Annotated in this window: 38 protein-coding genes and 1 tRNA gene (2 of these 39 cut by a window edge); 22 read left to right on the top strand and 17 right to left on the bottom strand. The window is 41.6% G+C overall.

What is annotated here, in order from left to right; all coding sequences use genetic code 11:
* From RYH73_RS07180 to RYH73_RS07160, 5 genes are all read right to left on the bottom strand, one after another.
* Window positions 1-39: the 5' end (the start) of an ArsR/SmtB family transcription factor gene (locus tag RYH73_RS07180; protein ID WP_335312737.1), read on the bottom strand. It extends 279 nt beyond the left edge of the window; 39 of the gene's 318 nt are visible here — the first part of the coding sequence; it begins with the start codon at window positions 37-39; its stop codon lies beyond the left edge, outside the window.
* A 354-nt stretch (window positions 40-393) separates the two neighbouring features.
* Window positions 394-467 (bottom strand) — tRNA-Pro (locus tag RYH73_RS07175).
* A gap of 221 nt (window positions 468-688) precedes the next feature.
* Entirely contained in the window at window positions 689-1,861 is a 1,173-nt protein-coding gene (locus tag RYH73_RS07170) for a S41 family peptidase (RefSeq protein WP_335312736.1), read from the bottom strand.
* Window positions 1,862-1,888: 27 nt separating this feature from the next.
* Entirely contained in the window at window positions 1,889-2,644 is a 756-nt protein-coding gene (locus RYH73_RS07165) for a porin family protein (protein ID WP_335312735.1), read from the bottom strand.
* A 303-nt stretch (window positions 2,645-2,947) separates the two neighbouring features.
* Window positions 2,948-3,670 carry an SDR family NAD(P)-dependent oxidoreductase gene (locus RYH73_RS07160; RefSeq protein ID WP_335312734.1) on the bottom strand — a complete coding sequence of 241 codons (723 nt, stop codon included), beginning with the start codon at window positions 3,668-3,670 and terminating at the stop codon, window positions 2,948-2,950.
* 344 nt (window positions 3,671-4,014) lie between these two features.
* On the opposite strand from RYH73_RS07160, the gene RYH73_RS07155 reads away from it, so the two are divergent.
* The 7 genes from RYH73_RS07155 to RYH73_RS07125 all read left to right on the top strand — a co-directional run bounded on the left by RYH73_RS07155 (window position 4,015) and on the right by RYH73_RS07125 (window position 15,518).
* A complete protein-coding gene (locus RYH73_RS07155; RefSeq protein WP_335312733.1) occupies window positions 4,015-4,623 on the top strand; it encodes an RNA polymerase sigma factor in 609 nt (202 codons plus the stop codon).
* 90 nt (window positions 4,624-4,713) lie between these two features.
* Entirely contained in the window at window positions 4,714-5,829 is a 1,116-nt protein-coding gene (locus tag RYH73_RS07150) for a FecR family protein (RefSeq protein WP_335312732.1), read from the top strand.
* Between the two features lie 111 nt (window positions 5,830-5,940).
* On the top strand, window positions 5,941-9,453 hold the full coding sequence (locus RYH73_RS07145) for a TonB-dependent receptor (RefSeq protein ID WP_335312731.1): 3,513 nt from the start codon (window positions 5,941-5,943) through the stop codon (window positions 9,451-9,453).
* Between the two features lie 18 nt (window positions 9,454-9,471).
* Entirely contained in the window at window positions 9,472-11,247 is a 1,776-nt protein-coding gene (locus RYH73_RS07140) for a RagB/SusD family nutrient uptake outer membrane protein (protein WP_335312730.1), read from the top strand.
* 120 nt (window positions 11,248-11,367) lie between these two features.
* Window positions 11,368-13,038, top strand: coding sequence for a DUF4091 domain-containing protein (locus tag RYH73_RS07135; RefSeq protein ID WP_335312729.1), 1,671 nt, complete (start codon window positions 11,368-11,370; stop codon window positions 13,036-13,038).
* Between the two features lie 168 nt (window positions 13,039-13,206).
* Entirely contained in the window at window positions 13,207-14,286 is a 1,080-nt protein-coding gene (locus tag RYH73_RS07130; protein ID WP_335312728.1) for a zinc-binding dehydrogenase, read from the top strand.
* Between the two features lie 5 nt (window positions 14,287-14,291).
* Window positions 14,292-15,518, top strand: a complete 1,227-nt coding sequence (locus RYH73_RS07125; protein ID WP_335312727.1) for an MFS transporter — start codon at window positions 14,292-14,294, stop codon at window positions 15,516-15,518.
* Between the two features lie 44 nt (window positions 15,519-15,562).
* On the opposite strand, the gene RYH73_RS07120 is transcribed toward RYH73_RS07125, so the two are convergent.
* Window positions 15,563-16,471: an alkaline phosphatase family protein gene (locus RYH73_RS07120; RefSeq protein ID WP_335312726.1), complete on the bottom strand. Its 909-nt coding sequence runs from the start codon at window positions 16,469-16,471 to the stop codon at window positions 15,563-15,565.
* 417 nt (window positions 16,472-16,888) lie between these two features.
* On the opposite strand from RYH73_RS07120, the gene RYH73_RS07115 reads away from it, so the two are divergent.
* Together RYH73_RS07115 and RYH73_RS07110 are read left to right on the top strand one after the other, a co-directional pair.
* Window positions 16,889-19,798 (top strand): SusC/RagA family TonB-linked outer membrane protein, encoded by a 2,910-nt coding sequence (locus RYH73_RS07115; protein ID WP_335312725.1) that lies wholly within the window; start codon window positions 16,889-16,891, stop codon window positions 19,796-19,798.
* A gap of 24 nt (window positions 19,799-19,822) precedes the next feature.
* Window positions 19,823-21,481 (top strand): RagB/SusD family nutrient uptake outer membrane protein, encoded by a 1,659-nt coding sequence (locus RYH73_RS07110; protein ID WP_335312724.1) that lies wholly within the window; start codon window positions 19,823-19,825, stop codon window positions 21,479-21,481.
* Window positions 21,482-21,598: 117 nt separating this feature from the next.
* Here RYH73_RS07110 and RYH73_RS07105 read toward each other — a convergent pair whose 3' ends face one another.
* A complete protein-coding gene (locus tag RYH73_RS07105) occupies window positions 21,599-23,947 on the bottom strand; it encodes a GH92 family glycosyl hydrolase (protein ID WP_335312723.1) in 2,349 nt (782 codons plus the stop codon).
* A 253-nt stretch (window positions 23,948-24,200) separates the two neighbouring features.
* Window positions 24,201-24,932 (bottom strand): GntR family transcriptional regulator, encoded by a 732-nt coding sequence (locus tag RYH73_RS07100; RefSeq protein ID WP_335312722.1) that lies wholly within the window; start codon window positions 24,930-24,932, stop codon window positions 24,201-24,203.
* Window positions 24,933-25,041: 109 nt separating this feature from the next.
* Between RYH73_RS07100 and RYH73_RS07095 the strand changes: the two genes are divergently transcribed.
* The 8 genes from RYH73_RS07095 to RYH73_RS07060 all read left to right on the top strand — a co-directional run bounded on the left by RYH73_RS07095 (window position 25,042) and on the right by RYH73_RS07060 (window position 39,094).
* The gene (locus RYH73_RS07095) at window positions 25,042-26,394 is read left to right on the top strand and encodes a sugar porter family MFS transporter (protein ID WP_335312721.1); all 1,353 of its coding nucleotides are present in this window, start codon (window positions 25,042-25,044) and stop codon (window positions 26,392-26,394) included.
* A gap of 46 nt (window positions 26,395-26,440) precedes the next feature.
* A complete protein-coding gene (locus tag RYH73_RS07090; RefSeq protein ID WP_335312720.1) occupies window positions 26,441-29,512 on the top strand; it encodes a SusC/RagA family TonB-linked outer membrane protein in 3,072 nt (1,023 codons plus the stop codon).
* A gap of 43 nt (window positions 29,513-29,555) precedes the next feature.
* Window positions 29,556-31,148, top strand: a complete 1,593-nt coding sequence (locus RYH73_RS07085; RefSeq protein WP_335312719.1) for a RagB/SusD family nutrient uptake outer membrane protein — start codon at window positions 29,556-29,558, stop codon at window positions 31,146-31,148.
* 79 nt (window positions 31,149-31,227) lie between these two features.
* A complete protein-coding gene (locus tag RYH73_RS07080) occupies window positions 31,228-32,988 on the top strand; it encodes a class I mannose-6-phosphate isomerase (RefSeq protein ID WP_335312718.1) in 1,761 nt (586 codons plus the stop codon).
* Window positions 32,989-33,001: 13 nt separating this feature from the next.
* Window positions 33,002-36,157 carry a GH92 family glycosyl hydrolase gene (locus tag RYH73_RS07075; RefSeq protein WP_335312717.1) on the top strand — a complete coding sequence of 1,052 codons (3,156 nt, stop codon included), beginning with the start codon at window positions 33,002-33,004 and terminating at the stop codon, window positions 36,155-36,157.
* A 155-nt stretch (window positions 36,158-36,312) separates the two neighbouring features.
* Complete coding sequence (locus RYH73_RS07070) at window positions 36,313-37,620, top strand: hypothetical protein (protein ID WP_335312716.1); 1,308 nt, start codon at window positions 36,313-36,315, stop codon at window positions 37,618-37,620.
* A 229-nt stretch (window positions 37,621-37,849) separates the two neighbouring features.
* Window positions 37,850-38,440: a sulfatase-like hydrolase/transferase gene (locus RYH73_RS07065; protein WP_335312715.1), complete on the top strand. Its 591-nt coding sequence runs from the start codon at window positions 37,850-37,852 to the stop codon at window positions 38,438-38,440.
* Window positions 38,441-38,617: 177 nt separating this feature from the next.
* Entirely contained in the window at window positions 38,618-39,094 is a 477-nt protein-coding gene (locus tag RYH73_RS07060) for a sulfatase/phosphatase domain-containing protein (protein WP_335312714.1), read from the top strand.
* 51 nt (window positions 39,095-39,145) lie between these two features.
* On the opposite strand, the gene RYH73_RS07055 is transcribed toward RYH73_RS07060, so the two are convergent.
* The 6 genes from RYH73_RS07055 to RYH73_RS07030 form a co-directional block, all read right to left on the bottom strand.
* Window positions 39,146-39,838 carry a phosphonatase-like hydrolase gene (locus RYH73_RS07055; protein ID WP_335312713.1) on the bottom strand — a complete coding sequence of 231 codons (693 nt, stop codon included), beginning with the start codon at window positions 39,836-39,838 and terminating at the stop codon, window positions 39,146-39,148.
* A gap of 945 nt (window positions 39,839-40,783) precedes the next feature.
* The gene (locus RYH73_RS07050; RefSeq protein WP_335312712.1) at window positions 40,784-41,632 is read right to left on the bottom strand and encodes an ABC transporter ATP-binding protein; all 849 of its coding nucleotides are present in this window, start codon (window positions 41,630-41,632) and stop codon (window positions 40,784-40,786) included.
* Window positions 41,633-41,652: 20 nt separating this feature from the next.
* A complete protein-coding gene (gene modB, locus RYH73_RS07045) occupies window positions 41,653-42,327 on the bottom strand; it encodes a molybdate ABC transporter permease subunit (protein WP_335312711.1) in 675 nt (224 codons plus the stop codon).
* A complete protein-coding gene (gene modA, locus RYH73_RS07040) occupies window positions 42,324-43,079 on the bottom strand; it encodes a molybdate ABC transporter substrate-binding protein (protein ID WP_335312710.1) in 756 nt (251 codons plus the stop codon). Before modA ends, modB begins: the two co-directional genes overlap by 4 nt.
* Before the next feature lie 168 nt (window positions 43,080-43,247).
* Window positions 43,248-44,654, bottom strand: coding sequence for a DUF3943 domain-containing protein (locus RYH73_RS07035; RefSeq protein ID WP_335312709.1), 1,407 nt, complete (start codon window positions 44,652-44,654; stop codon window positions 43,248-43,250).
* A gap of 49 nt (window positions 44,655-44,703) precedes the next feature.
* Entirely contained in the window at window positions 44,704-47,109 is a 2,406-nt protein-coding gene (locus RYH73_RS07030; RefSeq protein ID WP_335312708.1) for a glycoside hydrolase family 95 protein, read from the bottom strand.
* Between the two features lie 245 nt (window positions 47,110-47,354).
* On the opposite strand from RYH73_RS07030, the gene RYH73_RS07025 reads away from it, so the two are divergent.
* The 5 genes from RYH73_RS07025 (at window position 47,355) to RYH73_RS07005 (ending at window position 56,073) form a co-directional block, all read left to right on the top strand.
* The gene (locus tag RYH73_RS07025) at window positions 47,355-49,181 is read left to right on the top strand and encodes an alpha-1,3-galactosidase-related protein (RefSeq protein WP_335312707.1); all 1,827 of its coding nucleotides are present in this window, start codon (window positions 47,355-47,357) and stop codon (window positions 49,179-49,181) included.
* Window positions 49,182-49,476: 295 nt separating this feature from the next.
* Entirely contained in the window at window positions 49,477-52,212 is a 2,736-nt protein-coding gene (locus tag RYH73_RS07020; protein ID WP_335312706.1) for a DUF1553 domain-containing protein, read from the top strand.
* Between the two features lie 5 nt (window positions 52,213-52,217).
* Window positions 52,218-53,726, top strand: coding sequence for a DUF1501 domain-containing protein (locus tag RYH73_RS07015; RefSeq protein WP_335312705.1), 1,509 nt, complete (start codon window positions 52,218-52,220; stop codon window positions 53,724-53,726).
* Between the two features lie 18 nt (window positions 53,727-53,744).
* The gene (locus RYH73_RS07010) at window positions 53,745-54,665 is read left to right on the top strand and encodes a sugar phosphate isomerase/epimerase family protein (protein WP_335312704.1); all 921 of its coding nucleotides are present in this window, start codon (window positions 53,745-53,747) and stop codon (window positions 54,663-54,665) included.
* A gap of 4 nt (window positions 54,666-54,669) precedes the next feature.
* Window positions 54,670-56,073: a c-type cytochrome domain-containing protein gene (locus RYH73_RS07005; RefSeq protein ID WP_335312703.1), complete on the top strand. Its 1,404-nt coding sequence runs from the start codon at window positions 54,670-54,672 to the stop codon at window positions 56,071-56,073.
* Window positions 56,074-56,342: 269 nt separating this feature from the next.
* Here the strand turns inward: RYH73_RS07005 and RYH73_RS07000 are convergent, their stop codons facing one another.
* The 3 genes from RYH73_RS07000 to RYH73_RS06990 form a co-directional block, all read right to left on the bottom strand.
* Entirely contained in the window at window positions 56,343-56,789 is a 447-nt protein-coding gene (locus RYH73_RS07000; protein ID WP_335312702.1) for a soluble adenylyl cyclase-like protein, read from the bottom strand.
* 198 nt (window positions 56,790-56,987) lie between these two features.
* Complete coding sequence (locus RYH73_RS06995) at window positions 56,988-57,158, bottom strand: hypothetical protein (protein WP_335312701.1); 171 nt, start codon at window positions 57,156-57,158, stop codon at window positions 56,988-56,990.
* A 132-nt stretch (window positions 57,159-57,290) separates the two neighbouring features.
* Window positions 57,291-57,671, bottom strand: the 3' portion of a protein-coding gene (locus RYH73_RS06990) for a porin family protein (RefSeq protein ID WP_335312700.1). 330 nt of this gene lie beyond the right edge of the window; only the last 381 of its 711 coding nucleotides appear in the window; its start codon lies off the right edge, out of view; it ends in the stop codon at window positions 57,291-57,293.

Raw genomic sequence — 57,671 nt, 5'->3', positions numbered from 1 at the left:
GTCTGCTATCGCTTGAAAAACATCCCTGCGTGTCTCCATAATTTGCAAGTATTTACTTGCAAATATAAAGGCAAGTATTTGCTTGCGCAATTTTTTACAGTTTTTTTAATTGATATTTTTTAGGTATGACTTGTTAGCGGTTTCTTGTTAAAGTGGATACAAAAAAACAAATTATACAGACAACAGCCTGGCAATCGTGCACCGGCTTTTATAGTTTTAGAGTGTCGATGTGTGGCAGGATTACCTCGCTGTACTCGGTGATCCTGTTGGGGAAGATGACAGAAAAAAACCGCACTACGTGCGCTGCCCTTTGTTGTTTTACGTGCTCGGTCGAGTAAACTCGGCTCGCGCTAAAACAACAAAAGCCCTTGCTTTCGCAAGAGCTTTTGTCTGTCGGGGTGGCAGGATTCGAACCTACGACCTCCACATCCCAAATGTGGCGCGATACCGGGCTACGCTACACCCCGATGCTGAATACAGCTTAAATCGCTGCAAATATAGCCCTAAGTTTCAAATTGTCAAATGATATTTATCGTGGGCTTACTAACTGGTTGAAACCAAATGCAATAATTTTATTTGTTTGCTTATTTTTAATTTATTGGACGATGACATGAGCGGTATTTAATCATATCTTTCATTTTCACGAATGATCCAGCCTGTACTGCATTGTCGAAACGATCGGATAAGTTTAATGTATCATGGCTAGGGCCGCTTCCAATTGTGGATCGCGTCCTTGGAGCAAAGCTTCTTCATTGTACTTTACTTCTAAATCCGGCGGAAAACCAACACCTTCGTATATCTTTCCATCTCGATATTTAAGGGCAAGCGAGGATGTATAGGTAAGATTTATAAGGGGGCTTGAAAATTGCCCGCCGTTGAAATACGTATTACCAGTTAGTGGTCCATTACCTCCCCAAGTGCGTTCGCCAACGAAGTGGCCATTGGGTAAAGATTTGATAGCCATGACAGTCATTTCAGCCATGCTTATAGACCAGGCGTCGGCCAAGATAACGATGGGGGCGGTTACTGCCTTCCACCCAGCTTCCGGTGTAACAAAAGCTGGAACCCAGGGGGAATAGTCGAGTCTACCATTGCCTTGTTTTGAACGAGTGAAGCCCAGATCTAAACGCTTATCAATCATTTTTCCGACCAAAAAATTGAGATCGACTAGCGCACCCCCCCCATTCCCACGTACGTCCAAAACAATCCCTTTAATATTTGTTGTATTTTTAAGGAGTTCAAAGAAATGTTCTTCGACGATCTTCACCGCATTTTCATCGTCACTTTCATATAGACTCTTTAAGTTAAACGCATTAAAGTAAAGATACAAGATGTTCTGATTTATCGTTCCTGCAACAGCGACGTATTGCTGATCTAAATTCACAAAACCCCGTTTCCAGCCTTGATCTAAGTAATTTGCAGAAACAGTATAGTAAAAATGTCCGGGATTAATGGGATCATGATAGGCAGGACTGTTTAACTTGCGCTGATAGGCTGGATTGATACTCATAGAATCAGCCAACCATGGGTCGTTAAATGACAAATCATAATGTGAATCAATTAATCCGGCAGTCATTTCTTTAAAATAAGTGTAACCTTTCCTTACGTCATTTGAATCTGTGAGGTTAAGCTGTGCAAAAAGTGGTTTATATTGTCTATAAGCGCGATCCCAATTCGTTGTGTCAATATCCCAGAACACATAGTTGTTATTCATACCATTCCAGTATGCCTCAAAGACTTCACTGAAGCTGCCTGCGATGTAGTCATCAGGTCGATTAATTTGCGGAATTTCTTTGCGGCAGGACGCGAAGCCGAATAAGGTAGTGAAACTTAAAATAATATAGTGGTTAAAACGTTTCATGTTACGGTAATTTCGTTGATTTAATGCCTATTTGCTACGTTCGTTTTGGAAAATATTTTTGAGGTTGAACAAACAACCTATACGTATCCCATAATTATCATGATAGCGTGGTGTTTGGTTGGTCATATATTTTTTTTGTAGATCGGTTAAGCCGTAATAATAGCGTCCTTCAACGAAAAAACGATATTTTTCCTGCAGAAGATATTGAATTCCTACACCTGCAAGTAAACCTAATTCAATGCGACGATCGCGTCGGCTATCGAAATTATATTGCTCGTTATAGGTGTAACGTTGGTAAACCTGTAAAAAATGATCAATCTCTTCATTATCGGCAATTTCAGGCCTGTTATCAAAAACATTGGGCGCAGAACCTTTAACCCTACCTGAAGTCCAATACCCGGCATAACCACCCATATTCAAGAAACCACGTAATTGCTTTCCACCAAAGGAGAATTGGGCTATAATTGGAAGTTGGATATAATTGTTTATATTTTTTTGATAAATACCTTCAAAGAATCCTGTCCGTTTTATTTGATAGTTCTTTTGAATGTAAGCAGGCTCTATTTGCATTGCAAACCAGTCGTTTATGTGATATAAGATCGGTAAGCCGATTTCGAAGCCACTTTCAGCCTCATAGGTTGTAAATGCGCGATAACCCGTACTACTATGTAGATAATTCTTGTTGTATCCACCTGCTATTCCGATTTCTAACCGGTTTTGCGCTTTCAGGTTACGGCCAATCAAATCGAATAAGATAACAAGCGTAAATAGTCTATAATTCATTGATATAATTATTTATAATTGCTTTTACGGTGTCCTATCAGACTCATAAAGGAAAGTGCGCTTAATTGCTTATCCAGTGAATTTGCCAAGCAGCTGGTTTATTAACGGTATGTTATTCCTAAAATAATCTGTTGCGAAGACCGGTAAATGGCATCGATTTATTGTGTTGTTTAGGATTTAATTGTAAATCTATTACGCTAAGATAAACAATTTTTCGTTATTGAAGACTTTATTTTAATTAGACACAACTTTTTTAACATATATATTAGCGAGAATATTAAGTTTTCTAGCTTTTCTGCAAAATTATAAGCGCTTATATATAAAACTTGGTAAACAACGGTACAACCACGCAATCATTTTCCATCGATGAGTTATGTATACCGTGCTTTTCTTCCTGTCTAATGCTTGAATAATTTGCTTTGCAGCTTTATCGACAGGTGCCACCCAGAATTTAACAGGGGATTTGGCCATCGGTGTATCGACAAAGCCCGGACAAATATTGGTGACAATCATCCGTTTTTGTTGATGAAACGCTTTTTGCTGAAGACTTTCCAAGTAACGGATTTGGTAAGCTTTGGTAGCACTATAAGCGGGAGCTTGTCGACTGCCTCGCAAGCCTGCAATAGAACTAATGCCTGCTAAATGGCCATAGCCTTGTTGTTGAAAAAAGTTAAAAGCCCAATCCGCCACACAAGTAAAGCCAGTTACATTGAGTGCTATCATTTCGTTTTCCACTGAAAAATCAAGACTTTCGTTTATTTCTCCGTTCCCCGCAGTTATAATTAGCAAATCCAGGCCTCCTAGCTGTTGTACCAATTCTTCTAGATACTGTTGACAGGTACTGGTTTCTTTGATATCAAACGAAGAGGTATAGATGTTTTTCGAATATTTATTTTTGAAATCATCTAGCAATGCCCTACGTCTTCCAGTAATGCCGAGGATATTGCCTTTAGTGACTAAAAGCGCTGCTAAGGATCTGCCGATGCCCGAACTGGCACCTATAATGATTATTTTCTTTCCAGTCATTGAATATGTTGAACGCTTAATTAGACTAGGCAGTTATAAGGAATGTTACATATTAAACAGGAAAACTGAAATAGAAGGTGCTGTCAAAACCGAGCATCGTGTTTCGAATATCACTTTATTAGATTATAACATGATCTTGTTAAAATCAGGAAGTATTAAAAAAAATCTTTCCATTTTACGCAACCGTTTGCGTTTGTAACCGGTTTGTTATACTCTGTTTTTTTCTCTAGCATTGTGAAAAGCTAACTGATCATACCTGTCTTTACTAAGGCGTTTTTGGGAAGGTAATGCGTACGCATACGCTGGGAGGTTTATTTATATGGTTGGGTACAAATTTTTGAAAGATGAAGGCCTATTTTAATCCCGATGAATCTATCTTAATCCATAAATTGGCAAGTGGTAGCGAAAAAGCATTTTATATGTTGTATGCTACGTATTTTAAACAAATCTATTCCTTTGTCTTAGATTACGTTAAATCGCCGGATTTGGCGGAAGATATTTGCCAGGAGATATTTTTAAAAATCTGGCACGACCGTACGGGTTTACGGGAAATTAAATGTTTTAAAGCATACCTATTTACCATTGCACGTAACCATACACTGAATATGCTAAGGAAAGCTAGTAATTCACGCACAGTTTTAGGTGAGGTCCTTAACTATTATCCCAGCAACGAGAAGACGACCGAAAACGAGGTGCAATTGAAAGAATATCAACGCTATTTACAGGAAACCCTGGCAGGCTTAACGCCTACTGCACGTCGCATATTCAAATTGTGCCGCGAAGAACAGAAAACCTACGACCAAGTAGCTCGTGAGCTGGGAGTAAGTCGGAATGCAATTAAAAAACACATGGTACAGACCATGAAAACGCTCAAGGCTTTGATCGAGGGGCCTTTGGAAGTACGGTGGTGTGTTTTCTTTTGGATTATTTTTTCTATTTCCTCATACATTTGATTTTTTTTGAAAAAGTTCCGCTTTTCAGGTACCCTAAAAAAGGATTCAGGTGTCTTAGTTTATGTAGCTCGATGAACTACATAGCACCAAATGAACAAAGACTTTTTTTATAAAGAATTGATTCGTAAGTATCGTGATGGCTCGGCTACGGATAAGGAGCTGGAGGTGTTTTTTCAGCTTGTGCAATCTGGTAAAATAGATGTTTATCTAGCTGAATTCATGGATGAACATCTTAATCAAATCCAATCGAAACGTAGTTTTCATCTCCGTTACCTTCATATTGCAGCCATCCTTATCTGTTGTGTTTGTACTGGTCTTTTCTTTTATTATCATAATACACGTAATTCCAAAGTATCTTATTTAACGGAAGCGATAACAGCAGCGGAAGATCAGGCGATCTTAACCTTGGCAAATGGCAGAAAAATTAGATTAGATTCGAATTCGGCAAAGGGCGACTTAGCGCAAGGGTTTCGCGTTCTTCATGGTAAGGAAAATATAATTGATTATCGTACAGAGGAAGACTTAGGCAATGAAATGCTGACTTATCACGAGATTGCTATACCGAAAGGGGGGAAATATCAAATGATATTGAGTGATGGAACCAAAGTATGGCTCAACGCTGGCACAAAACTTAAATTTCCTATCCAATTCGGTAAAGCACCAAGAGAAGTTGAACTTTACGGTGAAGCTTATTTCGAGGTCCGGCCAAGAGCTCAGCCCCATGAAAGTCATCAACCCTTTATTGTGCACACACGTCATCAAGCTATTCAGGTGCTTGGTACAAGTTTTAATATCAAAGCGTATCAAGAGGATTTTGAGGAAATATCTACGCTCGTTACAGGGCGAGTTAAGGTGATAAACAATCAAACGCAACAGACACTAACATTAAACCCGGGGAAAGAGGCGATATGGAGCGGTGCAAAATCTGCTAGTTCGGTACGCGATGCTGACGTGGAGGAAGCGCTAGCTTGGAAGAATGGTGATTTTATTTTTAATGAAACACCAATACGGGAGATTATGAAACAATTGGCTAGATGGTATGATGTGGAGGTTGAATTTAATGGGATTGGAAACGATCAATATAGCGGATATATACCCAGGGATGTGAACTTAAAGCAGGTTTTAGATATGATGGAACGAACCGGGGAACTGAAATTTGAGATTAATAACAAAAAGATTTACGTAAAAACCAAGATGCCTATGTAAGAATCATATTAAAAAAACCGGTAGCGATGCCGCGCTTCCGGTTTAAATTGGAGCAAGTCAATTTGCCTAAGAAGTTAAATAAACTAATCGACTAACTTAATTTACAAATGTATGAATTTAACTATTCAATACAAAGCACCTTATTGGCCTAAAAATTACCAGTCCCGTCGGACCTTTTTTTATTCTAAGTTTTTAAAAATCAGTAAACTGACCTTTTTTTTATTATTGATTTCCTTGTTGCAAGTATCGGGTAAAGTATTCTCTCAGGAGATTGATCTTTCGTTCAAAAATGCATCCTTGGCATCCATTTTAAAATCAATCAGTAAGCAGAGCGGTTATCGGCTTTTTTACAATAGTAATTTACTTCAAAATGCGAAGTCGGTGACCATTAATTTGCAACATGCTTCCTTGGAAGAAAGCCTTGAAAAAGTTTTGCAAAACCAGGCACTTGCCTATAGTGTAGAAGATAAATCAATTGTCATTCGAAAGCAGGCGGATTCCCCGGCAATCTCTTTAAAGAAGGTTCAGCAGCAGTTAACAGTTGGTGGTACCGTAAAAGACGAAGCAGGTAAGCCTTTAGCAGGTGTAAGTGTTCAGGAAAAAGGTTCAAAAAACGGTACGTTAACGGATTCAGAAGGCATGTTCCGCCTCAATCTAAGTAAAAATAATGCTCTGTTGGTTTTCAGCTATTTGGGCTATGCACAAAGAGAGCTCATGGTTACAGGAAACACGGTTGATGTTGTCTTAAAACAAGACTTAGCCGATTTAGACGAAGTTATTGTTGTAGGTTATGGCACACAGAATAAAGCGCTTGTAACAGGAGCGGTTTCACAAATTAGTGGGGAAGTATTGCAAAATCGCTCCATATCACGTGTAAGCCAGGCGTTACAAGGACAGATGCCGGGTCTCAATATTATTACCGGTAGTAGTGGAGGTGCTCCTAACGCAACACAAAATATTAATGTACGTGGATTCACGGGATTGGGAACCACCGGCGGGCCATTGGTCGTTATTGACGGTGTGCAAGGAGGTGATATTAATAGCTTGAATCCAGATGATATCGAAAATATATCGGTACTGAAGGATGCCGCGTCTTCAGCTATTTACGGATCCAGTGCACCTTATGGTGTTATCTTAATTACCACGAAGCAGGGGAAAAATGGAAGTAAACCTGCCATTACCTATAACAACACTCTGGGATGGGCTGCACCGATAAATTTACCAAAAATGTTGAATTCCCTGGATTTTGCCAATTTGTATAATGAGGCCGCCGTAAATGGTGGTAGAAGTGAGATATTTAATCAGGAAACGATCGACCGCATTATAGCCTATCAAAACGGATCCTTTAAGGACGAAACGATCGCCAATCCACAACCTGGTGCGAATGATTATTACACCTGGGGCAATGGAAACGGTAATAATGATTGGTTTAAAATCTATTTTAAAGATTTGGCATTCAGCCAGCAACATAACGTCGGGGTTTCGGGTGGTTCTGAAAATACGACTTACTATGTCGGTCTGGGATATAATGATCGCGCGGGTATGTACAATTATGGAAACGACTCGTATAAACGTTTTAATGTCCGTACTAATATCACAACGTCTGTTGCGAAGTGGTTGGACTTTAGTTATCGTGGAAGTTTTTCAAAAGAACTTAGCAACTCACCGAACACCTATTCTGGAAAAACAGGCGGTAATTACATGCACCAAATTGGTCGAAAGTGGCCAAGTGTTCCACTGTTTAATCCGGATGGTAATTACTCGGATGCAAGTGATGTGCTACTTCATCAGCAAGGTGGACGCGCCAAATCAATGCTTGACAAGGCCTTATTGACCGGCGAGTTCACTTTTAAGTTGGCGCCCGGTTGGACAGCAACGGCTAATTATACCTTTGACGGAACCTTTCAAGATCAGAACGCACACACTAAAACACTCTATTCGGTTCGCCCGGATGGCTCGCAGTATCAAATAGGTGGCACTTATCCCAATGGCTTTAGTCGATCAAACTATCGTACTCAACACCATATTATCAATGCGTTTACCAAATATGAAAAACAGTTAGACAATCATTTTTTTAGTATAATGGGTGGTTTTGTGCGCGATTATACCGACTATCAGCGGTATGCAGCCAGCAATAATCAGCTCTACTCAGACAACATTCCTGCTTTATCAGGTACTTATGGACCGGCTCCATCTATTAGTGATTTTACCCGAAAACTTGCTTCGGATGGTTTTTTTGGACGATTTAATTATAACTATAAACAAAAGTACCTTTTTGAATTTAATGGGCGTTATGACGGAACATCGCGCTTTCTTGGGCCGGTTCGTTGGAAATTTTATCCTGGTGTCTCATTGGGATGGAATATCGATAAGGAAGTGTTTTTCGAGCGGATAAAGACGACGCTTAGTAGTTTTAAGTTGAGAGGATCCTATGGATCTTTAGGTGATCAGGCTTTTATAGATACCGATCCAAGCAATCCAAATTGGTATCCATTTTATCCAAGCTTAGGTACTTCAAGTCCTTCTGGCACGAACTGGTTGTTTGGCGGTAATCAGCAGGCAGCTGTATCGCCTCCTGGACTCATCAATCCGGATTTAACCTGGGTGACCACCACCTCCCTGAATATCGGAGCGGATATCGGTTTTTTGCAGGATCGTTTGAACGCCTCTTTTGACTGGTATATCCGTAAAGCAGATGACTTCGCGGGGCCTGCCCAGGCATTACCTGGTGTATTGGGCAATAACCCACCCAGCGCGAATAATGCAGCTATGGAAACGAGCGGATTTGAGTTGAGCATACAATGGCGTGATCGGATAGGTGAGGTTAATTATGGCTTACGTGCTGTTTTGAGCGACTATCAAGGGAAAGTAACACGTTATCCAAACCCTACTGGACTAATAGGCGATAATACGTGGTATGTAAATCAAAAGATGGGCGATATTTGGGGATATACTACCTACGGACTTTTCCAGGACCAAGCGGAAATTGACGGTGCGCCTTCACAACAGCGTATCTCCGGGCAAACATGGAAACCCGGCGACGTACGTTATGTAGATCTTAATAACGATGGTATCATTGATTTTGGTGATAATACGCTTTCAAACCCAGGTGACAGACGTGTTATTGGAAATAATACACCCCGTTTTGCTTACGGATTCACAGGCGATCTCAGTTGGAAGCGTTTTGACTTTATGTTTTTTATTCAAGGAATTGCAAAGCGTGATGCATGGGTTGGTTCCAACTATTTCTGGGGGATTACGGGGGATGAATGGCAAAGCTCACCTTTCGACGTGCATAAAGATCGTTGGAGTCCTGAAAATCCCAATGGCTATTTCCCGAAGTTTTACCTTACTGGTGAAAACGGAAAAAATACGCAAACACAAACACGTTATTTGCAGAATGCCGCTTATCTAAGATTGAAAAATATTCAACTGGGCTATTCGCTGCCTAAATCTTGGTTGGATAAAATAGGTTTTAATAAAGTACGATTTTATGTAAGCGTGGAAAATGTCTTTACAATCACCGATTTAATTAAAACGATGGATCCCGAATTATCTATCAGTGATGCTAAGATCTATCCCTTACAACGGACCTACGCAGCGGGTGTGAATTTGTCTTTTTAAAAGTTTATTTCGAACGATATGAAAATACTAAAAATAACTGTTCTACTTAGCTATTGCTGCCTTTTATTCAGCAGCTGTCAGAAAGATTTATTAGAGCAAACGCCTGAAACCAATATCAGCGACGCAGATTATTGGAAAACGGCCAACGATTTGAAACTTTATGTTAATAATTTTTATAATACGATGTTGCCCAATTATAACGGTTGGGGATCAATTGGGATATACGGTTTGGATGCGGACGGGAGCGATAATATGATCGCTACCAGTTACAATTCGGCCTTGAATGGGGAAAGGGTTGTGCCGGGAAGCGGGGGAGCTTATGGTGCCTATTCCGATTGGTCTGCACTACGAAACGTGAATTACTTATTGGCAAATTATAGTAAGGTATCAGAATCTTTTGATGTAATCAAGCCGTATGTTGGCGAAGCCCTCTTTTTCAGAGCATATTTTTACTTTGACAAGTTGAAAAGTTTTGGCGATTTACCCTGGATAAATATTCCGCTTAACACTTCTTCAGAGGAGGTTTACAATGAACGTTTACCTAGAAATGTTATTGTGGATTCCCTGATGAACGATTTAGACAAAGCCATTGCCTATCTACCTACAAAAGGTTCCGCAGAAGCTTCGCGTATTAATAAGGAAATCGCCATGCTGTTTCAAGCTAGAATCGCGCTTTTTGAGGGTACATGGGAAAAATATCACGCAAGCACAGCTTTTGGGGTTTCCGGTTCGGATGGTCGTAAATTTTTGGAAAAGGCTGCTTCTGTAAGTACTGCTCTGGTGGACAATGGCGGTGGGTATGGTCTTGCCGCCTTTTCAAATGAGGATGAGTACTGGCGTCTCTTCAATCAGGTTGATTATACAGCTAATAATGAAATTATGTTGTGGAGAGCCTTTAACTTGAGCTTAAATTTAGGGCATCGATGGCACCGTTATACGCCAAGTGGTGGAGGAAGGGGGCTTACCAAAAATCTAGTAGATGCTTATTTGTGTATCGATGGAAAACCGATTGGATCAAGTAGTTTATATAGGGGGGATGCTAGCCTGCAAGATGTTGTTGCCAATAGGGATCCCCGTTTAAAGCAAACACTATATTTACCAGACGGAAACCATATCATTACCGATAATCGTCCAGGTGGGCAAGCGCCTGTTCTGTTCGAATATCCTACTTTCGATGTGGCGAACGAAAACAAGTCATTAACAGGCTATCAACTCTACAAGGGGCACAATCCAGACTACAATCAGCAGCAAGACCTAGGTACTACCGGACAAATCATTTTCCGTTTTGCCGAAGCAGTTCTCATTTATGCAGAGTCTAAGGCTGAACTTGGACAGTTTACGCAAGTAGATGCTGATAGAAGTATTAATTTGCTAAGACGACGGGTTAACATGCCTGATCTATCAGTTACCATGATTGAAAACGACCCTAATCGTGAATTTTCTGCTATCAGTCCATTACTCAATGAGATCCGTCGCGAACGACGAGTAGAGCTTGCTTGCGAGGGGTATCGCTCAGATGATTTATTCAGATGGGCGGCTATGGATGAAAAAATCAGGGGATGGAAACCCAAAGGTGCAAAAAGGGCACAATGGGAGGTGCCTGGTGTGCCTGAGAATATTGCAACGGCTGTTAAAAGTTTTCCGGTTGATGCCGATGGTTACATCGAATACTACCAGCCTGTAGGTGCCTTAAATGCCGGGTATCAATTTAAGCTTGATAGAGATTATTTATCACCTATTCCATTAGATCAGATCAGTTTGAATCCGAAGATTAAGCAAAACCCCGGGTGGTAATTTTGATTGGTTGGTGGCAAGCTGTTCAAAGGAACAGCTTGCTTTATTCTTTGTATCTCCTATTCATTTGGTAGTTTAGGGAAAGCTGCCATCATTGTCAAATACTAAAATGAAAGAAACATGAATCTAAAACAATTGCTTAGCCTTGGCTTAACGATCTTGATGTTAAGCTTCGGGCATCTTGATGCAGCGACAACAGATCTGCCAATTTCGGCGACCTTAGTGGATCCACTGGAAAAAATTTTACCGGAAACGTTATGGCCGAATGAAAGTTTTCGCAGGATAGAGGTGGCGAGGGGCGAAGTGGCCAGTGCGCAATTGGTGCTTCGCAGTACACAAACGATTGATAATGTAATTGTATCGATTGAAGCTGCGGATTTACCTCATGCTCGTATCGCCTATGGGGCGGTTGGCTACGTAAGAGCAGAGAGGCAATATACCGATCCTGCAGTAGATCGACTTATTTCGAACAGCGGATTTTATCCTGATCCGATTCTGGACAATAAAGAAATTAAGCTTCAAGCGGGATCATCTCAAGCATTTTACATGAACATACCCATTTCTGCTGATACAAAAGAAGGAATGTATTCGGTAAAAGTGGTAGTACAAGCGAAAGGTACTCGAATTCAAAAAGAGTTTTTTATTCAAGTATATGATGTTCAATTGGAGAAGCAAGCACTTTGGATTACGAATTGGTATAGTTTAGCACCTGAACGCCTGGCGCTGTTGAATAAGGGAGAAAACGTGGAACCTTTTGGGCCCTTATACTGGCGTTTAATAGAAGTATTGGCAAATAAAATGGCTGCTTATGGACAAAATGTGGCACTCATTTCACCGCTGGACTTAGCTATTTATAAAAAGAAGGGCTCGCAGTTAAGTATTGATTTTTCACGTTTCGATCGAACGGTAGAGATCTTTCGGAAAGCTGGTGTTTTGGGAAGAATTGAAGGTGGCCATATAGGCCAACGAGCAAGTAACTGGAGTAGTTCATTCATTGTAAGAGTTCCTGAACCGACGACCAATTCCACTGAATTTCAACATTTGTCAATTGAAGATCCAAAAGCGAGGGACTTTTATGCACAGTTTTTTAAGGCATTGCTTACACATTTAGAAGAAAAATCCTGGCTCAATATGTACTATCAACACATTGCCGATGAACCCATCAGTGATAACAAGGAGTCGTATATCGCCATCGCAAGTTATGTTAAATCAATAGCACCACAACTCAAGATTATGGAGGCTTGCCATAGCAAGGATTTAGCAGAAACGATTGATTTATGGGTGCCTCAATTGGATTTTCTGAACAAAGATTTTACTTTCTATGAAGATCGTAAAAAAAAGAATGACGAAGTGTGGTTTTATACCTGCTTATCACCTAGGGGTAATTATGCAAATCGATTTATCGATCTTCCGCTTATAAAAACGCGATTGATTCATTGGATCAATTACAAATATCAAATTGATGGTTATCTTCATTGGGGATTTAACTACTGGAACGAGGAACCTTTTGAAGAAACAACCGGTATTAATAGTGAGGGAGGGAATATACTACCTACGGGAGATTCCTGGATCGTTTATCCAGGTTATCAAAAATTATATAGTTCCATACGTTTGGAAGCGATGAGAGATGGGATTAATGATTATACGCTATTGCATATGTTAGCGAAGAAGAATCCCGCTTTAGCACAAAAAATCATCGATAATATGATTTTTAGATTTGACTGGTATGATACAAGTATTAAGCATTTTCGAGCGAGCAGAAAAGCCATTTTAGAAGCTTTATCAACGTAGTTGCGATACCTGAAATTAACGATAAAACCATAATAGGGAACAAGGAAGAATGCATTGATCTATCCTATCAGATTTTTTGGCAGAAACTTAACAATTATTATAAACTTTGTTTATTTTTGCTAAACATAAACAAAGTACCTTGGTAAAAATAAGCGAAAAGAAGCGGTAATGGATAAAGCAAAAGTAGTTGTCTTTCATGGCCATCAACAAGCCATGGAGGTGTTAGAGGTAACAATACCGTCTTTAAAAGAGGGTGAAGTTTTGGTGCGAAATCGGTATACGACCTTATGTGGTAGTGATTTACATACTTATTCCGGGCTACGATCAGAAAAAATACCAACCGTATTGGGACATGAGATTGTGGGTGAGATCGTGTCAATCGCTTCTTCTCATCCCGGTGCCGATTATTTTGGGAATGAATTAAAAGTAGGTGATCGGATTACCTGGAGTATATTTTCGTCTGATCCGAATTCACCCATGGCTCAAAAAGGAATACCCCAAAAAGGAGATAATTTATTTAAATATGGGCATGCGCAGATTACGGGCACCGATGTATTGCATGGGGGCTTGGCTACCCATTGTATTTTAAAACCAGGTACAGCCATTCTCAAAATTAATGAGGACATCCCATTGCCCGTTGCTGCCACGATAAACTGCGCCATTGCAACGGTTGCCGGCGCTTTTCGCCTAGCTGGAAGTGTTAAAGATCGTAAAGTTCTTATTATGGGTGCCGGTCTTTTAGGTATTATTGGTGTTGCGATGAGTAAAGCAGCAGGTGCAGCTAAGATTCATGTTGCCGACATAAATGAGCAGCGATTGAAGCAGTCAAATGAATTTGGAGCCGATAAAATGCACCTACTGAAAAATAATGAATCGCTGAACCTTAACGACGTGGATATCACTTTTGATATGAGCGGTTCTCCACATGCTATGGAGCTCGGACTCGATTCGCTTGCTATTGGAGGAGTCGCTATCTGGGTAGGTGCCGTACTGAATACAAGAAAAATAAAAGTAGATGCAGAAAAAGTGATACGTCGGCTGTTGACAATTAAAGGTTTGCATAACTATAATTTTGAAGATTTTGTGTACGCAGTTGATTTTATTAGCAACTACCACCAAGATTTCCCTTTCTCCACAATCGTCGGGAAAGAATTTTGCTTAGAAGAGGTCGAAATGGCCTTTAACTATGCGCTAACAAACAAACCATTAAGGGTAGGCATTTATATCAACCCAACGCCCGCCGACTAATTTCTATGACAAACACGAAGCGCTTCAGGGTACAACAATGGAAGATGTTGCTGGTAACCATGTTATGTTATCTGTTCTTTTATACAGGACGACATAATTTTGGTTGGGCTGCTACAGGAATGGCACAGGCCCTTCAAATCCCATACGCCACAATTGGATGGATAAGTTTTTGCATGCTTATTGGCTATTCAATCGGTCAGTTCATTAACGGAAACTTAGCTGATCGTTTCAGTGCAAGATTTATGGTGACGACCGGTGCCTATTTATCGATCTTAACAAATATCTCGATCAGCTTCGCTGATCATGTTTATGTTATTATGGTTTTATGGGCGCTCAATGGTTATTTTCAATCGATGGCTTGGGCACCGGGTGGGAAACTGATTAATAATTGGTGGGGGCGCGAAGAGCGCGGAAAGGCCTTTGGTTTTTATACCATGGCTGCAGGTTTATCGTCGGTTGTAACCTATTTTCTTTCTATCATTTTGCTGGCACAAGGATATGAGTGGCGTATGTTATTTCGTTTGCCGGTATTACTGCTTTTCCTATCGGCAACTATCTTTTTAGTTCTTGTTCGCGATAAGCCGACTGACGAGGTTGATCAAGGAGAAGAGGATATACTTTCGTCATCGAAAGAAACATGGCTGGCGCGCTACAAAGTTGTGCTTGGAAATAGACGGTTTTTGTTAACCTCATTAGCTTTCGGCTTTGAAAGCATGGCGCGCTATGGGCTTATATTCTGGGTACCTGTTCATTACCTGGGTAAAGACTGGAAGGATAGTCCTGCACATATTTGGGTTACATTCTTATTGCCGGTTGGTATGGCAGCGGGTGCCTTATCCTTTGGTTTATTATCGGATACCTTATTTAAGCACGACCGTCTAAAAGCTATTTTTGTGGGAATGTTGGCAAGTGCCTTTGTATCTTTACTGGTGTATGTTTTACCTGGACATAACCTGGTGTTGGGAGGTATTTTGATGCTGTTGGCAGGTTTTTCTGTCTACGGACCGCAAGCCTGTTTTTGGCCACTGAGTCCGGATATGTTGGGAAGTAAATATACGGGAACGGGAATTGGTTTTATGAATATGTGCGGTTATCTATTTGCGGCTATTGGCGAACCGCTTCTCGGGCATACCATCGATATTACCGGTAATTCGCAAAACATCTTTCTTGTAATTGCCTTGATTTGTTTTTTGTCAACAGCGATCATTTATTTTATTAAGAGTAAGCGTTGAAAAATCGAACGAAGACCAGCGTAATTTGACCAAATATACAGATTTTATTTAGTGAATATGCCTTTGGGAATTTTTCCGGTCCACGCTTCCGGTATATCCTTAGAACCAAAAATACGGGCAATTATACAAGCCGTATTTGTGTTGTTGTTGGGCGATTCCAATCGTTTTCCTTTATTGATATTCGGGCCAACAATGGCCCATGGCACTTCCATTTCATCTAAGGTAAGTCCACCGTGGCCATTTTTGGTACCGCCGTGATCCGTAAAGAAGATAAAATAGGTTCCTTCATATAAATTCTCTTCTTTCAGTTGCTGAATTAGCTGACCAATGGCTTGATCTGCTTCCTCAATCGCTTTCACATAAGGTGCTGACATCCATTGGTGGTTATGTCCGGCATGATCAATATGGACCGAGTAAAGGAATGTAAGCGTTGGCAAATCGCGATTTTCCTTGATGAAAGCAAATGCTCTATCGTAATTTGTACGATAGAGATCGTTTTCTTCGAAATGAACCTCGTCTAAATAATCTTGATTAAAGGGTTTGATCAGGTTTGCCCAATTGTAAAAAAAAGCCGTTTTTATGCTAGGAACCTGTTCTTTCAACAGCTTGAAAACTGAAGGATAGTAGCCTTTACGATCACTTGCAACAGGCGGAAGCTCATGCTTTGACAAGGTCCAGTTATTATTGACAACACCATGTTGCTCCGGTCCGCTACCGGTTAAATGGCTGGTCCAGTTAGGCATCGTTACCGAGGGCATAACCGTACGTGTATTCAATGATAAGACGCCGGTTTTTAAAAGAGCGTCCAGATGGGGATGCTTTACCTGTTTAAACCCGGCAACACTAAATCCATCGAGCCCAATAAGGATTACCCGCGTTGCCTTTTTAGGTTTAGTTACGCCATGATAGCCCAGTAAAAATAGAAGAGAGAAACAGAGAAGAATCTTTTTCATAAAATAGCAGGTTTTATCTGCAAATATAAGCAATAGTATGTTAAATGTTTATTAATATTCAATATACTATTGCTAATATTTAGTATTAATAAACACTGATTAACTATTACCAAGCCGTTAAAAAAGACATAAAGTACTTGTTGCCTAAAATATTTGTTACGGTAAGATGATATAATAAGATGCAAATTTTATATAGACTAAATGTTTTTTTAACACTTACCTTGGCCTTTTTAAAGCTAACCGTAGGCAGATACCATAATGCCTACCTCCTTATAAGTGTTAATGATTATGATAAATTATCTTAAGAGGTTAAGGGTCAGATACCCTTTTTTTTCTGTTTTTCGAAACAGTTTACTTTGTTTTACTCTTCTTTTATCTTTATATCATGCCGAGGCGACTGAGAAAAATCGCGTCGATATGATTCAGCAGGCAAGGCTTACGGGGACTGTGAAAGATGCCGGAGGAGCCCCGATAAGCGGCGCAAGTATTTCCATAAAGGGAACCAAGGCGGGCACTTCAACAGATAATAATGGACAATTTTCCTTGACATTACCTGCTGATGGAAACGCTATTTTAGTAATTAAACATCTTGGTCATATCTCTCGGGAGATGCCGCTTAGCACTAATCAAACATCGATTCAGATTACTTTGCAGAATAGTGAAGAGACCTTGGATGAGGTGGTTGTCATCGGCTACGGTGAAGTGAAAAAACGTGATTTGACAGGCTCGGTAGTTTCAGTAAAAGGAGAGGATTTGACAAAGGTGCCTGTTACAACGCCAGCAGAGGCACTCCAAGGTCGGGTACCTGGAGCTGATATTACACGAAATAATGGTTACGCGGGCCAAGGGGCATCCGTTCAGCTCCGTGGAAATCGGTCTATTGCAAATCCGGAAAGCTCCAACAATGTGCTTTATATTGTGGATGGAATTCAAGGGGTTGCTGCACAAGATATCGATCCCAATGATATCCAATCCATCGAAGTTTTAAAGGATGCTTCTTCTACTGCAATTTATGGTTCGAGAGGTGCAAATGGTGTTATTCTGATCACCACAAAACGCGGTGCAAATGAAAAGCCCCGTTTAAATTACAATGCGTATGCCGGTATTTCGCACGTAGCCGGTTATGGCGAATTTATGACTGGCCAGGAGTATGTAGATTTTCGACGTGAAGCTTATCGAGCGGTCGGAACTTGGAACTCCCCAGCGGACGATAATAAAATTTTGAATCCGCTTCAATTGCAAGCTTTTCAGAATGGACAATTTACAAACTGGAGCGATCTTTTGTTGCATAATGGCTTTCAGCAAAACCACCAAATTAGCGTAAGTGGTGGCGGTAAGAACACAAAAGTTTACTTTTCAGGTGCTTATTTTCAGGAAAAAGGCTTGCTAAAAATGGACGAGTATAAACGTTATTCTGGTCGATTAAACATCGATCAAACCATTAACAGTTGGATGAACGTAGGCTTGCAGTCACAATTCGCTTATATCGACAATGATATTCGTCGCGATCCACTTAATCAGGCCTCCAAAATAGCACCTTTAGGGCTTCCTTATGATGAAAATGGGCAGCTCAATTTATTTCCTTTACAAGGTACTTTAATCAATCCGCTAGCAGATGAACAGGCAGATGCCTATAAGCGGAATACGAAATCAAACCGCGCAACGGTTTCCGGTTATATCGAGTTGAAACCAGTGAAAGACTTGTCTATTAAATCCACCTTTGGTGCTATATTTTCAACTTCCGAGGCCGGAAATTTTTATTCCAAAAATACAATTGATGGAAAAGGGTCTCGTTCACAAGCTTCTATCACGAATAATCAGGATCGTAATATCAGCTGGGAGAATGTGATTACTTATAATAAACAATTTGGTGATCATGCGCTTCAGTTGACGGGTGTTACCAGTTATCTTTCATGGACCAATACGAATAGTTTTGCAGGGGGAAATAACCAATTATTCCCTTCGCAATATTATTATAACATTGGTGGAGCAAATCAAAACCCATTTTATGGCAGTGGTTATGTCGAAAGTAAGTTATTGTCATTCAGTGGGCGTGCTAATTACAGTTATAAAGGCAAATACTTGCTGACTTTGACGGGTAGAAACGATGGTTCTTCTAAATTAGCCAAAGGGCACAAATGGGCATTTTTTCCGTCTGCGGCAGCTGCGTGGCGTCTCGTTGACGAAGACTTTATGAAAAATCAAAAGATTTTCAGCGATTTAAAGCTTCGTGTCAGTTATGGGGTATCGGGTAATGATGTAATCAGTCCATATGCTACACAAAATTCCGTTATAGTACAGAATTTCTCCTTTAATGACGCCAATGCGGCTAACGCCTATGTTATCAACGGTCTGATTGGTAACAATACGTTAAAATGGGAGTTGACAAAAACAATGAATCTAGGGGTCGATTTTGGCCTTTTCAATAATGTATTGACAGGAAGTATTGACTACTACAATGCAAAGACGAACGATCTGATTTTTCCTTATACCTTACCACTTTCAACAGGTGTAACAACGGTGAATCGTAATATAGGAAGGACACAAAATAAAGGGATTGAGTTGAGCCTTACTTCGCATAATATCCAAAAGAAATCCTTCTCTTGGAACACCAATCTAACCTTTGCCCATAACAACGAGAAAATTGTTGCTTTGCCAAATGGAAATGTGATTGCAGATGATTACCGCGAATCGCTCATTATTGGACAACCGGCTCAAATTTATTATGACTATAAAAAAATAGGTATCTGGCAATTAGGAGAAGAAGAACAGGCCGCTCAATATGGTGCTGAACCAGGTGATATAAAAATTGCTGATATGAACAACGATGGAAAGATCGATGCTTTTGATCGCACGATCATTGGCCAACGAGTGCCCAAGTGGACAGCCGGTTTGAGTAATGACCTTCGATTTAAAGGATTTGATTTAAATATTTTATTGGTGGCCCGCGTTGGGCAATGGATCAGTTCCGATTACTATGCAAAATATAAAAGAAATGGTTTGGAAAATGGTGCGCGTATTGACTATTGGACCCCTGAAAATCCTACAAATGATTATCCGCGTCCTAATGCGAATAAGAACTCAAATTATGTAACTACACTTACGGAACGGCAGGCGTCCTATGTAAAGATTAGAAATATTACCCTTGGTTATAATTTTCCATCAGCTCTTATAAGTAAATGGAAATTACAAAGTCTTCGGATTTATGCTTCCGGAAAAAACTTGCACACTTTCAGCAGCTTGAAGGATTTTGATCCCGAGGGGGAGGGTGTCATTGATCAACCTTTAAATCGTTTGTTCGTTTTTGGACTTAATGTTGGATTCTAATGAGCGCGCTGCGCAACAAAAAATATGAAAAATTATCTTGAAATAGCAATCGGAAAATCTAAACGCTTAAGTGTGCTTTTTCTTTCGTTAGTAATGGGATCCTGTTCATTGGATGAGTATAACCCGGGAGGAGCTACCGTGGAAAGTCTATTCAACACCCCGGAGGGCATTGAAGCTGCTGCCAATGGCATGTATACCTATAATCAAAAACTATACGGAAAGGAGCAAGGCTATGCTTTGTTGGAAATGGGAACGGATATTTGGACCGGAGGGGCTAATAGTGGTAATTCCGGAACAAATGGTGTTTACCCTCAGCCACCTTTAATGAATTATCAAGGACTTATTTCTGATAATGTTTGGGTGAAAACTAATCTTTGGCAACCCTGTTATGCAGGGATCAACTTAGCAAATACGGCCTTAAAATATCTCCCGGAAGCAGGTGTAGAGGCTGCCAAAGCACCTGTTTTGGAAGCAGAGTTGCGTTTTATGCGCGCATGGTATTATTGGCATTTGGTGGAATCGTTCGGCGATATTCCATTTACATTGGAGCCTACCGAAAGTATTGTTACAATAGCGACCAAGACACCGGTTGACCAGGTGTATGAACAGATTTTTACTGATCTTCAATTTGCCGTAGAGCATGCGCCGCAAACAAATACGGATTACGGAAAAATCACAAAGTCGATTGCGGAGGCTTTTAGTGCCCGCGTATATTTAACTCGGGGTCGCTATGAAGAGGCCTTAACTTACGCCCGGCATGTAATTGATAATTATGGATACAGTTTGATATCAAATTATGCAGACCTATGGAATATGGATAATGAGAAAAACCAGGAAATTATCTGGGGACTGAATTATTCAACGAATCTCGAGTTCAATGATGGAAGCAACGTAGGGCATTCAATGTTTCTCATGGAATATGATACCCAACCCGGGATGTCACGCGATGTGGCTAACGGTTATCCGAATGTGCGTTATATGCCCACTAAATTCTTATTGAACCTATTTAATGAACAGTTGGATTCCCGTTACCAGGCTTCCTTTAAAACCACTTGGCTTTGTAACGAAACGGATGAAGCAAAACGACCCGATGGAATGAATGTGGGAGATACCGCTATTTTTTGTAGCAAGTATGTGGTCTCGCCGGAGGCCCGTGCGGGGAAGATTTATAAGATTTATGATGTTAATGATGTTTATAGCGCAAATGGAGTGCCGGCAGATCGTTTTCATTATATTTCGTTGAAGAAATTTGAAGACCCGAGCAGGGCTTCTGCCAACGAAACGGAAAGTGCCCGCGATGTATTTATGATTCGATTGGCGGAAATGTACTTGATCGCTGCCGAGGCAGAGGTGCAGCTCGGGAATCAGGCAGATGCGGCTGATTACATCAATACTGTTAGGCAGCGTGCCGCTTTGGACAAGCAAAATCCACAGAAGATGCGTGTGAGCGCTTCAGAAATAAGCTTGGATTTTATTTTAGATGAACGTGCACGTGAATTTGCAGGTGAGCAGCTCCGTTGGTTTGATCTGAAGCGGACGAATAAGTTACTAGAGCGGGTGCAGGCCCACAATCCGGACGCCTCCCCTTATATTCAAGCATTTCATCAATTACGGCCCATTCCACAAAGCGAATTGGATGCGGTAACCAATAAAGATCAATTCAAACAGAATCCAGGTTATTAATAAAGGTGATTCCAACAAAGCAAGGAAGAGGGCCTTTGCTTCGTTGGAATCTTTTCGTAAAGTTACGTATTTGATTGGTTCATGACCTGCACAAGTTATGTTGTGTACTTGTACTGTTTAAAGCGTGCTACGATTGTCGACTAAATCCAACACTAAGTTGCCTCCCTTAACAAGCGCTGTAAAGGGGAGTTGAAGCATATGTAACCTCTTTCCATTTAACTTGGCATTTTTTGTATAGCAGGGGCCGTTTGTACGTCGTTTAGTCGTAATAATAAATTTACCCCGTTGCGTAGTCGACGGTAAACTAATGGTCACCTTATCAAACAGCGGTGTGCCTATTTGCAAGGAAGGTGAGGGCGACGTTAACCCGGCGACATCAAACAGGCCTATACCGGCTAAAACATACCAAGCGCCTAGCTGCCCTTGATCTTCGTCCTGGCCATAGCCATAGCCATGTATACCATCTGTACCATAAAATTCATCACAAATAGCATGTACCCACTTTTGCGTTAGATCAGGTCGTCCGGAAGCATGAAAAAGCCAAGCTACATGAAGGTTAGGCTGGTTGCCATGGTTATACAAGCCTTGTATACCGGCAAAGGCATCGATTTCTTTACCACCTCCAAAGATATTCTTTTGCGATTCGCGGAAGATACTATCCAATCGGTGATTAAAGGTCTTTTCGCCGATGAGATTAACTAAACCTCTTGGATCGTGCGGTACGTAGAAAGTATACTGCCAGGCATTCCCTTCTTGAAAGCCCCGCCAAGGAGCAAAAGGATCGAAATCCTGTACGAAATTGCCCGCCTCATCCTTCGGCCTGATCAATTTCGTGCTTGGGTCATAGAGTGTTTTCCATGCATTAGCTAAGCTCGAAAACGTTTTGAAGTCGGTTTCCTTACCTAAGGATTTAGCAAATTGTGCTGCAGCGAAACTCGAAAAGGCATATTCAAGCGTATGCGAGGCACCAAAAGGCGATCCACTTCTATTCAATTCGGGCTTACCGGTACGATCAGGGATATAAGGGGAGAAACCTCTTTTTACAAAAACACCTACATCCAACTTACCGGCACCCGGAATACGGTTTTCACTTATTAGCTCATTTTTTCGGACAGCTTCATAAGCAAGAGGTACATCATAATTCCTTAAACCAACATTATAGGCCGCTGCAATAGCCAATCCCGTAAAGTTAGTTCCTACACCTGATACGTATTTACTCGTAGCGATACCATCACCTAACCAACCGGCATCTTTATAGACGAGTAACTGGCTTTGAACCCAGTCTTCATAATATTCCGGGTAGGCGATCGACCAGAGTTGCGTCAAATTCCAAAAAGCTCCCCAAATTGCATCTGTATTATAATGCGCGTGTAACGGTTTTCCATGTTGGTCAAGTGGAATCTGCCCTATACTGCCATTGTTTTTTGGATAATATCCTTTAACATCGCTAGCCAAGCCTCTACCCAACAAAGCATGGAACAAACCTGTATAAAACTTTACCTTATCCGTTTCTTTCCCTCCTTTTACGCAAATCCTGCCGAGATATTGATTCCAGCGTTGATGTGTACTCTGTTTGGCTTCTTCAAAAGAAAGATCGGAGGCCTCCGCTATTAGATTTTGGTGTGCGTTTTCTACCGAAGTATAGGAAAGTCCAACCTTAATATTGATTTGCTCTCCCTCCTGGGTATGAAAACGGAGATAGGTGCCTACACCTTTGCCTTTTGCTTCTTTTTTCCCGGCATAATGAAGGCTGTCAATAAAGGTACCGAATGCACTTGGCTTTTTATCCAGTTCTGCGTAAAAGTAAAGTGTCACACGGGCATTCGGTTGATACTTTTGTACGTAGGCTGGCTTCGTAACAACGTAGCCTTTCACTACTTGATCTTCGTAATGAACGGCGGCATCCACTACCGGGCCACTTTCTCCCATTTGATGACCGATGTCGAAAATTATATTAGCGGAATCCGTTGAAGGGAAAGTATAACGATGAAAACCAACCCGTTCGGTTGCCGTTAATTCTGCTTTTACTTTATAATCCTTTAAGTAAACCCGATAATATCCCGCGGTAGCATACTCATCCTTTTTATCAAAAGCGGAGCGGTAACCACGTTCAATCTCTCCCAATTTACCAGGTTGTGTCTGCAAGCGGCCTGTCGTTGGTGCGAAAACAATCCCTCCAATCTGAAACTCGTGAAAATTTGGAAATCCTTCAATCGATTGATGGCGCTCATCGTAACCGACGGCTTCCCAACCTGAAGCATTACCGTAACTTCCGTTGGTGCTCGGAGCCAATTTGGCCATACCGAAAGGCGTGGCAGCGGGGGTGTAAAAAAAATAACGACTGTGGGCTGTGCCGATGTTGGGATTAACGTAGCGAGTCAAATCTTCCGTTTCTTGGGCCTTTAAAATAGTAGTCCAACTAAGAGAGATAATGAATAAATAGCTTAGATTTTTTATATTCCTCATAATTTAGCTTTAGATGTAAGTGATTGTTTACGATCAGCTTCTTCTCAATATTAATTCTATATGTGTGTACATATTTCACAAATATAATAATATCCCCTCGAGTGTCAAGCATTATGTAGATGAAGAAAGGAAGGAGATTTTCTCTTTGTTGTCTTTAAAATTCAATTTGTATGAACAAATGCTTCTATGAGAGATGTGCTTGTGACAGAAGATTGCAGTTTTCTGGTTTAATACCAAAGTCGGCCGCTTCAAGTTAATCACGTCGACTCTCTACCGTAAAAGTAAAACTATCGGCTCGGTAATAACCGAGATTGTATTCGATGGGGCGGCTCGCTCGATCGAATACGAATCGTTTTCGGAATAGGATAGGATCGCCCTGATTAATCTCCAGTTTATCTGCAATAAATTTATTGGCTGCTTTGGCGTTGATTTCTTCTTGCGATAGATCTGCTACAATGTGATAATCTTGCTCTAATATTTCATATAGGGGTCGTTTGAAGTCTTCCTCTCCCGTTAATCCCACGCGCGGATGAAAATAAGAAATGAAGTAGACAAAAGGATCATCTTTTTTGCCTCGCAAACGCTCGAGCTTCAATACCTTTCGATCTTCTTTTAATTCAAAAAAATCGGCTATATGGGATTCCGGTAATACCCAACTTACATGTAATTCGAAGTTCTTGACTTCAATACCTCGGTTCTTCATCTCTTGTGAGAAACTGAGCCAATTTTTTGATTTTGAGCTGAATTTGGTGGAAGCCACTTTCGTACCGACACCTTTCTTACGGATCAATAACTCTTCGTAGACTAGTTTATTGATGGCCAAACGCAAGGTGGTACGCGAAATCGCCAATCGTTTGGCTAATTCTACTTCGTTGGGTAACAATTTGCCTTGTTGGTATTCAGGTGATTTAATGAGTTCCCGCAAGAGCATTTCAGCCTGCATATGCAAAGGAACTGCGCTTTTATGATCTATCTGCAGTTTCATCTTCTCCATTTGATAGGCTAAAATAAGATTATTTGTAGAATTAAAAAAATAGCTATATGTTTGTATGTATGTACATATTATGCATATGTACTTTCAAATAAAAAAAAATATGAAGGCGTATCTGTTATTTATCATTATAATTGTTTCACTTGGAGGCTTCCTGTTTGGTTTTGATATGGCCGTGGTTTCGGGTATCATCCCGCTGATTAAGACAGATTTTGCACTCAGTGCCTTTCAGGAGGGGCTGTTTGTATCCTCGGCGTTAATCGGTTGTATTGTAGGTGTCGCCTTCGCCGGTAAGTTGAGCGATCTTTATGGACGAAAGTTACTGTTGATCGCGGCCGCGGCACTCTTTTTCTTGTCGGCGATAGGTTGCAGTGTGAGCCCTGATTTCTTTACCCTGTTAGTCGCAAGGTGCTTGAGCGGTGTCGGGGTAGGGGTTGCCTCTATTGTGGTGCCGTTGTATATTGCGGAGGTATCACCTGCTCCTTTGCGAGGCCGTATGGTTACTTGCTACCAGTTAGCTGTTACAATTGGCATTTTAATAGCTTATCTAAGTAATGCGGCGGTGCTCCAGTACGATTGGCAATGGACTGATGGTTCGCATTGGCGTATGATGTTTCTTATCGGCGCAATGCCTGCCTTGTTATTTTGGCTGGGACTTTATCGTATTCCCGAGAGTCCGAGATGGCTAATCCAAAAAGGGAATGAAGGTCGGGCTGAAGAGGTAATGCAACGGTTACAGCTAACGGAAGCGATCAGTGCTACCACACCATCCGATCAAACTAGGGAGGTCTCTATTTGGAAACCCGTATATCGTCAGGCCCTTCTACTCGGCTTGTTACTGCCCCTGTTTTCCCAATTGAGCGGTATTAACGCTATCATCTATTTCGGCCCGACAATATTAGTGCAATCCGGACTTTCCTTAAGTGGGTCCTTGCAAACGCAAATTTATTTTGGTCTTGCCAATGTCGTTTTTACGGGTATCGCTATTTGGAAAGTAGACAGTTGGGGGAGACGTCCACTTTACCTTGTCGGTTCGGCAGGTGCCACGATTTGCTTATTGTTAACCGCTTGGTTTTTAAATCTTAACATGGAAAACTACGGGTGGTTGTTGGCGCTTCCTATCCTTGGCTTTCTACTTTTTTTTGCGTTTTCCATCGGACCACTCAAGTTTGTCGTGGCCTCCGAAATATTTCCAAGTGCCATCCGCGCAAAAGCGATGGCTTTAAGCGTGTTAGTGATGTGGATAGCGGATGCTATCGTCGGTCAGCTAACCCCCATCATGCTCGACAGCTGGGGGGCTACCTGGACCTTTCGTTTTTTTGCGGTCTGCTGTGCAATTGCCCTTTTGGCGGTGTACTATCTTTTGCCGGAAACCAAAGGAAAAACATTGGAAACCATCGAAGCCTATTGGCAGGAGAAATTCAATAAAAATAGATGCGGGGAAAATAATAATTAACGATAACGTCTACTTATAAACTAACCTTTATTAAAACTTAAATGAAATGAAAGAAACAAAAATGTACAAACGCTGGAAGTTTTACTTCCTGGGATTATTAATCCTGTTGGCATCTCAATCACATGCGACTGCAAAGCAGGGCATCTTGGTCTCGGGACAAGTGTTCGAAGGCATCGGGACGGATATCGTGTTAGCTGGGGCTAACGTCAGCGAGAAGGGCTCGGGAAATGGTACCATTACCGATGCTCAAGGGCGATTTCAATTAACGGTAGCAAATGAGCAGGCTGTGCTGGTGTTCAGTTATATCGGTATGCAGTCGCAAGAAATTACGGTAGGCAAGCAACGTACTTTTAACATGAATCTTCAATCGGATGATGAAGCCTTGGAGGAGGTTGTTGTTACGGGTTACGGTACGCAACGTAAGTCAGACCTAACGGGCTCCGTTGCAGTGGTCTCCTCAAAAGAACTACTAAATGTTCCCGCTAACAATATGCTACAAGGCTTAAAAGGTAAAGTATCAGGTGTAAATGTATTTCTAAACTCAGGTTCGCCGACGGGCAGTCCTCGGGTACTGATCAGAGGTTTAGGTACGATCAATTCTTCGTCCAACCCGCTTTATGTGGTAGACGGAGTGGTAATGGAGAACATTCAATTCCTGAATCCAAATGACATTGAACGCATGGAAGTCTTGAAAGACGCTTCATCGACGGCAATCTATGGTGCACGGGGTGCTAATGGGGTCATTCTTGTCACTACCAAACGTGGTGCACCAACGGAAGGTCTTGTCATTGGTTACGATGGCTTTGTCAGTATGGGCGTATTGCCCAAAAAACTGGATGTACTGAATTCAGCGGAATTTTTGGAAGTAATTGAGCGGGGTTTTCAAAATTATAGCAAATATAATCCGAGCGGTACGCCACCTGTCTTTACTAAATCAGACCCACGGCTCTTCGATGCACAGGGAAATCCACTGTACGATACCGATTGGCAAGAAGAGGCTACGCGAACCGCCATATCTCATAACCATCAATTATCGGTACTGGGAAAATCAGAAAAATCGTCCTTCGGTGCTTTTATGAATTACAATAAAACGGAGGGCATTATGCTCAATAACTGGTTAGAACGTATTAACGGTAAACTTGCTTATGATGCCAATCCGAAGAAATGGTTGTCGTTAGGAACCAATATACTCGTGAATTATAACCGAGGGAATGAATTTGAAGAGGAGGGAGGCCACCAAATGCCCAGAAGGTCGATGTTGGAAATGCCTCCAATTTTTCCGGTGAAATTTCCTGACGGCACTTGGGCACACAGTGGGATGATCAGTGACGCATATTCCCTCGAAGCCATTCCTAATCCGGTACACGTGTTGACTACACAAGATCGTTTCCGGAAGCGGACGCAGATCTTCGGAAATACCTATGCGACCTTTCACATCCTGCCCGGACTTGACTTACGCACACAATTTGGTTTTGATAAACAAGATAATCTTATTCAGAATTATGATCCGACGGATTTGATTAACATCTCGGCACCGCTGGGTTACGCTTACATTGAGAATCAACATTCGTTCTACTGGCAGGAAGAAACCTATTTAAATTACAATAAAGAGCTTGGTGATCATCGTATCAACGGTGTCCTGGGACTGAGTTGGCAAGAACGAACTGCCGAAACCGATGCGATTTCAGCAAGAGGCTTTTCTGATAATTTCTTCCGTTTCAATAGCATCCAGGCCGCCAGTCAGCCCGGCGCACCAACCTCATCCTATGATCGTTGGTCAATGAATTCCTATTTTTTGCGCGGAAGCTACAGCTATAAAAGTAAATACCTGCTGACCTTTACAGGACGGGTCGACGGTTCCTCACGCTTCGGCGCAAACAATAAATACGGTATTTTCCCATCCGTGGGTTTGGGTTGGGTGTTATCTCAAGAACGTTTTTTAGCGGATTTGGAGGCTATCGATGAACTAAAATTACGTTCGAGTTATGGTATAACAGGCAATACAGAGATTCCAACTTACCAATCCCTAGGTACGATATCTTCAGAAACAACACTGATCAATGGTACACGCGTTTCACAGAGTTATATCAACCGCTTACCGAATCCGAATTTGGAATGGGAGAAAACAAAGCAGTTTGATATCGGGATAGATCTATCGCTCTTTAATCGTCGCTTAAGTTTCGGTTTTGATTATTATCATAAGCTCACAACCGACCTGTTGCTTGACCGCCCCGTTCCAACTTCTACAGGTTTTGCTGCTGTTCGTGATAATATTGGCTCTGTATCGAATAGAGGTATTGAAGTGTTGATCAGCGGTAGCCCAGTGAAATCCACCGATTTCAGTTGGGAAACAACGCTTAACTTCAATTATAATAAAAATAAGATCGAAGCCTTAGGAGCGAATGATGAAGATATCTTCCCCGGGCCAAACTGGGTGTCGGGCAGCCAAACCATTCTTCGGGTTGGTGAAAGTCTGAGCTCTTTTTGGGGTTACCGACGACTGGGAACTTGGAGTACGGATGAAGCTGCTGAAGCCACTAAAGTGGGCGCCATTCCCGGTGAAGCGAAGCGCAGCAGCGAGCGTACCATTATTGGTAAAGGATTACCTGATTGGACCGGTAGTTTTATCAACAACTTCCGCTATAAAAACTTTGATTTAAATGTTGATTTACAATTTGTAATGGGCGTAGATATCCTCCAACAGTTCTTCCACTCGATGGAAGATCGTACCGGTTATTCCAATGGCTTTAGATGGACATTAACGGAAAGCTGGACAGAGGAGAATCAAAATACCATGATTCAACAAATTCGTAACGGCCCATATTCCGGACAGAATAGTGAAGTTGACGATCATTGGGTGGCCAATGGCTCTTACCTTCGGGTTAACGCCATCAGTTTGGGCTACAATTTTGGCAACACACAATTGAGTAAAATTGGCCTGAAGAACTGGCGGATTTATGCAAGCGTCCAAAATGCCTTCTTAATCAAATCCGATAGCTTTAAAGGTTACGATCCGGAAGCTACTTCTTGGGGAACGAATCAATGGGGACAGAATATATATTTTCACCAGTATCCACGCCCTCGAACCTTCACCTTAGGCACTAGTTTTCAATTTTAAGTAAGGCGATATGAATCCATTGAAAATCTTAAAAGTTGATCAAATGAAAGCAATTATCATTCTATATCTTATAGCAGTAACTGCTACTTTCAGTTCATGTAAAAAGTTTCTGGAAGAAGAACCTAAAGATGAAATAGCCGGCAGCCAATATTTCACGCAGCCGGAACACGCTATCAATGCCGTTAATGGACTGTACAGAACGGGTGCACCACAGCTTTACGATGGGGCGGGTACGCATTATTCGGGTGCGAAAATGTTCTTTGGGCCGTATTTAACCGGGTATATCGACAATGAATTTAAGGGGCAGGAGGTGCATGTACAGCATGCCCAAAACATGACCTTCAATGCAACCAATCTGTCTACCTATTTTCAGGATATTTGGAGCATCTTGTATAGGGGTATTGCCCGTGCCAATAATGCTATTAAATACATTCCTGCAACACCCGGTTTGTCAGATACGCAGCGTAATCAGCTGTTGGCAGAAGCGCGTTATTTTCGGGCGATGGGTTATTTTCAACTCGCTCGACTTTTTGGCGAAGTGCCGTTGATTACCGAACCTTATGAAAGCTTAGCGAATTTAAATGTTCCCAAGAGCCCTCTGGAAGAAGTGTACGCCTTGACTACCGCTGACCTGGAGTTTGGCGTGAATGAAGGAGAACTTGCGGAGACGACTATGCCAGACAACGGTGGAAGGATAACCAGGGGTACGGCTGCCACGCTTTTAGCAGATGTCTACCTTACGATGGGAGGTTACCCTCTACAAAAAGCGGAGTATGCGAAAAGTGCATCGGTTGCTAAGTCCGTTATCAGTAGTGGGGTTTACCAGCTAACTACGCACGATCGTAGCGCGGATGGTGCGGTTAATCTGAATAGTACGGCCTATAATAAACTGCGTTTGGTGGACAATAATAGTGCGGAATACATTTACTATTATGAGTTCGCGGTAGGTATTTCTACTTCCACTCACGTACACTGGGCTTTCCCGGCTACGGCGGCATCCTCTACGGTCTTTGCCATTACCAATAACGCTTATGGGCCTTCAACCAGATTTTTACAAGGTTATAACCGTACGGATGACCTCCGTATTCAGGAAAAACAATACTTCCATTCATCATTGACCCGACCTAATGGTACAACCCTGAATTTTGTGACGGCACCTTATATGTGGATGGATGATGAAGCAACATTTGAGACCGCTAGTTCGGGAAAAGATTTACCAATTTATACCTATTCAGATGTGCTATTGATCGCCGCTGAGGCTATCGCCCTCTCGGAAGGTGTAACGGATGAAGCCATCAATTACCTCTTGCAGGTTAGGGCAAGAGCGTTGTGGAAGGCCGATATTAATCAATTGAGACAGCGTTTAGCCGGCCTTTCGGTTGAGCAATTTGTCCAAGAGGTTTGGAAAGAGCGCTACCGCGAATTGGTATTTGAAGGCCGGCAATGGTTTGACATCCAACGCACGCGGATGTTTCCTGTACCTATCGGAGATGGTAGTGGCGACATTCGTTTTGAGCCGGTTATTGGCCATGCAAATGATAAAGGCGCGATTATACAAGAAAAGAATTTGTTATTACCCATTCCGACAGATGAACTGCAAAGGAACCCTAGTTTAACGCAAAACCCGGGCTACTAGCGTGGAAAGGAAATAATATGCCGATAATTTGAAATTTGACTAAGGATAAAAGAAGATACGAAATAGAATGATTAATATTATGGAACAACAACAAAAGGAAATGGAATTAGCCAATGGAAAAGTAAACCTGAATTATGAAATATGCCCGACTTATCCGGTGCAAGGTGAAATTTTTAACGGCTTTGAAGCGTTGGTTTCCAGTGTTTTAGGTGGTTTGCCTCTTTGTTTACTTGACGGATATATTGGTGTCGATTGGCATACCGTGGTGAGCAATTTGGAAGCATCGTTTAAACGCCTTGGCAAAGAAGTGCACTTCGTGTCGGTGGAAAGTGCCCTGTTGCCGACATCAAACATTGAAGTCAAGGTAGCGCCTTTTCTCGGTGGTGATGATCCAATCTTTGGTATAAAGACCTCCTTATCCTTAGTCGATTTCTTTGATGGAGACCGACTTAAAAGTTTGATTTACAAAGGCGGTGCGCAGCAAATAATCGTATATGGCTGTGGCGCTGCATTGTGCGATCCAACGGCACCGATAGTTTATGTCGATCTTCCTAAAAACATCATCCAAAAGCGTATGCGTGGTGGTTTGGTACGCAATCTGGGTGCGCAACGACTGCAAGATAACAAGCAAACCTACAAACGTTTCTATTTTGTTGATTGGGTTGTTCTGAATAAACATAAAAAGGCGATATTACCTCACATCAGTATCATGGCAGATCAGCAAGAATCGGATACAATCACCTGGATGTATGGCGACGCCCTTCGCAAGACCCTTGAACAGATGTCACAGTCTTTTTTCAGGGTAAGACCTTGGTTCGAGCCCGGTGTGTGGGGAGGGCAATGGTTAAAAAATCATTTACCAGGTCTAGATCCGGCAGTTCCTAATTATGCTTGGTCTTTTGAGATGATTGTCCCCGAAAATGGTTTGGTACTAACAGACGGAGGAAACCAGCTAGAGGTTTCCTTCGATCAATTGATGTATCAAGAAAGTGAAAACGTATTAGGAAGAGCACATCGACGTTTTGGTGACGAATTCCCAATTCGCTTCGACTTTCTGGATACCTATGAAGGAGGAAATTTATCCATTCAGTGCCATCCAAGAAGCGCTTATATTCGGGAGAATTTTGGTGAAAGTTTTACACAAGATGAAACGTATTATATTGTTGATTGTGAGAAAGATGCTGAGGTTTACCTAGGCTTTCAGGAGCGCATTGAACCCAAGCGTTTTAAACAGGCATTAGTGCAAAGTTTTGAAAAAAATGAAGCGTTGAATATCGAAGATTATGTGCAGAAATTTCCTGCTGAAAAGCATGGACTATACCTGATTCCAAATGGAACGGTCCATGCGTCCGGAAAGAATAACCTGGTGCTGGAAATCAGTGCGACACCTTATATTTTTACCTTTAAGATGTATGATTGGGTGCGGCCCGATTTAGAAGGGAATCCACGTCCGCTAAATATTGACCGAGCCTTTGATAACTTGGATTTTTCGCGGAAGGGGCAGACTGTTATGGATACACTAATCTCAAAACCTGTGCGGCAGGTGCTTGACGAACAGAGCTGTTTGTTTCACCTACCAACGCATGCTGAGCATTTTTATACGGTTGATCGTTACGAATTTGATGATCAGGTTCATATCCTGACACACGAACAATGCCATATATTGATGTTAGTGGAAGGCGAGTCTATCGAATTGACCACTTCAAATGGATCAAAACAGGTGTTTAATTTCGTAGAAACTTTTGCAATTCCCGCGGCAGCTCAGGGGTATAGTCTCCGTAATTTGGGCAAGCGGAAAGCGAAAGTCGTTGTTGCATATGTTAAAGATGAAGCTTGTTAAACCAGTAAATAAGATGAAGATAATAAAAAGAATAGCTTGGTTGCTGCTTATTGTATTGACTTCAATTAACGGGTATGCCAAGGAGGATTTAAAAGTCTTATGGGAGATCGGTCAATCAGATCAAAGTCCACAGGGAATGGCTTTGGCGCCAGATCAGTATGAACAATTTATTGCGCAAGATTTTGGTTTCGAAGATCGTTTTTTTCTAATCGGTTACTCGGATGCTAATAAGGAGTGGCCATACGTATTGCCGGGACCGGCAACTAAATGGGGTGGTACCGGCCCCACAGCGGGTATACGTTCACATGTTTTATCGATTGATTTTGAGTTGGAGCACGTCGAGAACGCTGCTGATTTTTATTTTGAAACTAATATCTTGCGAACCGATCCGCTCCATGCGCCTGTGTTGAAGATTACGATTAATGGTCAGGCTCATCATTTTCGGTTAAAAAGCGGTGAAGGAAAAGGAGAGCCGGTTGGTCCCTTTTTGAAAAAAGACACCCAACATATTGCAATACCAATAGCATCTAATCTGTTAAAAAAAGGTTTCAATGAGATTCAATTAACCAGTCTTCAAGGTGGATGGCTTGTTTTCGATAACCTTCTTCTTAAGGGCCCTTCTTCCGTTTCGTTAAAACCGGCAAACGATGCTTTAATCCGTAACGTGAAGGCAGCTAATTACGAAATAGAGCAAGCAGGTAAACGTTATCAACCTATGTTGATCGATCTTAGCCACCTAAAAGGAAGGCCGAACCTTGAAGTTAAGTTAGAGGGGCGATCAATTTTTAAAAAACAACTTGATTCGGGGCGCCATCTTTTCGAAGCTCTTATGCCGGCTGTTAAACAATCTAAAAGAAGCTCTTATACGGTATTTCTTAATGGCCGTTTGTGCGAAAGCGGTGAGGTGATTCGGTCTGCCCAGCGCGAAGCGGGACCCGCTACATACGTCAATACAATGATGGGTGCAGCTCATTCACGCTGGATGATTGCGCCAGGGCCCTGGATGCCCTTTGGCATGGTGAAACTGAGTCCTGATAATCAAAATAGCGGTTGGCAGGCAGGCTATGATCCCACGATTGAATCGATTGGCACTTTTAGTCACATCCATGAATGGACGATGGCAGGTTTAGGCACTTTTCCTACAACCGGCCCTTTGCAAATTCATATTGGCGATGAACACCAACCAGATAGTGGTTATCGATCAAGAATTGATAAATCGACCGAAAAGGCCCCTTTAGGTTACTACCGTGTCGATTTGACCGATTACAATGTCACGGCCGAGTTGAGCGCAGGTACACGAAGCAGTATGCAACGGTATACTTACCATAGCGGGGATACAGGTCGAGTGATGGTTGATCTGCAAATTCCTAGTGAATATTCCTATGAAATTGAGGAGGCAAGCCTCAAGCAGATCGGTCCTAATCGCATTGCAGGATTTAGTAAACAATTGTCAAAAAATGTTTGGTCGGGTGGCGTTGATCAAGCTTATACGGTGTATTTTGTGATGGAGTTCGATCAAGCTATTCAGCAGGTTGGTTACTGGAAGGATGGTCAAGTTCTGAAACAGCGCGAACTATCAACCGGTGCTGCAAAAGATGCTGGTATGTTTGTTGAATTTGATGTCCGTAGAGAGCGAACGGTCCAGGTCAGAACCGGTCTTTCGTATGTGGGATTAGAGCAGGCCAAACAGAATTTAGCTGAAGAGATTAGTCAGCCTTTTGGTTGGTCGTTTGATAAAGTGGTAACGGCCCAACAAGCTGCTTGGAACAAACTGTTGAGTCGTGTTCAGATTGAATCAAATGATCTTTTACAAAAACAACGCTTTTACACGAATATGTATCGGTCTTTAGCCAGTAGAAATACCTTTAGCGATGTAGATGGTAGCTGGGTGTCAGCAGACGAAAAGATACGTCGCTTTAGCAACAAAGAGGATCGGGCTTTAGGTTGCGATGCGTTTTGGAATACCTTCTGGAATCTTAATCAGTTTTGGAATCTAGTTACTCCTGAGTGGTCGAATAAGTGGGTACGATCACAGTTAGCTATGTATGATGCCAATGGTTGGTTAGCGAAGGGGCCTGCCGGAATGGAGTACATACCGGTTATGGTAGCAGAACATGAAATACCGCTTATTGTAGGAGCTTATCAAATGGGCATTCGTGATTATGATGTGAACAAAGCGTTCGAAGCAGTTCATAAAATGCAAACCACACCATCAGGGCCCGTAGAAGGGGGATATGCGGGAAATCGTGATTTAGTGAGCTATTTACAGCATCACTATGTTCCCTACGACGAAGGTCGTTTTTCCAACTCGTTGGAGTATAGTTTTGATGATTGGACTGTTGGTCAATTTGCTAAAGCCCTCGGTAAAGAAAAGGAATACCGGATTTTTGCTGATCGTGGATCCTGGTGGAAAAATGCGATTGATACAACAACAGGTTATGCACGGATGCGAGATAAGAAAGGCAACTGGTTACCTGATTTTGATCCCTTCAAATCGGGAGCGAATAAACATTATGTGGAAGGTAATGCATGGCAATTGACTTATTTCGTACCACAAGACGTAAGTGGCTTAGCACAGCAAATTGGCGAGGACACCTTTATCAAACGATTGGAATGGGGTTTCGGCGAAAGCTATCGCTGGCGCTTCAATGGTCCAAATGATCAGTATTGGGATTATCCGGTGGTGCAAGGAAACCAACAGTCTATGCACTTCGCCTTTTTGTTTAACTGGGTTAAACGTCCTTGGCTAACGCAAAAGTGGAGCCGTGCCATTATGGAACGCTACTATGGGCACGGTGAATCGAATGCTTATTTGGGCGATGAAGATCAGGGGCAGATGAGTGCTTGGTTTGTTATGAGCGCATTAGGTTTATTCCAAACAGATGGTGGTACACGGGTCGATCCGATCTATGAAATTGGTAGTCCTCTTTTTGAGAAAGCGACCATTAATCTAGGTGAACGATTTGGAAGAGGCCAAAATTTTACGATCGAGGCCAAGCATACGAGTGGGAAAAATATGTATGTGCAGAAAGCCTATCTAAACGGAAAAGAATGGAACGACTGTTGGCTACCTGCAGCAGAGGTACTAAAAGGAGGGACGCTGGTGTTGGAAATGGGACCTGAACCAAGTCAAACATGGGGTATCAATGGTGTTCCCCGAGCGAATTAACAATTAATAAAAAATAAACCGATGAGACCTGCATAAATTACTATAAACAAAAGGATATGAACTTAGCGTAGCGATCTCTTAAACGCCGTTGAAGTCAAGCAAAAGTGAAAAATAATTTATGCAAGCTTCATTGCCATAAAAAATCAATTGTTCAAATGAAAAAAATAGCAATAATCGTATTCCTTATTTGCCCAATTGTTTACGCATGTAATAATCAAACGGGTAAAAATAAGGAACAAACATTGGCCCAGGTGATTGCTGCTGACAGCAGTCTAAATACAGTAAAAGAGCGAGCCTTAAAAGTGGTAAGCACGGGCTTTAATGCAGGGGATGGGTATCGGGAAGTTTGGATCCGCGATTACAATACCTTTATTAACCTTGCCGCAAAAGCTCACCCAAAAGATACCTTAAGAGATAACTTGGTTATCTTTTTCCAATTGCAAGGAACAGATGGTAATATTGTTGACGGATTTGTGCCCAAATCAACCGTAAAATCGAGTAAGGGAGGTTATGATTATATTTATAACGATCTTGCACCACACTATGCCGGACATAAGAATACCGTGGAAACCGATCAGGAGACCTCATTAATACAGGCGGTGTATAAATACCTGCAAGCAACGCAAGATACCACGTTTCTAAATCTCAAAGTTGGTGCAATCCCTATACGCGATCGGATGGAACAAGCCTTATCTTTTCTGATGAATGAACGCTATAATGAAAAATATGGCTTGTTATGGGGCGCTACCACTGCCGACTGGGGCGATGTGCAACCCGAGCATGATTGGGGTGTTTACTTAACCGACGATTCGCATTTGGCAATTGATATTTATGATAATGCCATGTTTTTGATCGCCTTAGATAATTTTATGGAGATAGTACCTGAAAAAGCAGCAACATGGAAGCCCATCCGCGAGCGTATTGCGAAGAACACGATGGAACATCTCTGGGATGCTAAGCACCAAAAATTTATCCCCCACCTTTACCTAAATGGTTCACCCTTTGATAGCACTTTTGACGAAAATGCAATCTACTATCATGGAGGTACAGCAATAGCTATTGAGGCTGGTTTGTTAACTAAAGACGAGATTAAAGCTTCTTTGGATAAAATGATTGTCAATGTAAAGGAATCAGGAGCAGCGACCATCGGTTTAACGCTTTATCCAACGTATCCTGAAGGTGCGTTCAAGAACAAAGGTATGTATCCCTATGGCTACCAGAACGGAGGCGATTGGACATGGTTCGGTGGGCGTATGATTCAACAGCTCGTTAAGTATGGCTTCCGGCAAGAGGCTTACGAGCAGCTAAAACCAATGATTGATCGGGTATTAAAAAATAACGGTTTTTTCGAATGGTATACACGTGATAATAAACCCGAAGGATCCGGAACGTTTAGGGGAGAAGCAGGTGTATTATACGATGCCATTACCCATCTGCAAGAACAGGTAAAGACAGAAGAATGAAAATAACGACCACGTGAGGTGTCTAAAATTTGTTCACTCAGTTTTTTGGTACTTTCACGTTGGTCCTTTTCTTTATTTAGGAACAGGGTTTGCCGATGATTTTTACGCAATCGGTTGTGTTTAATAGCCCGTTGTAAAATCTTTTTTTTTCATTTATCATTGCTGATAATAAGCCAATTTGCCATAGGCCTATACTATGGAAAACCGGACAAAAAGCGGAGTTAACAGCATGAAAAAAATGAACATACGATTGAACCTACTAGCAGCCCTTATACTTTTTGCTATCAACGTAAATGCACAACACAATAAATCTGATAAACCCAATATCATTTACATCTATGCGGATGATCTCGGTTACGGCGAGATAGGGCCATATGGTCAAAAGATCATCAAAACGCCGAATTTAGACAAAATGGCTAATGAAGGCATCAAGTTTACGCAACATTATACATCGACCCCTGTTTGTGCGCCGGCCCGTTGTATGTTATTGACAGGAAAGCACGGAGGACACGCTTATATCCGTGGAAATTATGAAATGGGCGGTTTTGCGGATTCGACAGAAGGTGGACAGATGCCCTTGCCAGAAGGGGTTTATACGATCCCAAAGATGTTAAAGGCCGTAGGATACACCACCGGTATTGTCGGTAAGTGGGGACTGGGCATGGCCTATACTACCGGCAATCCAAATAAGCAGGGTTTTGATTATGCCTATGGATTCTCGATCAGAAGCAGGCACATAACTATTACCCTACCCATTTGTGGGAGAATGGTCAATGGGACACGCTGCAAAATCGTTCTTTTCAAATTCACCAACAGCTAGATTCTACCCGTACAACGGAGGAGGATTTTAAAAAATTTATTGGCCGTGATTATGCGGCTGCAAAGATGACAGAAAAAGCGTTGAACTTTATTGAAAAAAACAGAGATTTACCCTTTTTTCTGTATCTACCCTACACTATTCCACATGTTGGTCTGCAAGTACCTCAGGAGTTTATCCATGGATTTATTTGAAGGTGGTATACGTGAACCCTTTATCGTGCGTTGGCCAGGGAAAATTAAACCAAATTCAAAAAGTGATTTTATTTCTGCTCAGTTTGATATGATGGCCACTATGGCCGAAATAGCCAATGCCGAAACTAATAATACAGATGGCATTTCACTATTACCTACCCTCTTAGGTAAGCCGGATAAGCAAAAGCAGCGCGAGTATATTTATTTTGAGTATCCGGAGAATGGCGGACAGGTAGCTATCCGAATGGGCGACTGGAAGGGAGTACGTGTTAATGTACGTAAAACCAATGACAGCCCGTGGATGCTCTTCGATTTAAAGAACGACATGCAGGAAACAAAGGATTTGGCAGCGCAATATCCTGATATCATCGCTCGATTTAAGGCCATACAGGTGGCCGAACATGAAAACTCACACTTGTTAGAATGGGAATTTTTGAATAGAAAGATCCCTGCAAAAAAATAAATGGCTGTTCCACGGAAGAATGGTCTTTATGATGGATTGGCGGTTGATTGATTATGCAGGAACGTTATCCAATAAAGATAATACGTCAATCAGATCTCCGATAATTTTGTCAGGATGTGCCGATTCCAATTGCTCAGCTGTATGTGCACCGGTCGTAATGCCGATAGTTAAGCCGCAACCGGCGTTTTGACCTTCTTCAATATCAATAGTAGAATCGCCTATTTTTGCAACCTGCTTGCTGTCAACTATATTAAAACGTTTCATGGCAAAATGGATCATATCCGGATAAGGCCTGTTTTTCGGTACATCACTAGCCGTTACCAACCCGTCTATTTGCTTTCCTTCTTTCCATCCCAATTTGTCGATAATCGATTGGGCGGTAAGCCGATCATAACCGGTATTGAGAACAACTAAAATATCCTGCTCTTTTAATACTTGAAAGAGTTTTTCGGCGTTCTTTTGAGGTACAATTTCCTCTCGTTCGTAGGCCTTATCGAGTTGTTGCTTGAAGTTCTCGTAAATGGACTCGACTAAACCTTCATTTTCCAAATTAGCATAAACAGTGAGTACCGAGCGGATGGCCTGTTTCTTTTCTTTTCCGGCACCTTCTGCCAAAACTTGATCTAAACTAAAATCAAATCCAGCTTCATTAATCGCTTTTAGTAAGGTTTTATATACAATATTATCCTCATCTACAGTCGTACCGGCCATATCGAATACAACCATTTTTATTTTGTTATGCATGTAATAAATTTTGTTATATCATTTTTATTCTTGCAAATGCTTGACCCCAAAACCGACATTCAACGTGTATTGCGGCGACGGCATGAAGTTATTAATCATCGCTTTCTATGCAATAGAAAGATGCTGATTAAGGAAGTACAAATATAAACAAAGTTTATTTATATTGAATATTTTTCGCTGGTTAAATTTTTGTTAATGCCGTTGGTCACAACCTGCAGCAGACCCATTGGCTTTCTAAAGGATAGAATGGTGTGTTTTTTTAGTGATTTGTAGTTCCGATATCGTGAAAAATATTTCCTAGAAGGGGTTGTCCTATGTTAACAAATTCATTTCTATATTATCTTTTTGTTAAAAATTATAAACAAAATTTATAAATACTAAACTATGGTTAATTTTGTCTTCTATTTTGAACGTACGAAGTTAAAACTAGATAGTGGTGTCAGTAGACCTTTTTGAATACTCGTTAGAGCGAAAATGTTACTGCGAAACAACAATAGACAACTATTTTCTCGACATTATTTTCAGTAAGCTTAAGTTTAATAATGATATTTGATTTTTTTGCTTACTTTTAATAAAAAAATAATAATAAACAATCGATTGCATAATATAAATATATTATATTAGAGGAAAATTGTTGATGTCATGCCTTTGAGTTTATCTTTATTGAGTAAATTACTCAAATTAGAAATTACAACCATAGGAGATATTAGGCTGATTTGCTTAAACGACACCTATGTGATAACGGAGTATCCCATGTGTGGAACCGTTGAAATAAACAATTTGAACACTTATGAGGCTCAAGCCCTTTCCTCATCTGAATTAACCGATATTTTAAATTTCAGTATTACTAGAAATTTGATTCGTGCGGAAGAAAAAAGGGATAGAACACATTCAAAAAAAGTCGGAAAAAAATAAAGATCAGATAAATCTTAATCGCTTCTATAATTAGGATTGTTTGGTTATCCATGTACCTTTATCGAATATTATTTCGATTTTTTCACGGATTTTATAGGACTGTGAAGCGTCCCTCATCAACAGAAGTCGATTTTCGATCATGACCGTAAAATTTCCTTCTTCTGCCAAAGATACAACCGTTCCGGTTAATCGGTGATTTCCAGTTTCCTTCAAAAATAAAGTAGCCGGGCTTACAGGCTCATGTACTCTTCCATTTTCGAGATGAATGACCTTATCAGAGAGACGGATTATCTCCTCTGCATTATGGCTTACCAGGATTGTAGTGAGGGCAAAGTGTTTATGCACGGTTAACAACATCTCCTGCAGTTGGATTCGCATTTCATCATCAATTGCAGATAAAGGCTCATCTAGCAGTAACAGGCTTGGTTTTCTTGCAATTGCCCTTGCAAGGGCAACCCGCTGCTGTTGCCCTCCTGAAAGTGTTTGAACCTTTCGTTTTGATAAATTCGCTAAACCGGTTAGGTCTAGCAGTTCCGTTACAATTTTTGGCGGATCCTTTTTGTTTAAGCCAAATGAGATGTTTTCGTGCACATTCATATGAGGGAATAGCGCGTAATTCTGAAACACAAAGCCAATACGTCGTCGTTGCGACGGAAGATCATATTTGATCGACGTATCGAGCCAAATCGAATCATTTACTTTGATATAGCCATCATCTGGTTTCAAAAATCCAGCTAACATTCGTAAAATAGATGTCTTCCCAGAACCCGATACACCATATAAACTGAGAAAACTTCCTGTTTCTATCTGCGTCTTTATACTTAGCGGCCTGTCGCCTTCTGCTGTATGTAAAGTCTTCCTTAAATTAAATTCAATCATATCTCTTTGACAGTCGTAAATCAATAATATTTTATCTGTTCCTTTTTACGATTAAAAGAATATAACACCAATAAAATGATAAAAGAGATGGCCATTAAGATGGCCGCATATGTATTGGCATTTTGATAATTAAATGTTTCCACCTCGTTGTAGATAGCAATGGAAGCCGTTCGTGTTTTTCCTGGTATATTACCACCGATCATCATGATTACTCCGAATTCACCGATCGTATGTGCGAAAGTTAGAATAACGCCCGTAAGCAAGGAAGGTGTAATGTTAGGGAGTAGCACTTTTAGCAAAGTTTGGCTTTTGGTTTTTCCCAGTGAATAAGAAGCTTCTCTTAAACTTGGTGGCAGGGAAGAAAGCGCTGATTTTATTGGGTTGACCATAAAGGGTAAACTATAAATAATTGATCCGATCAGCAATCCCGGAAAAGAAAAAACCAAACGAAGGTTGAAGCTTTTTTCCAGCCATGAACCGAATGCGTAATTAGGACTAAATGCGATTAACAGATAAAATCCGATGACTGTAGGAGGTAAAACAAGCGGTAGGCTTACAATGACTTCTGCGATAAGGCTAAAGACAGATTTTCTATCCGATATCCAGAAAGCAATCGGAACAGCTAAAATTAATAAGATGACTGTTGTACTTAACGCGAGTTTCAACGTTAACCATATGGGAAAAAGTTCGATCATTTTATTACATATCCAAATTTTTGGTAGATGGCGTTCGCCTTTTCCGAATATAAAAAATTATAGAATTTTTTCGCATCCGATTCGTGATGCGTCTGTGCGTATTTTAATAGTACTGCGGACTGCCGTATGGGGGGATAGTCCTGTATGTTTAAAGTAAGCCATTTTCCTACTTCCTTCATTTTTTTGGAAATGACAATTGATTTGGCCGTAAAACCGATATCGGCATTCTTGGTAGCAATAAAATGGCTGGTTTGTGTAATACTTTCACCGGTCACCAGTTTTGATGATACCTTCTCGTAAATACCCCTTTTTTTTAGTAATGCGATCGCTGCTTGACCGTAGGGGGCAGTTTTGGGATTAGCAATGGCAATGCTTTTGATCTTTTCACTTTGCAATAACGTTAAGTCTTCGGAAAGAGAAAGGTTCGGTTTAGCAGTCCACAAAACCAATATGCCCTGCGCATAAATTTTAGGTGGTTCCAACGAAAATCCATTGGCAGCTATTTTTCTTGGAAACTCTTCGTCCGCAGCTATAAAAATATCGAAAGGAGCACCGTGCATAATCTGTTGAGAAAGGTTTCCTGACGCTCCCAACACAATGTTGATAGTTATATCCTCCGTTTTATTGAACTCCGATATGAGTTCTTGCGCTGCATATTGCATATTTGCTGCTACTGCAACTGTCAATTTTGGCTGCGCGTTTGACTGCAAAACAATCAATATTAGTAGCAGAACAGCTGAAATCTTTTTCATTACTCCTATTTGAAGTCAAGGTAAGATTTTTTTTTAAATCTACCTTATACGTATAGTCTAAGCACTTGCATTATTATAGCTGTTTTTGGACGACTAGGAGTTGATATGAACGAAGGTTTCCCAAGTTGACATTGAGCGTTTTGAAATGACTCAATGATTGTTTCCCCGTTACTGTAAACCGATTTGATAACTCGCAGAAAGCCTAAAGTAAGGATAGTAGTCATTCACATCATCGAATTCTTTGTAGTGGCCTTCCAAATGATATAAACCAAATTCACTACTAATTCCTAAATTCTTATAAATATTGACACGTCCTTGTGCTGTGAACGCATGCAGAAAATAATAAGAGTCATGTCCATTTATCGTCCAAAAAACACCGCCGCGATATTGTAGATTAGCGAAAAAATACTTCCCGTAATTAAACCAGGTAGAGGCGTGATAACCTATCCCCGGTCCGTAATCGTAATTTCTCCCTTCTCCATAATACATATAGTGGTCGGGCACAGCCGCTAGGATCACGACACCACCACCAACTGCCGTGACTAATCGCGATCGGGTGGAGAGGGGTACACGGTTCAAGAGCTGGCCTGTTATGGATTGTCCTCCGTATTCAAACTTTGAGTTGTTATAATAGTCATAGTTGACATTCAGTGTTAAAAATCGATTTCGACTGCCCGCCTGGCCAATTTCTTTTGCTGCTAAATGGCCTTGAACACGTAAAGTATTTAAACGGGCAGAATCAGATTGTCCTACTTCAGCCATGACAAAAAAATTATCGAAAGCACGCTTGTTATCCTCGAAAGGATCGCCATAAGCAAGTTCAAGCCGGCCGAATATTTCATTTTTACCACGGTCCAGTATATCATCAATACGTGTGCTGGTGCGTCTGTACCCGAGATCAAAAAAGGCAGTAATACGTGTTGTATCGTCGGCCTCATAGGGGTTATACTTACCCCATTTGCCGCTGATAATTCGATTAAAGCCATTTACCGGATTAATGGCCATTGCCAGCAGTTCTTGTCGGGTACGTCTACTACCGCGGTGCTTTCTTTTGATGATAACATTTGCCAACCGGTGTGTCATTTCGCCTAGTGAAAGTCCGCCAAAACTTGTGTTAATAAAATCATTGGGGGCTGAAGGATTTGTTTCACCGGCTACTTCCCACAGGAAGCTGCCCGCAAATGCCGCCGCGGATGATTGCCAGAAGTTATAGCCGTTGCTACGAAATGCATTGAAGTATAAACTTCCATGATAGGGATGTGCGAATTGATTTGCTAGAAAACTATTATCATCCCATTCCCAATTAGAAAAATTGAGATTATGTCCGATGCTCTTGAAGCTTACTTTAGTCCAATCCTCTTTACGGATAAAATGATCATAAGTCCAGGGGATCAACTGGACCAAGAGCAGTTCGCCCGAAGCTCTGAAAAAATGCTTTTCAGGTTTAAAAGCTTTGATGTCGTAAAGCGTGGAGTCGCGCTGTGTGCTATCCGGTAAGTGAAAGGATTTAAAAGTCTGCGCTGAAACCTTTGCTATAAAGAATAAAAAGAAGAAAAGAATCAACCATGACTTCATATAAACAAAAATAATAGAATTGTACAACTTTCATCATAGCGCTACATTTCTATAATTTCAGTGTGTAGTTTTGGCCAGCTTCCGTTTGTAGTTCTTGATAATGGTCGCCATATTTGATCCGGCAGAGACCTCCATTTTTGGAGAATACGCTCGCATGTACAATTTTTTCATTATGCCACTGCATCGACATGACAAAACCTCCTCGGGCAACTAAACCCTTAACTTCCCCTTGTGGCCATTCCTTGGGTAGAGCAGGCAGTAGTTCAATGAAGTTTTGGTGGCTTTGCAGTAACATTTCCGAAATACCGGCCCCACCGCCAAAATTAGCATCGATCTGAAAAGGAGGACAAGTACTGAATAGGTTCGGGTAAAGTCCCCCTTCACCTCTTTTTACAATTTCAGGGTCATTGGCGTTGCGGAATAACTTTTTTAACGCGTCGTAGGCCATGGTGCTGTTGTGTAGTCTTGCCCATAAGTTGATGCGCCAGGTAATTGCCCAACCGGTACTTTCGTTGGTTCTAATGTCTAATGATTTTCGCACTGCTCTCGCCAGTTCCGGTGTAGATGCATCACTTATCGTAGTTCCCGGATACAATCCAAATAGGTGGGATACATGACGATGCTGAGGTTCTGCATCCTCCCAATCGTGATACCACTCTTGTAAATTGCCTTTTCTACCAACTTTATAAGGCGGGAGCTTCTCCAATGCATTTTTAACTGCTTGTTGTGTTTTTTTGTCTTGCTTTAAAACCGCAGCGGCTTTTAAGTAATCCACAAAAAGCTCTCGGATCATTGCTATATCCGCAGTACTGCCATACAGTACAGCGCCTTTATAGCCTTTGTTGGTTATGTAGATGTTTTCGGGCGAAGTCGACGGGGCAGTCACTAAGTAACCGTCTTTATTAGTGATGAGAAAGCTCAGACAGAAATCGACGGCTCCTTTCATTAAGGGATAAGCTTGCTTGCGTAAAAAATCAACATCCATTGTAAAAGCAAAATGCTCCCATAAATGAGTACTTAACCAAACGCCCGCCATCTGCCAGTTAGCCCACGAGGGATGTCCCTCGCCAAAATGACCAACAGGATGCGTCATTGCCCATATATCCGTATTGTGATGACATACCCAACCGCTAGTATGATAATAATTTTTAGCAGTGACAGCGCCGGTTTGTGCCAAACGGCCGATAAAATCAAACAAAGGCCGGTGCATTTCCGGAAGGTTCGCGACTTCAGTACCCCAATAGTTCATTTCTGTGTTGATATTGGTGGTATAATTACTACTCCAGGGTGGCCTCACAATCTCATTCCAAAGCGCCTGTAAATTGGTAGGTTGTCCTCCTGGACGTGAAGCGCTGATGAGTAAATATCGGCTATACTGGTAAAAAAGAGCTATGAGGCCATTATCCGCTGTACCCTTGGCAAAATGATTAAGCCGTTCATCAGTCGGTAGATTTTCTTTCTCCGCATGCCCTAAGTCGATCGAAACACGATCAAAATAATTGCGATAATCTTGGATATGTTGGGTTTCCAACGACGTAAAGGATTTTTTTTCTACCTGCTTTAGATAGGAAAGTGCACTGCCCAATTCATCCTTTCCTGTTCTGCCGGGATTTTTATCGAAGCCGTTATAGCTAGTAGCCATTGATAAAAGCAGGACCACTTCCTTCGCGTTGGAGATGCTAAGTGAGGTGTCTTGCCAACTTGTTTGTCCATCATTCTTCAAGACTTTTAGTACAGAGGCGAAACGCATGCTATTTAGGGTGTCATAGACAACAGGAGTTTTTTCCCGATTACGATAATTGGGTTCCGTATGGATAGGTGCCCAACCGCGCATAACTAAACTGGAACCTTGCGCCTGGCTTTTTGCCCGGAGCAAACTGGTGAAGCGACAGCTGAAATTCAACTGATCTTTCCCCTCAGCTGTTAACCGGATTACAATCAGTTGATCAGGATGTGAAGCAAAAACCTCCCGACGGTAATTGGTTCCGTTTAAGTGATAGGAAACATTGGAAATAGCTTTGTTGATATCTAATTCGCGTCTAAAATCGGTAGGTGTGCCTTCCTGCTTAAAAGCTATAAATAAATTGCCTAAAGGTTCGTAGGATTGAGAATATGAGCCCTGCATAAAGCGTATCAATGAATCCGCTGTTTGATAATCTTCGTTAAAAAGAGCCTGCTGTACTGTATGCAGATAATCCTTTGCTTGCGGGTTGATTTCGTGTTCGTCAACTGGTTTACCGGACCACAGGGTTACTTCATTGAGGGATAATCGCTCTTCGTTAATTCCTCCATAAACCATGGCACCTATACGGCCATTGCCTAATGGAAGCGCTTCTTCAAATTTACTCGCGGGCTTGGTATACCAAAGTTTCCCTTTATTCTTACTTTGACCGATAGCGCAATTACAAAGGCAAATAAGTAAAACAAAGTTTGTGAAATATTGATTGAATTTCATATTTAGATCTATTATAGTTTAGCTTACGCTGAACGCTATTGCGAAGCAATACTAAAGAATATTGATGGCATCTTGTGCATGAAAATTAGCAATATTTTCAACTAAATTAGCCTAATTGCTTATTCTTACACTTTTTTAATCAATCGGTTGCGTTTGTCAACGACTTGTTTGCTTAAATCAAAATACCTATGCTTGCATTTAGGGCTCTTTGTCCAAGATATTTAACCAATTTAGCGATGATGACCATGAAGAAATTTTTCCTTAGTGTATACTGTTGTTTAATTCTATGTGCCGTTTTTGCACAAGAGGATACGGTGCGTTACCGTTTGGAAGACTACGGGCTGCATCCTAACACCCGGCAAAACAGCTCACCACTATTTGTGAAAGCCTTAAAAGAGATCACAAGAATGCATCCGAAGGGAAAACCTCTTTTATTGACTCTATGTGCCGGCCGTTACGATTTTTATCCAGAAGAGGCAACGGAAAGAAGCTATTATATTTCAAATCATGATCAGGATAATCCCAAAATTGTCGGATTGCCATTTGAACAGCTCAGTGATATGACTTTTGACGGTCAAGGTGCTGATTTGATTTTCCATGGCCGAATGTTACCCGTCTCATTGATTGACAGTCGACAAGTGACACTACGAAATTTTCATATCGATTTTGAATCACCGCACATTGGTCAAGCTATCGTGCTGGAAAACGATACCATTAAGGGAACGATAAGCCTGCAAATGGCTCCTTGGATGAAATACCGGATCGAGAATGGTGTGTTTTATCATATGGGCGAAGGCTGGGAGCATAACCCGGGTTCGGGTATCGCGTTTGAAGAGAAAACGAAGAGAATCGTATTTAATACCAGTGATATCGAAGTCAAAATGCGGCAGGTTCGGGAGATTCGTCCTGGAATTATTCAGGCTGGAAACTGGAAAAATAGTAAACTTGTTCCCGGAACTGTTCTTGCCTTACGGGGCGCTGGACGACCTGCGCCCGGTGTTTTCGTGTATCATGGAACAAACATATTACTCGAGCGAATAGCTGTTCATTATGCCGAAGGCATGGGCTTATTGGCTCAAGTAACTGAGAACATTAGGCTTAATAAATTCTCGGTGAACCTTCGCGGTCCAAATGATCCTCGTTATTTTACTACCCAGGCTGATGCCACGCATTTCTCCGGTTGTAAGGGGAAGATCATCTCCACCGATGGGTTGTATGAGGGTATGATGGATGATGCTATTAATGTCCATGGTACCTATCTGAAAGTGGTCGGTCATAAAGATGATCATACATTAGTAGGTGCCTATATGCACCCACAATCATATGGTTTTGAATGGGGGCGTAGCGGTGATGCTGTTCAATTTATTGCGGCGAAGACGATGGAAACGGTAGCCCCGATCAATTACATTGAGCGAATTAAACCGGTCGATAGGCCGACCTACGATGGCGCTAAGTGCTTTGAAATTGTTTTCAAAAACCCAATTGATCCCATCATTAACGAAGAAAGTGCTTTTGGCATGGAAAACCTGGAGTGGACGCCGGAGATTTTCTTCGCAAATAATGTTGTGCGCAATAATAGGGCGAGGGGCGCGTTATTCAGCACGCCAAAGAAAACGGTTGTGGAGAATAACCTTTTTGATCATACATCAGGTACCGCTATTTTGCTGTGCGGCGATTGCAATGGCTGGTTCGAAACGGGGGGGTGTCATGATGTCATCATTCGTCATAATCGTTTTGTAAATGCGTTAACGAACCTCTTTCAATTTACCAACGCCGTCATTTCTATTTATCCTGAAATTCCCGATTTAGCCCATCAGACGAAGTTCTTCCACCATGGTATTGTGATTGAAGGAAATGAATTTGAAACTTTTGACAGCCCTTTGGTATATGCTAAATCGGTGGACGGCCTCCTCTTCAAACAGAATACAGTGAAACATAATGATGATTATAAGGCTTTCCACTGGAATCAGTCACCCTTTTTATTTGAACATGTAAAGAATGTAAAGATTGTTGATAATCAATTTGATAAGGGGTTCAATAAGGCTTCTGATGTCAAATATATAGGGCGCTAATCAGAAGCCATTCCTTAATACAGTAAGATAATCCATTTTTTAGAAAACATTCTCCATTGAAAATATTCCGTTTCAAGTTAATTTTGTTTTTTAAGCCTTTTGTCTGTGTAGTGAAATTATTTATGAAGATATTTACACGTACTAAATTGATTAAGATTTAGCCGTAAACGTACAAAAAACCAATTAAGATAAACAGTTTTCATTGTTTCGTATATTTTTAATAACAAATAGACTAGAAAAATGGGAGGTTTTTTCTCCATTATTTATATAGCCATTTGTAAGAAACCTGAAGAGTATGAAGGTATTCCGTAGAAAAAAGTTGTTTGTTTTACTCGCTGTAACGGTCGTAGTCGTGTTGAGCATAGTTGCTTTCCCCCACGAAGATCCTATTGATTTCAACACACAAATTAAACCAGTTATCAATAAGAAATGTATATCTTGTCATGGTGGGGTAAAACAGCAAGGAGGCTTTAGCTTGCTTTTTAAGGAAGAGGCCATGGCTGCTACCAACAGTGGCAGACCAGCTATTATCCCAGGTAACCCCGATGATAGTGAGTTTATCAAGCGTTTGCTGGCGAAGGATGCGGAGGAACGTATGCCATACAAGCACGAACCGTTGAGTGAAGAAGAGATCGGTGTTTTCAAAAAGTGGATCAAGCAGGGAGCAAAGTGGGGGGAACACTGGGCCTATCTGCCTGTTCAGGAGGTAGATGTGCCCAGTACAGGTGAAGACTGGGCGCATAACGAAATTGATCATTTTATTTATGAGAAGCTAGACGACGCTGGCTTAAAACCTACTCGGGAGGCCGATCGTGCCACTTTACTTAGAAGGGCAAGTTTAGATTTAATTGGGATGGCGCCCAAGCCTGCGCTTGCTAAAACGTATCTGAACGATCCAGATGCCAACAAGGCTTATGAGAAATTGGTAGATGCCTTGTTGAAATCACCGGCGTTTGGAGAAAAATGGGCTTCCATGTGGCTCGACGTAGCGCGCTATGCCGATACAAAGGGTTACGAGTCAGATGGAGCCCGTAATATTTGGAAATACCGCGACTGGGTAATTCGCGCTTTTAATGAAGACAAACCTTATGACCGCTTCATCGCCGAGCAGATAGCGGGTGATTTTTATGTAAATCCGACGGATGAGCAATATATTGCTACGGCTTTTCATCGGAATTCGATGACCAATGACGAGGGGGGGACTAGCAATGAAGAGTATCGGGTAGCGGCGATTATCGATCGAGTGAATACAACCTGGGAGGGCTTACTGAGTACCACTTTTGCCTGTGTGCAATGTCACAGTCATCCTTACGATCCGATTAAGCATGATGAGTACTACAAATTTATGGCCTATTTCAATAATTCGCGTGATGAGGATGTGCCGAGCGAATATCCGTTATTGAAGCAGTTCGCTCCGGACATGGAACTGAAATTGAAAACCTTGACAAAATGGCTTAAAGAAAATGTTTCTGAACAAAAGGCAGCTGAGATTTACAAATTTTTAAAAACAGGGCAACCGACTATCAATTCAACTACTACAGATAGTTTACGCAATGCGGTGATTGGTAATAACAACATTGCGCTTTATTTTCGCAATCAGGGTGTTGCTCGGATTGCTGCAGTGGATTTAAATCGTGTCGATAAGCTCATTTATCATTTTGCGTCTAAAGTACCAGGTGGACGTATGCAGCTGCGTCTGGATAGGCCCGACGGACCTGTTTTTGCTTCGTGGCAGGTAGAAGGTAAAGAAGGCTATCAGATCCAAGAAGTGGATTTTCCCATGCAGCAGGGTGTGCATGATGTATATATCACTTATCAAAACGCAAGTAAAGGCAAAAGCGAAGAGACGCTCGTATTTTTCGATTGGTTTTATTTTACCGACCAATTTCCGGGCAAGGGAAAGGCTGGCTATGAAGAACAAAAACAGAACTTCCGGACCTTAGTACAAGCACCTGCAAGTACGACGCCCATTATGGTGGAAAACCCCACGAACAGGCAACGTAAAACGTTTGTGTTTGAACGTGGGGCTTGGATATCGCCCGGGAAAGAAGTAACGGCAGATGTGCCGGCAGCGTTTAAGTATGCCATGCCGAAAGATGCACCGAAAAACCGAATGGGACTGGCGATGTGGTTGACAGATAAGCGAAATCCCTTGCTTTCACGAACCATGGTGAACCGTGTGTGGGAGCAGCTTTTCGGAACCGGTATTGTGGAAACCTTGGAGGACATGGGCACGCAAGGCATGGATCCGACGCATCGCGAATTACTCGATTATCTATCCTGGCAGTTTATGCATGAGTACAAATGGAGCGTGAAGCGATTAGTAAAAGAACTCATGATGAGTGCAACGTACAGACAAGACTCCCGGATAAGTAAGGAGCTTAGGGAAAAGGATTTGTTTAATAAGCTCTATGCACGGGGGCCGCGTATGCGACTCAGCGCCGAACAACTACGTGACCAATTTTTGTCGGCAAGCGGCATGCTCAGTAACAAAATGTATGGAAAAGGGGTAATGCCTTGGCAGCCGGAGGGCATATGGAATTCACCTTACAATAGCGCCAAATGGGAAAATGCAGTGGGAGATGATCGCTACCGTCGGGCTATTTATACTTACTGGAAACGTTCGGCACCTTATCCTTCTATGATTACTTTTGATGGTGCTCAACGCGTGGTATGCAATCCGCGACGAATTCGAACCAATACACCGCTACAAGCCCTGGTGACCTTAAATGACTCAGCTTATATTGATCTTTCACGGCACTTCGTTGACCGTATGCAGCGGGAGGGAGGAGCGCGGGTCAGCGATCAGATTGCGAAAGGCTATGAATGGATTATGTACAAGCCTATACCCGCGAAGAAGCTGGGGGTCTTATCTCAACTGTACCAAACAGCCTTTGATCAGTATAAGGCACATCCGGATCGCATTGATTCTTTATTAGATAAACATGCAAAAAAGGATGCTGGCAGCGCGGCCTTATTGGTAGTGGCAAATACCCTATTTAATTTGGACGAGGTGGTTACTAAAAATTAGCACTTATGACACGGGACGAACTGAATTTACACCGTTTGATAAAAGAAGCCAATCATACGCAACTGCGTGCTTATACGCGCAGACATTTTTTAAAGGAGAGTGCGATGGGCCTAGGGGCATTAGCATTTGGTTCATTGTTGGAAAGCTGTAGTACACGAGCAGCAGGTACTACACCGGTTGCGTTCGATCCAGCTCATCCATTGCTGCCGAAGTCGCCACCATTTTTGGGCAAAGCTAAAAGCGTAATCTATTTGCATATGGCCGGAGCACCATCTCAATTGGAATTGTTTGATTATAAACCTGAACTGGAGAAAATGAGCGGACAAGATTGTCCGGAGTCTTTGTTGAAAGGGAAGAAGTTTGCGTTTATCACAGGTGTTCCGAAGATGTTGGGACCACAGGCTAAATTTGCGCAACATGGCGAAAGTAGAGCTTGGGTGAGCGATAATTTGCCTCACTTTTCGAGTATAGTAGATGAAGTAACCTTTTTGAAGGCTGTGACAACGGATCAATTTAATCATGCTCCCGCGCAATTGCTTATGCATACAGGAAGCGCCCGTTTGGGTAAACCCAGTATGGGAAGCTGGGTTACCTATGGCTTAGGTACTGAAAATCAGAATTTGCCGGGCTTTGTGGTCCTCACCAGCGGTGGCAGTTTCCCGGATGCAGGAAAAAGCATTTGGGGGAGCGGTTTTTTACCTTCAGTTTACCAGGGTGTTCAGTGTCGGAGCGAAGGCGACCCGGTGCTGTTTATTAAAGATCCGAATGGGATGGATCGGGATTTAAGGAAGGCAACGATCGATGCCATCAATGCTTCCAATGAGCAGGAATATGCCTATTATAATGATCCCGAAATTTTATCGCGCATTTCGCAATATGAGATGGCTTTCCGTATGCAGGTGACAGCACCAGAGGTCATGAATATTGATAACGAACCTCAATATATTCATGATATGTACGGGACACAACCAGGAAGGGCCTGTTTTGCCAATAATGTGTTGCTGGCCCGCAAACTGGTAGAAAAGGGGGTACGTTTTGTACAGCTTTTCGATTGGGGATGGGATGCGCATGGCGATGGCCCACAGAACTCATTGAATATTGGTTTGAAGAATAAATGCAGAAGCACAGATAAGCCGATTACGGCCTTGTTGTTGGATTTAAAACAAAGAGGATTATTGGAAGATACCCTGGTTGTTTGGGGGGGCGAGTTTGGTAGAACGCCTATGTTGGAGAATCGAAATGGCGTCACCAATCCTTACAATGGAAGAGATCATCATACCGAAGCCTTTACGATTTGGATGGCGGGTGGAGGAATTAAAAAGGGATTTACCTATGGGGAAACGGATGAGATCGGGTATAGCGCCGTTAGCGGTAAGGTAGAAGCTTTTGATATACAGGCGACCATTTTGAACCAACTGGGTTTCGACCACGAAAAATTCACGTACGATTTTCAAGGTCGTCCTTTTCGATTAACCGACGTATTTGGAAAGGTCATTCATGATATTATTGCTTAAAGATTTAACGATTTGCAGATGCCCCATAATCGACGACACTTTTTAAAGGCCGCAACGGCCGGTTTATTTTTGCCGATGGAAGAAATTTTTACTGAGCTATCGATGCCTGTGCTATCCAAGGTCGGTTATTCGCTTACTTTTATGGCTACCGACTGGGGCTTTCAGGGGAGTGTCGACGCTTTTTGTGCGGCGGCGAAGAAAGAAGGCTATGATGGTATCGAAGTATGGTGGCCTGGAACCGTGGAAGCACAAAAGCTATTATTCTCGGCACTTGAGAGGTACCAGCTGCAAGTGGGATTGCTATGCGCAGGTAGCGGGTCGGATGCGAAGGCGCATTTAACCACTTTTTGCAGACAAATTGATGCCGCTTCGAGTCATGGATATCAACGCCCGCTTTATATTAATTGCCATTCGGGAAAGGATTATTTTACGTACGAAGAAAATGCGGAATTTATCGATTATACGGTCAAAAAATCGAAAGAAACCGGTATTCCGATCTATCATGAAACCCATCGTGGCCGAATGTTGTTTGCCGCATCTGTGGCGCGTGGTTTTATCGAGAAGCACCCGGATTTACGTTTAACACTGGATATTTCACATTGGTGTGTTGTTCACGAAAGTTTACTGGAGGATCAGGCAGAGACCGTGCAATTGGCCCTCCAACGTGCCGATCATATTCATACACGCATTGGACATGCAGAGGGTCCACAGGTGAACGATCCGCGTGCACCTGAATGGAAGCAGGCCATGGAAGCACATCTTCGTTGGTGGGACGCAGTCGTATCACGCAAAAAACAAAGAGGCGAGGCGATGACTATGCTCACAGAATTCGGCCCTCCGGACTATTTACCAACCTTACCTTATACACGACAGCCTTTAGCGGATCAATGGGCCATTAATGTTTATATGATGCAGTTATTGCGCAAAAGATACGAATAGATTCATGCAGCTTCTTACCATCCAACAATTTATTGGGCATTTTCATCCAGTACTTGTCCATTTACCTATCGGTATATTGATTTTAGGTGGCGTATTTCATTTATTGAGCATCCTAAAACCTTATGCCCTTCTTCGTGCCGCTGTTCCGTTAACCTATTTATTAGGTGCCATTGGTGCTATTGTATCCTGCGTTAGCGGTTATTTATTGTCACAAACGAGCGACTATGACGCAAAATTGGTTGGACTCCATCAATGGTTTGGGATCGCTGTAGCGATCATTGCGATCTTACTGTATCTGTTGCTGAAATATCCTGTTAAAGAATCTGCGCTCCGTCTGCTGAGTGCTGCGCTATTGATAGGTATTACCATAACGGGTCACTATGGGGGATCGCTTACTCATGGTTCTGATTACCTGACGGTGGCACTAAAGGGTGAGCCAACTAGTAAGGAAGCCATCCCGCCCGTTCCCAATATTCAACAGGCAAAGGTGTATCCGCAGCTCGTTGAACCATTGCTTAAGAACCGTTGCTACAGTTGCCATGGCGCAGCGAAGCAAAAAGCTAAGCTTCGGTTGGATACAAAGGAATTGATGGTAAAAGGCGGAGAGGCCGGTGCTTCGCTTATCGAAGGAAAAGCTGATGAAAGCGAACTTATTAAACGGCTATTATTACCTTTAGATAATGAAGATCATATGCCACCAAAAGAAAAAGCACAGCTTAGCAAAGAAGAAATTGCGTTATTAAAATGGTGGGTTAACCAAGGTGCGGATATTCACAAAACGGTAGCGGAGCTGAAGCCTACGCCGGAAATGAGCGCTATTCTTCCTGTCTTCCAGTCGGGCGGTGCAAAGATCAAGGAAGTGCAGAACGATCTACTCACGAAAATGGTGGATGCGGCTGACGCAGCTGCGGTCGAAAAACTAAAAAATGCAGGTGTGGTTGTTCTACCCATCCATCAAGGAAGCAACTACTTATCCGTAAATTTTGTTACCACTGATGTAACGCCTGCTTTACTGGAAGAAGTAAAAAAAATGGATAAACAATTAGTTTATCTGGAGCTGGCTTATACATCACTAAATGATGAAAATATGAAAGCATTGGGTTCGCTTAAAAATCTGTTGCAGCTTAACTTGAGAGCTACCGCAATTACGGACCAGGGTTTAGTTTATTTGAAAGGTTTAACGCAACTGAACTTACTTAATTTGGTGGAGACAAAGGTAAGTGCTGCAGGTTTATCTTCCTTGAAGGGCCTGAAAAACTTAAAAAGCATTTATTTATATAAAACAGCAGTCGACCCGGTAGATTTAGCGTCCCTAAAAAAGCAATTTCCTCAGGTATCGTTAGATACAGGTGGTTACCGGGTAGCTACCTTAGCAAGTGATACAACAATGGTTGGTACCGCTGATTGAAAATTATAATTTCTTAGGTATATTCTCAACCCTTTGACGGGAAGGCATTTGGAGTTAATAATTCAATTTATCCGCAAATTGCTGTCGGCGATATCGGAAAGATATGGATTTACAATCACAATTAATAAGGTGATCCATTTAAATGGAAACTTGAATAAATTCTGATTGGAGTAAGAAAAAGGTATGCATCGCCAATATTCACCTTATTTATAAAATAAGGTTATTTATTAATGAAGCGTAAAAAGAAGAACGGTTTAAAATATAGCCTGTTATTTCAGGCTATATTTATAACTTCTACCATGTTTGGTAGCTTGAATGAAATCATTCTTTAATAAATAAGATAAGCGAACAGCGACCGCTTTTTCAACTTTATAAGGATCGGCGTCCGGTTGCGCTTTGTTTAAAACTTCTAAAATATCGTCTTTATAACCAGATCCTATTTTAGTAAGGGCATAACTGATTTTTTGATCCAGCTTGCTATTGACGTTGAAGTTGTCTTGAGGTGTCAACGCTTTACCCGCAATTTTCCTCTTCTTTGCTGAATCATCCACTTCGGATAAATCATTTTTTACTCTTTCACCCGTAAAATTAACTGACTTTGATTGTCCAATTGCGTTGATCGTGACCTCAATACTTTTAAGTTCTTCCCTAAGCTGTTGTTGCCGCAGCTTTAGAAATTCAACTACTTGTTTTTCTGTTATACTTTCAGCTTTCATTACTATGTCTTATGATTTATAACAAAAATATAACTAAATTTTAACATTTTAAAATATTATAAAAGTTTAGCTGTCACGATTATATCCTTGTTTATGTTTATTAATGGTGACATAAACAAGAGCATCATGTTATATTTTATTATAAATTGGATATAGCGATGAAAATGGCGCTTTAGGCTTATGTATTATTAAAATGAATTAATTGGGAAGTGCTGTTCTCCTGATGGGCAAACCGAAGTCGTTCGGATGAAATGCATCATTTAACTCGATGGACATGATTGCCAATTCCAATAAATAAAGTTCATTTTTGATGTTTTCTCTTCTTTTAATAAGAGATTCCAATTCTTGGTGGTTCTGAGTGTTAGGCATGACTGTTTTGTTTTAATTTAACAAACGTAAGAAACGCTTTTATATATGAAAAAAAATTACACATACAGTGCTTTTCGCATGACGAAAGCCTTGATACCTTACACGAACGAGAATAATAAGAACCTGTATTCACTAGTTTAGCGGGAGTGCATATCCGATACTCAATGTAAAGATGCGATTCTTTCCTTCAGGGCCAACGTTGGTAGCTGTTAAATTGCCATTACTGTCTATACGCTCTATCTCTCTGGATTTATAGAGTGTTTTAAAACCCCATGCAAAGCGGGCATCTAAAACTAAAAAACCATCATTAAAGGGAAATTCAAAACCTCCACCAATGAGCGCACTCCAATCAGTCCGGTTAAAACGATTGTCAAAATCGGCTGATCTGCTGTAACTATCAATCCGAGGCTCGTCACTTTCCAGTTTCTCCCTGCCACCCAGGGCATAGGAAAAGGATGGACCAATGTTGAAGTAATAACGGGTGCCAATCCCAAAGTCAAAACGGGCAAGTAA

The sequence above is a fragment of the Olivibacter sp. CPCC 100613 genome (assembly GCF_036959255.1).
In the GTDB taxonomy this organism is placed as follows: Bacteria; Bacteroidota; Bacteroidia; order Sphingobacteriales; family Sphingobacteriaceae; genus Olivibacter.
This window is presented reverse-complemented; position numbering and strand designations above follow the sequence as displayed.

What these genes read in the sequence shown, in the direction of transcription:
- RYH73_RS07005 (WP_335312703.1), top strand. Translation starts at nt 54,670, where the DNA reads ATGCAGCTTCTTACCATCCAACAATTTATTGGGCATTTTCATCCAGTA.
- RYH73_RS07085 (WP_335312719.1), top strand. Translation starts at nt 29,556, where the DNA reads ATGAAAGCAATTATCATTCTATATCTTATAGCAGTAACTGCTACTTTC.
- RYH73_RS07100 (WP_335312722.1), bottom strand. Translation starts at nt 24,932, where the DNA reads ATGAAACTGCAGATAGATCATAAAAGCGCAGTTCCTTTGCATATGCAG.
- RYH73_RS07125 (WP_335312727.1), top strand. Translation starts at nt 14,292, where the DNA reads ATGACAAACACGAAGCGCTTCAGGGTACAACAATGGAAGATGTTGCTG.
- RYH73_RS07000 (WP_335312702.1), bottom strand. Translation starts at nt 56,789, where the DNA reads ATGAAAGCTGAAAGTATAACAGAAAAACAAGTAGTTGAATTTCTAAAG.
- RYH73_RS07080 (WP_335312718.1), top strand. Translation starts at nt 31,228, where the DNA reads ATGGAACAACAACAAAAGGAAATGGAATTAGCCAATGGAAAAGTAAAC.
- RYH73_RS07065 (WP_335312715.1), top strand. Translation starts at nt 37,850, where the DNA reads ATGAAAAAAATGAACATACGATTGAACCTACTAGCAGCCCTTATACTT.
- RYH73_RS07160 (WP_335312734.1), bottom strand. Translation starts at nt 3,670, where the DNA reads ATGACTGGAAAGAAAATAATCATTATAGGTGCCAGTTCGGGCATCGGC.
- RYH73_RS07170 (WP_335312736.1), bottom strand. Translation starts at nt 1,861, where the DNA reads ATGAAACGTTTTAACCACTATATTATTTTAAGTTTCACTACCTTATTC.
- RYH73_RS07020 (WP_335312706.1), top strand. Translation starts at nt 49,477, where the DNA reads ATGAAGGTATTCCGTAGAAAAAAGTTGTTTGTTTTACTCGCTGTAACG.
- RYH73_RS07060 (WP_335312714.1), top strand. Translation starts at nt 38,618, where the DNA reads ATGGATTTATTTGAAGGTGGTATACGTGAACCCTTTATCGTGCGTTGG.
- RYH73_RS07035 (WP_335312709.1), bottom strand. Translation starts at nt 44,654, where the DNA reads ATGAAGTCATGGTTGATTCTTTTCTTCTTTTTATTCTTTATAGCAAAG.
- RYH73_RS07105 (WP_335312723.1), bottom strand. Translation starts at nt 23,947, where the DNA reads ATGAGGAATATAAAAAATCTAAGCTATTTATTCATTATCTCTCTTAGT.
- RYH73_RS07145 (WP_335312731.1), top strand. Translation starts at nt 5,941, where the DNA reads ATGAATTTAACTATTCAATACAAAGCACCTTATTGGCCTAAAAATTAC.
- RYH73_RS07155 (WP_335312733.1), top strand. Translation starts at nt 4,015, where the DNA reads ATGAAGGCCTATTTTAATCCCGATGAATCTATCTTAATCCATAAATTG.
- RYH73_RS07090 (WP_335312720.1), top strand. Translation starts at nt 26,441, where the DNA reads ATGAAAGAAACAAAAATGTACAAACGCTGGAAGTTTTACTTCCTGGGA.
- RYH73_RS07165 (WP_335312735.1), bottom strand. Translation starts at nt 2,644, where the DNA reads ATGAATTATAGACTATTTACGCTTGTTATCTTATTCGATTTGATTGGC.
- RYH73_RS07110 (WP_335312724.1), top strand. Translation starts at nt 19,823, where the DNA reads ATGAAAAATTATCTTGAAATAGCAATCGGAAAATCTAAACGCTTAAGT.
- RYH73_RS07150 (WP_335312732.1), top strand. Translation starts at nt 4,714, where the DNA reads ATGAACAAAGACTTTTTTTATAAAGAATTGATTCGTAAGTATCGTGAT.
- RYH73_RS07050 (WP_335312712.1), bottom strand. Translation starts at nt 41,632, where the DNA reads ATGATTGAATTTAATTTAAGGAAGACTTTACATACAGCAGAAGGCGAC.
- RYH73_RS07030 (WP_335312708.1), bottom strand. Translation starts at nt 47,109, where the DNA reads ATGAAATTCAATCAATATTTCACAAACTTTGTTTTACTTATTTGCCTT.
- RYH73_RS07055 (WP_335312713.1), bottom strand. Translation starts at nt 39,838, where the DNA reads ATGCATAACAAAATAAAAATGGTTGTATTCGATATGGCCGGTACGACT.
- RYH73_RS07120 (WP_335312726.1), bottom strand. Translation starts at nt 16,471, where the DNA reads ATGAAAAAGATTCTTCTCTGTTTCTCTCTTCTATTTTTACTGGGCTAT.
- RYH73_RS07075 (WP_335312717.1), top strand. Translation starts at nt 33,002, where the DNA reads ATGAAGATAATAAAAAGAATAGCTTGGTTGCTGCTTATTGTATTGACT.
- RYH73_RS07140 (WP_335312730.1), top strand. Translation starts at nt 9,472, where the DNA reads ATGAAAATACTAAAAATAACTGTTCTACTTAGCTATTGCTGCCTTTTA.
- RYH73_RS07070 (WP_335312716.1), top strand. Translation starts at nt 36,313, where the DNA reads ATGAAAAAAATAGCAATAATCGTATTCCTTATTTGCCCAATTGTTTAC.
- RYH73_RS07010 (WP_335312704.1), top strand. Translation starts at nt 53,745, where the DNA reads ATGCCCCATAATCGACGACACTTTTTAAAGGCCGCAACGGCCGGTTTA.
- modB (WP_335312711.1), bottom strand. Translation starts at nt 42,327, where the DNA reads ATGATCGAACTTTTTCCCATATGGTTAACGTTGAAACTCGCGTTAAGT.
- RYH73_RS07015 (WP_335312705.1), top strand. Translation starts at nt 52,218, where the DNA reads ATGACACGGGACGAACTGAATTTACACCGTTTGATAAAAGAAGCCAAT.
- RYH73_RS07130 (WP_335312728.1), top strand. Translation starts at nt 13,207, where the DNA reads ATGGATAAAGCAAAAGTAGTTGTCTTTCATGGCCATCAACAAGCCATG.
- RYH73_RS07115 (WP_335312725.1), top strand. Translation starts at nt 16,889, where the DNA reads ATGATTCAGCAGGCAAGGCTTACGGGGACTGTGAAAGATGCCGGAGGA.
- modA (WP_335312710.1), bottom strand. Translation starts at nt 43,079, where the DNA reads ATGAAAAAGATTTCAGCTGTTCTGCTACTAATATTGATTGTTTTGCAG.
- RYH73_RS07025 (WP_335312707.1), top strand. Translation starts at nt 47,355, where the DNA reads ATGAAGAAATTTTTCCTTAGTGTATACTGTTGTTTAATTCTATGTGCC.
- RYH73_RS07095 (WP_335312721.1), top strand. Translation starts at nt 25,042, where the DNA reads ATGAAGGCGTATCTGTTATTTATCATTATAATTGTTTCACTTGGAGGC.
- RYH73_RS06995 (WP_335312701.1), bottom strand. Translation starts at nt 57,158, where the DNA reads ATGCCTAACACTCAGAACCACCAAGAATTGGAATCTCTTATTAAAAGA.
- RYH73_RS07135 (WP_335312729.1), top strand. Translation starts at nt 11,368, where the DNA reads ATGAATCTAAAACAATTGCTTAGCCTTGGCTTAACGATCTTGATGTTA.